The organism is Mucilaginibacter sp. L3T2-6, assembly GCF_030519355.1.
Lineage (GTDB): Bacteria > Bacteroidota > Bacteroidia > Sphingobacteriales > Sphingobacteriaceae > Mucilaginibacter.
Window position 1 is genome coordinate 1 of sequence record NZ_JAUMKC010000028.1, and the last position, 57,671, is coordinate 57,671.

General features: G+C 44.5%; 51 protein-coding genes, 2 tRNA genes and 1 riboswitch (1 of these 54 running past the window's edge). Of the genes, 21 read left to right on the plus strand and 32 right to left on the minus strand.

The window, feature by feature from the left end; genetic code table 11:
* The first annotated feature begins 126 nt into the window (after nucleotides 1-126).
* Nucleotides 127-1,041 (plus strand): PfkB family carbohydrate kinase, encoded by a 915-nt coding sequence (locus Q3W13_RS22770; protein ID WP_302867934.1) that lies wholly within the window; start codon nucleotides 127-129, stop codon nucleotides 1,039-1,041.
* Nucleotides 1,042-1,228: 187 nt separating this feature from the next.
* On the opposite strand, the gene Q3W13_RS22775 is transcribed toward Q3W13_RS22770, so the two are convergent.
* The 4 genes from Q3W13_RS22775 to Q3W13_RS22790 form a co-directional block, all read right to left on the minus strand.
* The gene (locus tag Q3W13_RS22775; RefSeq protein WP_302867935.1) at nucleotides 1,229-2,206 is read right to left on the minus strand and encodes a hypothetical protein; all 978 of its coding nucleotides are present in this window, start codon (nucleotides 2,204-2,206) and stop codon (nucleotides 1,229-1,231) included.
* Nucleotides 2,207-2,536: 330 nt separating this feature from the next.
* The gene (locus Q3W13_RS22780) at nucleotides 2,537-4,411 is read right to left on the minus strand and encodes a CocE/NonD family hydrolase (RefSeq protein ID WP_302867936.1); all 1,875 of its coding nucleotides are present in this window, start codon (nucleotides 4,409-4,411) and stop codon (nucleotides 2,537-2,539) included.
* Nucleotides 4,412-4,601: 190 nt separating this feature from the next.
* Entirely contained in the window at nucleotides 4,602-5,792 is a 1,191-nt protein-coding gene (pgk, locus tag Q3W13_RS22785; RefSeq protein ID WP_302867939.1) for a phosphoglycerate kinase, read from the minus strand.
* Between the two features lie 110 nt (nucleotides 5,793-5,902).
* Nucleotides 5,903-6,334, minus strand: a complete 432-nt coding sequence (locus Q3W13_RS22790) for a GNAT family N-acetyltransferase (protein WP_302867941.1) — start codon at nucleotides 6,332-6,334, stop codon at nucleotides 5,903-5,905.
* Nucleotides 6,335-6,534: 200 nt separating this feature from the next.
* Between Q3W13_RS22790 and Q3W13_RS22795 the strand changes: the two genes are divergently transcribed.
* Nucleotides 6,535-7,173 carry a hypothetical protein gene (locus Q3W13_RS22795; protein ID WP_302867942.1) on the plus strand — a complete coding sequence of 213 codons (639 nt, stop codon included), beginning with the start codon at nucleotides 6,535-6,537 and terminating at the stop codon, nucleotides 7,171-7,173.
* A gap of 89 nt (nucleotides 7,174-7,262) precedes the next feature.
* Here the strand turns inward: Q3W13_RS22795 and gap are convergent, their stop codons facing one another.
* Both gap and Q3W13_RS22805 read right to left on the minus strand, forming a co-directional pair.
* On the minus strand, nucleotides 7,263-8,258 hold the full coding sequence (gene gap / locus Q3W13_RS22800) for a type I glyceraldehyde-3-phosphate dehydrogenase (protein WP_302867943.1): 996 nt from the start codon (nucleotides 8,256-8,258) through the stop codon (nucleotides 7,263-7,265).
* Nucleotides 8,259-8,416: 158 nt separating this feature from the next.
* On the minus strand, nucleotides 8,417-9,520 hold the full coding sequence (locus Q3W13_RS22805; RefSeq protein WP_302867945.1) for an MraY family glycosyltransferase: 1,104 nt from the start codon (nucleotides 9,518-9,520) through the stop codon (nucleotides 8,417-8,419).
* 627 nt (nucleotides 9,521-10,147) lie between these two features.
* Here Q3W13_RS22805 and Q3W13_RS22810 point away from each other — a divergent pair.
* The 4 genes from Q3W13_RS22810 to Q3W13_RS22825 are packed head-to-tail and all read left to right on the plus strand — an operon-like array spanning nucleotide 10,148 to nucleotide 14,347.
* Nucleotides 10,148-10,765, plus strand: a complete 618-nt coding sequence (locus tag Q3W13_RS22810) for a bifunctional 2-polyprenyl-6-hydroxyphenol methylase/3-demethylubiquinol 3-O-methyltransferase UbiG (protein ID WP_302867947.1) — start codon at nucleotides 10,148-10,150, stop codon at nucleotides 10,763-10,765.
* Nucleotides 10,765-12,186: an exosortase Y gene (gene xrtY, locus Q3W13_RS22815; protein WP_302867949.1), complete on the plus strand. Its 1,422-nt coding sequence runs from the start codon at nucleotides 10,765-10,767 to the stop codon at nucleotides 12,184-12,186. The genes Q3W13_RS22810 and xrtY overlap by 1 nt, the downstream gene beginning before the upstream one ends.
* Nucleotides 12,173-12,724, plus strand: coding sequence for a WcaF family extracellular polysaccharide biosynthesis acetyltransferase (locus Q3W13_RS22820; RefSeq protein ID WP_302867950.1), 552 nt, complete (start codon nucleotides 12,173-12,175; stop codon nucleotides 12,722-12,724). The genes xrtY and Q3W13_RS22820 overlap by 14 nt, the downstream gene beginning before the upstream one ends.
* Before the next feature lie 48 nt (nucleotides 12,725-12,772).
* A complete protein-coding gene (locus Q3W13_RS22825) occupies nucleotides 12,773-14,347 on the plus strand; it encodes a hypothetical protein (protein WP_302867952.1) in 1,575 nt (524 codons plus the stop codon).
* Between the two features lie 90 nt (nucleotides 14,348-14,437).
* Here Q3W13_RS22825 and obgE read toward each other — a convergent pair whose 3' ends face one another.
* From obgE to Q3W13_RS22845, 4 genes are all read right to left on the minus strand, one after another.
* Nucleotides 14,438-15,436: a GTPase ObgE gene (gene obgE / locus Q3W13_RS22830; protein ID WP_302867954.1), complete on the minus strand. Its 999-nt coding sequence runs from the start codon at nucleotides 15,434-15,436 to the stop codon at nucleotides 14,438-14,440.
* A gap of 94 nt (nucleotides 15,437-15,530) precedes the next feature.
* Nucleotides 15,531-16,103, minus strand: coding sequence for an adenylate kinase (locus tag Q3W13_RS22835; RefSeq protein WP_302867956.1), 573 nt, complete (start codon nucleotides 16,101-16,103; stop codon nucleotides 15,531-15,533).
* A gap of 70 nt (nucleotides 16,104-16,173) precedes the next feature.
* Nucleotides 16,174-16,247: transfer RNA gene (locus Q3W13_RS22840), tRNA-Arg, on the minus strand.
* A gap of 60 nt (nucleotides 16,248-16,307) precedes the next feature.
* Nucleotides 16,308-16,769, minus strand: coding sequence for a redoxin domain-containing protein (locus Q3W13_RS22845; protein ID WP_302867958.1), 462 nt, complete (start codon nucleotides 16,767-16,769; stop codon nucleotides 16,308-16,310).
* A 379-nt stretch (nucleotides 16,770-17,148) separates the two neighbouring features.
* Here Q3W13_RS22845 and Q3W13_RS22850 point away from each other — a divergent pair, with 379 nt between their 5' ends.
* The 3 genes from Q3W13_RS22850 to atpC all read left to right on the plus strand — a co-directional run bounded on the left by Q3W13_RS22850 (nucleotide 17,149) and on the right by atpC (nucleotide 20,226).
* Nucleotides 17,149-18,132, plus strand: coding sequence for an NAD(P)H-quinone oxidoreductase (locus Q3W13_RS22850; protein WP_302867961.1), 984 nt, complete (start codon nucleotides 17,149-17,151; stop codon nucleotides 18,130-18,132).
* A 218-nt stretch (nucleotides 18,133-18,350) separates the two neighbouring features.
* Nucleotides 18,351-19,856: a F0F1 ATP synthase subunit beta gene (atpD, locus tag Q3W13_RS22855; RefSeq protein WP_302867962.1), complete on the plus strand. Its 1,506-nt coding sequence runs from the start codon at nucleotides 18,351-18,353 to the stop codon at nucleotides 19,854-19,856.
* A gap of 115 nt (nucleotides 19,857-19,971) precedes the next feature.
* Nucleotides 19,972-20,226, plus strand: a complete 255-nt coding sequence (atpC, locus tag Q3W13_RS22860; protein WP_252791094.1) for an ATP synthase F1 subunit epsilon — start codon at nucleotides 19,972-19,974, stop codon at nucleotides 20,224-20,226.
* Nucleotides 20,227-20,368: 142 nt separating this feature from the next.
* Here the strand turns inward: atpC and Q3W13_RS22865 are convergent, their stop codons facing one another.
* Entirely contained in the window at nucleotides 20,369-20,968 is a 600-nt protein-coding gene (locus Q3W13_RS22865) for a tRNA-(ms[2]io[6]A)-hydroxylase (RefSeq protein ID WP_302867965.1), read from the minus strand.
* 135 nt (nucleotides 20,969-21,103) lie between these two features.
* Between Q3W13_RS22865 and Q3W13_RS22870 the strand changes: the two genes are divergently transcribed.
* On the plus strand, nucleotides 21,104-21,448 hold the full coding sequence (locus Q3W13_RS22870) for a four-helix bundle copper-binding protein (protein WP_302867967.1): 345 nt from the start codon (nucleotides 21,104-21,106) through the stop codon (nucleotides 21,446-21,448).
* 29 nt (nucleotides 21,449-21,477) lie between these two features.
* Here Q3W13_RS22870 and nadD read toward each other — a convergent pair whose 3' ends face one another.
* The 3 genes from nadD to Q3W13_RS22885 all read right to left on the minus strand — a co-directional run bounded on the left by nadD (nucleotide 21,478) and on the right by Q3W13_RS22885 (nucleotide 23,651).
* Nucleotides 21,478-22,053 carry a nicotinate (nicotinamide) nucleotide adenylyltransferase gene (nadD, locus tag Q3W13_RS22875; protein ID WP_302867969.1) on the minus strand — a complete coding sequence of 192 codons (576 nt, stop codon included), beginning with the start codon at nucleotides 22,051-22,053 and terminating at the stop codon, nucleotides 21,478-21,480.
* Nucleotides 22,054-22,115: 62 nt separating this feature from the next.
* Nucleotides 22,116-22,691 carry a guanylate kinase gene (gmk, locus tag Q3W13_RS22880; protein WP_302867971.1) on the minus strand — a complete coding sequence of 192 codons (576 nt, stop codon included), beginning with the start codon at nucleotides 22,689-22,691 and terminating at the stop codon, nucleotides 22,116-22,118.
* Between the two features lie 84 nt (nucleotides 22,692-22,775).
* Complete coding sequence (locus Q3W13_RS22885) at nucleotides 22,776-23,651, minus strand: YicC/YloC family endoribonuclease (RefSeq protein ID WP_302867973.1); 876 nt, start codon at nucleotides 23,649-23,651, stop codon at nucleotides 22,776-22,778.
* 269 nt (nucleotides 23,652-23,920) lie between these two features.
* Between Q3W13_RS22885 and Q3W13_RS22890 the strand changes: the two genes are divergently transcribed.
* A complete protein-coding gene (locus tag Q3W13_RS22890; RefSeq protein WP_302867975.1) occupies nucleotides 23,921-24,631 on the plus strand; it encodes a hypothetical protein in 711 nt (236 codons plus the stop codon).
* A 72-nt stretch (nucleotides 24,632-24,703) separates the two neighbouring features.
* Here the strand turns inward: Q3W13_RS22890 and Q3W13_RS22895 are convergent, their stop codons facing one another.
* On the minus strand, nucleotides 24,704-27,481 hold the full coding sequence (locus Q3W13_RS22895) for a DNA gyrase/topoisomerase IV subunit A (RefSeq protein WP_302867978.1): 2,778 nt from the start codon (nucleotides 27,479-27,481) through the stop codon (nucleotides 24,704-24,706).
* Nucleotides 27,482-27,667: 186 nt separating this feature from the next.
* The gene (locus Q3W13_RS22900) at nucleotides 27,668-28,177 is read right to left on the minus strand and encodes a YdeI/OmpD-associated family protein (protein WP_302867980.1); all 510 of its coding nucleotides are present in this window, start codon (nucleotides 28,175-28,177) and stop codon (nucleotides 27,668-27,670) included.
* Nucleotides 28,178-28,368: 191 nt separating this feature from the next.
* On the opposite strand from Q3W13_RS22900, the gene Q3W13_RS22905 reads away from it, so the two are divergent.
* From Q3W13_RS22905 to Q3W13_RS22925, 5 genes are all read left to right on the plus strand, one after another.
* Nucleotides 28,369-28,791: a nuclear transport factor 2 family protein gene (locus Q3W13_RS22905; RefSeq protein ID WP_302867982.1), complete on the plus strand. Its 423-nt coding sequence runs from the start codon at nucleotides 28,369-28,371 to the stop codon at nucleotides 28,789-28,791.
* Nucleotides 28,792-29,072: 281 nt separating this feature from the next.
* Nucleotides 29,073-29,939: an aldose 1-epimerase family protein gene (locus Q3W13_RS22910; RefSeq protein ID WP_302867984.1), complete on the plus strand. Its 867-nt coding sequence runs from the start codon at nucleotides 29,073-29,075 to the stop codon at nucleotides 29,937-29,939.
* A gap of 138 nt (nucleotides 29,940-30,077) precedes the next feature.
* Complete coding sequence (locus tag Q3W13_RS22915) at nucleotides 30,078-31,808, plus strand: glycoside hydrolase family 2 protein (protein WP_302867987.1); 1,731 nt, start codon at nucleotides 30,078-30,080, stop codon at nucleotides 31,806-31,808.
* Nucleotides 31,809-32,078: 270 nt separating this feature from the next.
* On the plus strand, nucleotides 32,079-35,390 hold the full coding sequence (locus Q3W13_RS22920) for a GAF domain-containing protein (protein ID WP_302867988.1): 3,312 nt from the start codon (nucleotides 32,079-32,081) through the stop codon (nucleotides 35,388-35,390).
* Nucleotides 35,391-35,520: 130 nt separating this feature from the next.
* Nucleotides 35,521-36,165, plus strand: coding sequence for a response regulator transcription factor (locus Q3W13_RS22925; RefSeq protein WP_302867989.1), 645 nt, complete (start codon nucleotides 35,521-35,523; stop codon nucleotides 36,163-36,165).
* On the opposite strand, the gene Q3W13_RS22930 is transcribed toward Q3W13_RS22925, so the two are convergent.
* From Q3W13_RS22930 to Q3W13_RS22940, 3 genes are all read right to left on the minus strand, one after another.
* Complete coding sequence (locus Q3W13_RS22930) at nucleotides 36,131-36,493, minus strand: single-stranded DNA-binding protein (protein ID WP_302867991.1); 363 nt, start codon at nucleotides 36,491-36,493, stop codon at nucleotides 36,131-36,133. The two genes, Q3W13_RS22925 and Q3W13_RS22930, sit on opposite strands and share 35 nt — an antisense overlap.
* Nucleotides 36,487-36,885 (minus strand): two-component system response regulator, encoded by a 399-nt coding sequence (locus Q3W13_RS22935; protein WP_302867996.1) that lies wholly within the window; start codon nucleotides 36,883-36,885, stop codon nucleotides 36,487-36,489. The genes Q3W13_RS22930 and Q3W13_RS22935 overlap by 7 nt, the downstream gene beginning before the upstream one ends.
* Before the next feature lie 217 nt (nucleotides 36,886-37,102).
* On the minus strand, nucleotides 37,103-37,753 hold the full coding sequence (locus Q3W13_RS22940) for a response regulator transcription factor (protein ID WP_302867997.1): 651 nt from the start codon (nucleotides 37,751-37,753) through the stop codon (nucleotides 37,103-37,105).
* A gap of 545 nt (nucleotides 37,754-38,298) precedes the next feature.
* On the opposite strand from Q3W13_RS22940, the gene Q3W13_RS22945 reads away from it, so the two are divergent.
* From Q3W13_RS22945 to Q3W13_RS22955, 3 genes are all read left to right on the plus strand, one after another.
* Complete coding sequence (locus Q3W13_RS22945; protein ID WP_302867998.1) at nucleotides 38,299-38,538, plus strand: helix-turn-helix domain-containing protein; 240 nt, start codon at nucleotides 38,299-38,301, stop codon at nucleotides 38,536-38,538.
* 177 nt (nucleotides 38,539-38,715) lie between these two features.
* Entirely contained in the window at nucleotides 38,716-39,624 is a 909-nt protein-coding gene (locus Q3W13_RS22950; protein ID WP_302868000.1) for an NAD(P)/FAD-dependent oxidoreductase, read from the plus strand.
* Nucleotides 39,625-39,657: 33 nt separating this feature from the next.
* Entirely contained in the window at nucleotides 39,658-40,254 is a 597-nt protein-coding gene (locus Q3W13_RS22955; RefSeq protein ID WP_302868002.1) for a short chain dehydrogenase, read from the plus strand.
* Between the two features lie 12 nt (nucleotides 40,255-40,266).
* Here the strand turns inward: Q3W13_RS22955 and Q3W13_RS22960 are convergent, their stop codons facing one another.
* The 9 genes from Q3W13_RS22960 to Q3W13_RS23000 form a co-directional block, all read right to left on the minus strand.
* Nucleotides 40,267-41,130: a helix-turn-helix transcriptional regulator gene (locus Q3W13_RS22960; RefSeq protein WP_302868004.1), complete on the minus strand. Its 864-nt coding sequence runs from the start codon at nucleotides 41,128-41,130 to the stop codon at nucleotides 40,267-40,269.
* Between the two features lie 57 nt (nucleotides 41,131-41,187).
* Nucleotides 41,188-41,406 carry a hypothetical protein gene (locus Q3W13_RS22965; protein ID WP_302868006.1) on the minus strand — a complete coding sequence of 73 codons (219 nt, stop codon included), beginning with the start codon at nucleotides 41,404-41,406 and terminating at the stop codon, nucleotides 41,188-41,190.
* A gap of 227 nt (nucleotides 41,407-41,633) precedes the next feature.
* On the minus strand, nucleotides 41,634-42,227 hold the full coding sequence (locus tag Q3W13_RS22970) for a dihydrofolate reductase family protein (protein ID WP_302868007.1): 594 nt from the start codon (nucleotides 42,225-42,227) through the stop codon (nucleotides 41,634-41,636).
* Nucleotides 42,228-42,483: 256 nt separating this feature from the next.
* Entirely contained in the window at nucleotides 42,484-43,506 is a 1,023-nt protein-coding gene (locus tag Q3W13_RS22975; protein ID WP_302868009.1) for an LLM class flavin-dependent oxidoreductase, read from the minus strand.
* A 248-nt stretch (nucleotides 43,507-43,754) separates the two neighbouring features.
* Complete coding sequence (locus tag Q3W13_RS22980; RefSeq protein WP_302868010.1) at nucleotides 43,755-45,347, minus strand: PQQ-dependent sugar dehydrogenase; 1,593 nt, start codon at nucleotides 45,345-45,347, stop codon at nucleotides 43,755-43,757.
* Between the two features lie 16 nt (nucleotides 45,348-45,363).
* Nucleotides 45,364-46,359: a sugar phosphate isomerase/epimerase gene (locus Q3W13_RS22985; protein ID WP_302868012.1), complete on the minus strand. Its 996-nt coding sequence runs from the start codon at nucleotides 46,357-46,359 to the stop codon at nucleotides 45,364-45,366.
* Between the two features lie 477 nt (nucleotides 46,360-46,836).
* The gene (locus Q3W13_RS22990; protein WP_302868015.1) at nucleotides 46,837-47,724 is read right to left on the minus strand and encodes a serine protease; all 888 of its coding nucleotides are present in this window, start codon (nucleotides 47,722-47,724) and stop codon (nucleotides 46,837-46,839) included.
* Nucleotides 47,725-48,012: 288 nt separating this feature from the next.
* Nucleotides 48,013-48,100 (minus strand) — tRNA-Ser (locus tag Q3W13_RS22995).
* Between the two features lie 298 nt (nucleotides 48,101-48,398).
* The gene (locus Q3W13_RS23000) at nucleotides 48,399-48,719 is read right to left on the minus strand and encodes a hypothetical protein (RefSeq protein WP_302868017.1); all 321 of its coding nucleotides are present in this window, start codon (nucleotides 48,717-48,719) and stop codon (nucleotides 48,399-48,401) included.
* A 171-nt stretch (nucleotides 48,720-48,890) separates the two neighbouring features.
* A riboswitch (Fluoride riboswitch) is annotated at nucleotides 48,891-48,956 on the plus strand.
* A 412-nt stretch (nucleotides 48,957-49,368) separates the two neighbouring features.
* Between Q3W13_RS23000 and Q3W13_RS23005 the strand changes: the two genes are divergently transcribed.
* Entirely contained in the window at nucleotides 49,369-50,778 is a 1,410-nt protein-coding gene (locus Q3W13_RS23005) for a voltage-gated chloride channel family protein (protein ID WP_302868020.1), read from the plus strand.
* Between the two features lie 81 nt (nucleotides 50,779-50,859).
* Complete coding sequence (locus Q3W13_RS23010) at nucleotides 50,860-53,388, plus strand: PAS domain S-box protein (RefSeq protein ID WP_302868022.1); 2,529 nt, start codon at nucleotides 50,860-50,862, stop codon at nucleotides 53,386-53,388.
* 176 nt (nucleotides 53,389-53,564) lie between these two features.
* Here the strand turns inward: Q3W13_RS23010 and Q3W13_RS23015 are convergent, their stop codons facing one another.
* The 4 genes from Q3W13_RS23015 to Q3W13_RS23030 form a co-directional block, all read right to left on the minus strand.
* Nucleotides 53,565-55,604: a hypothetical protein gene (locus tag Q3W13_RS23015; protein ID WP_302868023.1), complete on the minus strand. Its 2,040-nt coding sequence runs from the start codon at nucleotides 55,602-55,604 to the stop codon at nucleotides 53,565-53,567.
* Nucleotides 55,605-55,691: 87 nt separating this feature from the next.
* Nucleotides 55,692-56,444, minus strand: coding sequence for a CPBP family intramembrane glutamic endopeptidase (locus Q3W13_RS23020; RefSeq protein WP_302868025.1), 753 nt, complete (start codon nucleotides 56,442-56,444; stop codon nucleotides 55,692-55,694).
* Nucleotides 56,445-56,481: 37 nt separating this feature from the next.
* Entirely contained in the window at nucleotides 56,482-57,378 is an 897-nt protein-coding gene (locus Q3W13_RS23025) for a LytTR family DNA-binding domain-containing protein (protein ID WP_302868027.1), read from the minus strand.
* Between the two features lie 176 nt (nucleotides 57,379-57,554).
* Nucleotides 57,555-57,671, minus strand: partial view of a hypothetical protein gene (locus Q3W13_RS23030; RefSeq protein ID WP_302868029.1) — the 3' portion only. It continues 96 nt past the right edge of the window; the window shows 117 of its 213 coding nt (coding positions 97-213); the start codon falls outside the window, past its right edge — the gene reads right to left on this strand; it ends in the stop codon at nucleotides 57,555-57,557.

A 57,671-nucleotide genomic window follows, 5' to 3' on the forward strand; every position in this document is an offset into this window, starting at 1 on the left:
CCGCCGTATACGGAACCGTACGTACGGTGGTGTGAGAGAGCGGTGAAACGAATAAAAGTTTCGCCCTCTACTCGATTTGCGGAATTTTTTTTATACTTAGGTCGCTCAAATTTTAAATAATACTACATGAGTTTACTGGTTATCGGGACGGTTGCATTTGATGCTATTGAAACGCCTTTTGGCAAAACAGATAAAATTGTTGGCGGCGCTGCCACATTTGCAAGCCTTGCCGCTTCGTATTTTTATGATAAAACCAGGATTGTTGCCGTGGTGGGCGACGATTTTCCGCAAACTTTTATTAACGAATTTTCTAAACATCGAATCGACACCGAAGGGCTGCAGGTAAAGGCCGGTGAAAAGTCGTTTTTTTGGAGCGGCAAATACCATAACGATATGAACAGCCGCGATACACTGGTAACGGAGCTGAATGTACTGGCTGATTTTGATCCTATCATTCCAGACAGCTACCAGGACTGCGAATATCTGATGTTGGGCAACCTCACTCCGCAGGTGCAGCAAACCGTTATCAAACGCCTTATCAAACGCCCCAGGCTGGTGGTTATGGACACCATGAACTTTTGGATGAATATCGCACTTGATGATTTGCTGGACACCATCAAAATGATCGATGTGCTCACTATCAACGACGAAGAGGCGCGTCAGCTTTCAGGCGAATATTCATTGGCTAAGGCAGCAAATAAAATCTTGTCTATGGGCCCTAAATACCTCATCATTAAAAAAGGAGAGCATGGCGCGCTGCTGTTTGGTGAAGGAAAAATGTTTGCCGCCCCTGCTCTGCCGCTGGAGGAAGTATTCGACCCAACCGGCGCGGGTGATACGTTTGCAGGCGGATTTATCGGATACATGGCAAAGGCTGGTGCTGTAAGCTTCGATAACATGAAAAATGCGCTCATTTTTGGCTCGGCACTGGCTTCTTTTTGTGTCGAGAAATTCGGCACTGAAAAACTGATCAACCTTACGCAGGAGGAAATCTCTGAGCGGGTTGCTCAATTTGTAAGTCTGACCAAGTTTGAGATTTAATAGAGGGAAGGGAACCGGAATATAACAATTTCAGATTGACGTAATATGCCAGGCGATTTTTCCGCTTAATTCATCACCAAGATCAATGCTGAAAGTTACATTGTGTTAAAGGCTGCAGAATTATCAGCAATTCCTTTAATTCTTTAACTGCGCCGGCCCAGGATGTTAGCTTCCGGGAATTATTTTTTCATTTGACAGTAAAACGGGTCGCCTCAAAAATAAACCAGGCATTCAGTATTAAATAACAGCCGAGTAAAATTTGTGAGCTGATAAAATCGAACCTTTTTGCCTGGATTGTTTTGTCCTGTTTTACCAATCTAAGTGACCAAGACGTGCAGGCTATAACCGTAAGAATAAAGATCAGGGTAATGCCATGCAGCATATCTACCAAAGTGAAGGTAGACGACTCGGGCAACGAGGAATCGACAATATATTTATTACCAATTACGGCAAATAAGGCGCCCACACTCAGACCGAAACGCGAATCAATGCTGTCGGCATGAATGTAAAAGCACATATAGGCGATCAGGAAGGCCACATACATACCAAGAAACATTTTCCAGAAAAGGCCCATCGCGTCCCTGTCAATCTGAACACGCACCCTGAAATTGCTGTATTCGGTATGCGGTTTGGGCTGGCTGTCGTCGCCAAAAGCCGTCTCGTATTTCTTAATTCCGGTAGTTATATCAAGCGAATCAATATTCCAGCCGCGCAACGTAAAGCGCGGGTCGAAATGCTTGCCAAGGGTATCTGCGGCAAATACAAGCGATTTTGAATCATATTGAGAGTTCTCTATTGAAAAACGAAGCTTCTGCTTGTCAAAAGGAAAATTATTCACCGCCCATGAATCCTTCATCACGCATTGAAGCTTCATCAACAGGTATATACGGTTATTTGACGAGTCGATGGTGGAGAAGGAGGTGGTAACCGATTTAGCCTGCGGCACTTCCAGGTTATGCACAAAATCGAAATCTTTCTTTTTGTATTTCAGCCAAAGCCAAAGGGTGATGTTGTATTCCTTGTCTTTAAAGTTGATGTCGTGGATGCTAGTGATGTAAATCCCGGTTTTAACCGTGTCGGGATGCTGCGCATTTACCGCAGAAAATTTAAGCAACAATACAATAAACGCTAAAAGGAATGTATGGCGGCCAACCAGCTTTTTCATAATTTCAAACGGAAACGCGGCAGTTAAGATAAAGTTTTAATTTGATTCGAAACGTTTGATTGACACAAAAATACAAGCTTATTCTTCACGCTCGTGTTCGGTTTTTCTGCACGGAACACCCCGAATATACATAAAGCATTGATTGTCAGCTGTTTTGTTTTTGTTATTTTTAAACGATTGATCATTAGCATGTTTGTATTATTCAATCCCGGGGGTTACGTCCAGTTTTTACATGCGAAATTCCACGAACACCATAATATTTGAATATTAACTGCTTTGACTTACAACCCATTCAAAATACTGACAATCAAAAGGGCATCTAATTGAGGCCTAATTAATCACCCTCACCTTTAAGAAGCTTGGATTAGCCTTTGAAGTATAAATCCTGTGCGTCGCTTTTTTAAATGCAGGCGTATCGCATTTCATTATATCAACAAAGGTTTGCGGGTTACGGTCAATCAACGGAAACCAGGTGCTTTGTACCTGCACCATTATCCGGTGGCCTTTTTTAAAGGTATGAAGCACGTCCTGCAATTCCCAATTTACCGGCGTTACTTTTCCGGGTGTAAATGGTTCTGGTTTATCAAAGGCATTACGGTATTTACCGCGTATAGGCTCGCTGCGCACCATTTGCTCGTAACCGGCCATCTTTACCTCCTTGCGGGTAAATTTATTGTTCGAAGCTGTATCAGGGTAAACGTCAAGTACTTTCACCACGAAATCAGCATCAGTGCCTGTAGTTGATACTTTTAGGTTTGCCCAAATGTTTCCCGCAATGGTCACATCGTCAGTCAAAATATCCGAAGTATAGCTTAGTACGTCTTTGCGGCCGGCCAAAAAGCGTTGGTCAGCGGTCATATAGTCCCGGTCCATGTCCATGCTTTTATGATCTAGAAATGGCACGGGGTTATCAGGATTTGATACATATTCATCATAGCTGTCCTTGCCGCCGGTTGGAGCAGTAAATGATAATTTTCCGCCGGGTAACAGGTACAATTGTTTTTCCAGCGCGTCTGCCGGAGGCCATGTTTTATATTCCTTCCATTTGTTTACGCCCGTTTCAAATGTATTAACAGGAGCAATATTCATGTCAGTACCTTTTAAATAATGGCTGAAGAACTTAAACTCTATATCATCGCGGTAGTGCGGACCAGTAGGGCCGCCGAAATCAACATCGCCCAGGTGGTCGCCGGCGCCGCCGGCCCAGCCGCCATGTACCCATGGCCCCATGGTAAAGTACACCGGTGTTTTCGGGTTTTTCTTAACCAGGGTTTTATAGGTATTAATAGCGCCATATAAGTCCTCGGCATCATACCAGCCGCCGGTTACCAAAACTGCGGTCTTAATGTCGTGCAGATGATATAAAACGTTGCGGTCTTTCCAGTGCTGATCATAATCCGGGTGATCCAGGATTTCGTTCCACAGCCGGATAGTATCCTTATAATATTTATCATTGGTGTTTTTCACCGGACCCATTTTCAGAAAAAAGTCATAACCGTCGTTAGTCCCGGGGTTAAAACGCCCGCCGCGGCGCTGAGTTGGTTTATCATCCTGCCTGTTGGTAAAGCCGGGATAAAAGCCAAAGTTAGCTACCAAAAAGAATGCGCCGTTATGCCAGCCGTCATCGCGCCATAAATCCGACATCGGCGCCTGTGGCGACGCGGCTACCAGCGCCGGATGGCGGCTTAATAAAGCAGCGGTGGTATAAAAGCCAGGATACGATATGCCCCATACACCTACTTTGCCATTATTATCAGGAATGTTCTTCAGCAGCCAGTCAATGGTATCATAGGTATCAGTACCTTCGTCAACGTCATTATTAGTTTTATGCACTTCCTTCTCCGGCATCATTTCTTCAAATATGCCTTCGCTCATAAAACGGCCGCGCACATCCTGGTAAACAAAAATAAAACCGTCATGCAAAAATGCAGGCGACGGCCCTAAACTGCCTTTATATTTATCTGCACCATAAGGACCTACGCTGTACGGGGTACGGTCCATCATAAATGGGTATTTTTTTGATTGATCTTTTGGCACATATACCGCAGTGAACAGCTTTTTGCCATCACGCATTGGTATTTTGTATTCATACTTGGTGTAGTTTTCTTTTACATAGGCGGCATTGGAGTTCTCGCCGCGGGGCTGCGCCGTTAAGGTAAAAGAGCAAAGCAGGAAGCAAAAAGCGTGCAGTATAATTTTCTTCATTTTAAGTCAGTTATAACAGCTAAAAGTACGTAATAAAATAAAAAAGACAACCGCCAGGGTTGTCTTCATAAAATCGTTGCTTATTTGATGTGCGGATAAGAAAACGTGCAGATTGATATAAATGCTTGGCTTACAAAACCTGTAATTTTCTACCTGCACATCGGCATATCAAAAAATCGCACATTACTGGTTATTCATTAATTGCCTTCACACCCGGTAATTCCTTACCTTCCATATATTCAAGCAAGGCGCCGCCGCCTGTTGAAACGTAGCTTACTTCGTCAGTCATACCGAATTTTGCCACAGCAGCCGCAGAGTCGCCCCCACCTATCAGTGAGAATGCTCCATTGTCAGTCGCCTTGGCTACGGCGTCTGCAATAGCTTTGGTGCCTACCATAAAGGTGTCCATTTCAAAAACACCCATTGGTCCGTTCCATAGTATGGTTTTTGATTCCTCGATAACCTTACTGAATAATTTAACCGTCTCGGGGCCGATATCCAGGCCTTCCCAGGCATCAGGGATCTCCCCGGTTTTAGCAACGTCCGTATTCGCGTCGTTGGCAAATTTATCGGCAATAACGTTATCTACCGGCAACAATAAATTTACACCTTTTTGTTTTGCCTTTTCAACAAGACTAAGGGCGAGGTCGAGTTTATCTGCCTCAACCAATGATTTACCTATAGCGCCGCCATCAGCTTTGGCAAAGGTATAAGCCATACCTCCGCCGATGATCAGGTTATCCACCTTATCCAGCAACCTTTCAATCAGCTCTATCTTGTCAGAAACTTTCGATCCCCCCATAATGGCAGTGAAAGGTTTTGCAGCGCCGTTTAATACTTTTTCCGCATTCTGCAGTTCTGCAGCCATCAGGTAACCGAAACATTTAGCGGTTGGGAAAAATTGTGCTATAACCGCTGTGGAAGCGTGCGCACGATGTGCTGTACCAAAGGCGTCATTCACATAAATATCGCCAAGCTTTGAAAGCTTTTCAGCAAAGTCTTTGTCGCCTTTTTCTTCCTCTTTATAAAAACGCAGGTTTTCAAGCAGTAATACTTCGCCTTTACCCAGCGCCTTTGCTTTTTCTGTAGCGGCTGCGCCGATACAGTCATCAGCAAACTGCACTTGCTGACCGAGTAAATCCGACAGGTGCGGTATCAAATGCTTCAAAGAATATTTCTCTTCCGGGCCGCCTTTTGGCCTGCCCAGGTGAGACATCAGGATCACTGCTCCTCCATCGTTCAATATTTTTTTAATAGTTGGCAGCGCGGCTGTCATCCTGTTATCGTCGGTAATATTATAGTTTTCATCAAGGGGAACATTAAAATCAACCCTGATGAGCGCTTTCTTTCCTGAAAAGCTGATTTGGTCTACTGTCTTCATAAGTTTTTATGCAAGTGGTTTATGCAAGCGATTTTCGAGCCGCCAAAATGAGCATTTAATTCTAAAATCGGAACGCCAAAGTTAAAAAGCTGTTTCAATTCACGAAAATATCATTGAATCTTAACATACATGACATAATGCGGACCTATGGCGGGCACCTCAAACTCGGGCGAAATTACTTCGAAACCCATATTCAGATAAAACTGAATGGCTTTTTTGCGGGCGTTACACCACAAGTAGCTGGCTTTCTGTCCGCGCAGGTAAACTATACCAAAGTTAAGCAATTGATTTCCGAGGCCTTTACCGCGATGTCGCTCAACCGTAGCCATCCCGCGCAGCTGGTATCCTGTGCCGGAATACTCGCGATAGTTTTGCGGATGAAAAGAGGCGACACAAGCCAGCTCTTCCCTAACGTAATATCCCAGGTGAAAAGCTCCGGGAAGATTGTCTGTCGGAAAAATACAGTCTTCGATGGGTGCGCCATCACGCAATACTTCGCTGCGAATGGCTAATAAATCGTTGGCGGCGATAAATTTAATCATGGCTTTTTAATGTGGAATACACTTCCCCAAAAAGGGAAGCTATTGCACAGTGTTTTTATTTTAAGGGCCCCGGGATTCGGTAAAAATGCAAAAGCAGCCTGCCTGTTTAGCTAATAGAGCTTTTCTTTCAGCCGGCCGGTAAAATTAGCATAACTATTGCATAATTAGTTTCGCAGGGCGTATTGACCAGATACTTTATTATGAAAACAATACTTCCTATTTTATTGATTTCGATTATGCTGTGGAGTTGCAGCAAAAAAGCTGATGTAAAACCTACATCAGCCGATACTACCAAAACAGGGAACGGTAATTTGTCAGCTACGCCCGGCTCCGCGTCAAAGCTAAGCCATGACGATTCCATCCACATGGCGGCGTTTATCATTTATCCGCAAAACGTTAAGACCTCCGTTAATGGCAAGGTATTGAAGCTTGTTTTTGATGAAAAGGTAAATATCTTCCTGATGGCTGATGCTTATAATCAGACTTATGCCGTACACCTGAAAGAAGACTTTAAAAAGTCGGTGCTTGCTGCCTTCGACTTTACTACGGAGGGCGAAAATGGACAAACCGCTTTTAATTATGTCGACGATAATTTAAATAACATAAGATTTAAAACCCTGAGCGATACCCTTATACAGGGCGTTAAGGTAAAAAAGATTGCTGTTCACCGCCAGCTTACGTTTTCGAGGACTTACGATTCACCTCAGCTAGCTGCCGATCAGCAAAATCTGATCCTGGCACGCTATGATGATTTTATCACATTTTCATCATACACCTATTACAACCAAAAGAATTATCCAACCACCAGTGCCAAAGCGTACATTAAGTATGGGAAGTAGCTGGTTAAGTAGTGCCGGACTGATATAAGATTGAAAAAGTTACAGACTTACAATGGCCTAAACCAACTCAAACTCCCAAGTCAATCTAATCAGCTTAACAGACTTATTGCCACCGCCAAATCAGCTAAACGGCTGGAGTAGCCCATTTCGTTATCGTACCAGCCTACTACCTTAACCAGGCCACCAACTATGGAGGTAAGCTGGGCATCGAATATGCAGCTATGCGGATTATCCAGTATATCTGTCGAAACAATCGGATCTTCGGTATATTCCAGCACATTTTTCATCGGGCCCTCCGCAGCCTGTTTAAATGCGTTATTTATAGCATCAACTGTAGGCTGTTTTTTAAGGCTGCAGGTAAAGTCGGTTAACGAGCCGTTTAAAACCGGTACTCTTATACCGGCTCCGCCAAGGCGGCCTTCTAAATGAGGGAATATAGTTGTAATTGCTTTTGCTGCGCCGGTAGTTGTAGGGATTATTGAACCGGATGCAGCTCGCGCCCTGCGTAAATCCTTATGCGGGGCGTCGTGCAGATTCTGGTCTCCGGTCATCGAATGCACCGTAGTGATATAGCCATCGATAATGCCCCAGTTGTCATCCAGAACTTTTACCATCGCAGCCACATTGTTGGTTGTGCAGGAAGCATTTGATAGCATCGGCGACCGCAGATCCACCTCGTCGTCGTTAACCCCAAGTACTATAGTGGGTATGCTTTTATCAGATACCGGCGCGGATATGATCACCTGGCTGGCGCCTGCCTGCAAGTGCTTTTCAGCGCCTTGTTTTGACGCAAATTTACCGGTCGACTCGATAACCAGGTCTATATTGAGTTCCTTCCATGGCAATGCCGACGGATTAGGTTGGGCCAATACCCTTATCGCCTTACCATTAATTATTAAGTGGCCCTCATCAAAGTCAACCTTTCCTTTAAAACCGCGGTGAACAGAATCGTATTTAAACAAATGTGCGAGGGTTTTAGTGTCAGTGAGGTCATTTATAGCAATAACATCGATATTGTCATTATTAATGATACTTCTTAAAAAAACGCGTCCTATACGCCCAAAGCCGTTAATTGCAATCCTCATTTTGGTCAGTATTTGGTTGGTTTTAAGCTGGCAATGCAAGATTTTTCAAAATGAACAGGGCTTAAAACAATGCAGCAAATTTAGGTAAAATAAAACTAGCCGAAATGCGTACCGGGAGCCGCCAGCTACACGTAAATGTAAAAATAGAAAAAGGGTTGTCAAACAAACAGGTTGCGAAGCGCCAGGCTTTCGCGTTGCTTTGAACGCAGGAAGAAAGTTATTAACCAGTTAAACACCAGCGACAGGCCTATTACCATTAGGATAAGTACGGTATTGCCGTATTCTTTTAATATCAGCACCATTAAAATAGTGGCCACATTTGCAGCTGTAAGGATAAGCGTTGTTTGCAGGTGGGTTAAACCGAGTTTAAGCATACGGTGATGAATATGGTTTCTATCTGCAGTAAAAGGAGATACGCCATTAGCAATGCGTATAACAAAAACCCTTATCGTATCGAAAATAGGTCCGATCAAAATAGCGACTGTTAGTGCAGGGGCTTCATATATGCCGGGTAATTTGTCGGGGGTAAGCATGTTCACCTGTATAAATTTCATGGCCATAACGGCTGATATCAGGCCGATTAACAACGAGCCGGTGTCGCCCATGAATATTTTTGCAGGACTCAGGTTGAATTTCAGGAAACCCAATACAGAGCCGGCCATGGCAACTGAAACCGCCGCCAGTTCATATTGCTTCAAATAAATAAAAAGTATGGCAAAAGCGCCATTTGCAATAATGCCGGTGGTGGCAGCAAGGCCGTCAATACCATCGATCAGATTAAATGCATTTACGATAAGCATGATAATCAAAACTGAAAGGATCACGCTTAAAAAATAAGGCAATTCATAAATTCCGAATACGCCGTACATCCCCGTCAGCCGGATATCGCCTGGTACTACCAATATAGCGCACACAACAAGCTGAATGATAAACTTGGTATTAGAGTTTACACCAGAGAGGTCATCTTTTATGCCCATTGCAAACAAAATAATGCAAGCGGTAAGCAGGTAGTTTATCGGCAGCGACTTATCCGTCATACAAAATAAAAGCGACGTGATAGTAAAACCAACAAATATGGCTACGCCGCCAAGCCGCGGAATGCCATGGTCATGTTCCTTCCTGAAATGGCCAAGGTCATCATATAAGTGGCGGAAACGGGCAACGTGTAAAATTGAAGGGATAGCGAATGATGTAATAATAAGGGAAACCGCAATGATAAAAATGTAGTATACAAAGGTGTAATTATGCAGAAACTCCATCATCTTAATCGCTGGGCTATTATACTATAGTCGAAATTAGTGCTGCAAATAAATAACAATTGACTTTTTTACTGCGGCGCTTATTACTAACATATTAACATTTTTTTTCGTTCTGATTAATATTATTGGGAAATATTAAATATAACCTGATCAATATGGGGCCTAAGGCCGGCATTATTTACCTATTTCTTAATAATAAAGAACAGAAGAATGACCATTTTACGAACCGGACAAAGATTTTGTTGCATTTTTAAAATACTATCTGAGTTATGTCTACTCCTTCAGGGAATTATTTAAGGAAAAATGAAATTGGTGGTTTTAGAGAGGGCAAATAAGTAAAATTCAATTTGGGCGAAGAAACAAATCGTGAAGAAAAAGCGATTCTGTAACGATTAATGCCGGCATAAAATTTCGGGTTGTTGGGCGTACTGAAGCCGGTGACTATATTTTATTATTTAGCCCAGTCAATATATGATATAATCATTAATGATATTTATTAATGATTATATCATAACCTGGTTTACCTGGCAAAAGTCAGGTAGTTTGAAACGAAGGTGTTGATAGTTTGAAAAACAAACATATCCCGATAACGATGGATATTTAATAAATTTGAAACTGACGCAGTTACAAATGCAAGATTATCAAGACTACGGATTCCATAACGCCGCCCCCACACATAACCTTAGTTATCAACTTAAAGATCTTGTCAAACTGATTGATAAAGACCGGAATAAATATATCCTTGATTTGGGTTGCGGCAATGGCTACCTGGTAAACTACCTGCTTGGGCAAGGATATAACGCCTATGGTACAGATGCGTCTGAAAAGGGTATTGCCATAGCGAAGAAATCCAATCCGGCCCGTTTTTTTGTTCAGGATTTATCATCGGATGCATTGCCCTTACCACTGCAGGAAATTCCATTTGATACCATAATCTCTACTGAAGTTATTGAACATCTGTATAATCCTCAGGCTTTTATAATATTTTGCAAAAAACAATTAAAGCCAGGCGGCGAGTTGATTATCACCACTCCATACCATGGTTACTTAAAAAACCTTGTATTGAGTATTTTTAACAGGTGGGACAAACATATGGACCCGTTATGGCTGGGCGGCCACATCAAATTATGGTCGAGAAAGACGCTAACGAAAGCTTTGACCGGCGAAGGGTTTACTATTACCAGCTTTACCGGTTGCGGCCGCATCCCTTATTTTTGGATGTCGATGATTATTAAGGCCAGGCTATAATGAACACGCAATTCTCATTTATTATACTTACCTATAACGAAGAAATTCATCTTCCCAGGCTGCTGACATCGATCCGGGGCCTGGATGCGGCCGTGTTTGTTTTAGATTCGGGAAGCACGGATGAGACCGTGCCAATAGCAAAAAAGTTTGGAGCCACTGTATTACAGCATTCTTTTGAGAATCATCCTAAGCAGTGGGATTATGCCCTGAGAAATTTCGCTGTGCAAACGCCCTGGGTAATTTGTCTCGACGCGGATCATGTTGTTACTCCTGAGCTTAGCCGGCACTTGCAGGCTTTCAGAGATAAGGACTATTTGGGCACGGATGGCATCTATTTTAACCGTAAAAATTTTTTTAAGGGCAGGTTGATAAAGCACGGCGGTTATTCGCCGTTTTATCTTCTCAAAATGGTGCGGTTTGGCAAAGGGTATTCAGATTTGAACGAGAACATGGACCACCGGCTCATCGTCCCCGGGAAAACCATCACCTGGAAGGACGGCTATATACTTGAGGAAAATCTGAAAGAAAATAATATCAGCTTCTGGATAGCCAAACACAACCGGTACAGCGATTTGGTAGCCCGTGAAGAGGTAGAGCGGATGATGGAACTGCGCGCCCAAACTATAAAACCTGATTTCTGGGGTTCGCATGATGAGCGCACGGCCTGGCTTAAATCATTATGGTGGAAATTACCGAGGTATATGCGGCCTATGCTTTATTTTATATACCGCATGGTTTTTCAGCTCGGTATCCTCGATGGCCGCACCGGCATAATATTTCATTTTTTGCAGGCCTTCTGGTTCCGCCTGGTGGTGGATATAAAGATTGATGAAATTTTAGCACAGAAAGCGACCAGCAGCACAGCAAAAAAAAACCAGCTTTCGCCGATCAAGTTCGTTTTTAGGTTTGGGGCGCTTTTCATCTTATTTTACTGTTTCAATATATTTTTTCTTGGCGTAACCTCTCCTGGTAACCATTATAGCCCATTCCTGGCCGAACATTTAAACTATATTGCCGGATTAAGGTGGCTATTGCTTAAATGCAGCGCCGGAGTTTTAAGCTTAACAGGCTTCACAGCCATTACCAGCAATTACCAATTGCTGGTACCAGGCCATCCGGCAATAACCCTCGCCTATGATTGCCTGGGCCTGGGAGTCATGAGCTTCTTTACAGCTTTTGTATTGGCATACCCGGTTAAATTCAAATTAAAGATTTGGTTTCTTATCAGCGGAATATTTGGCATCCAGGCTTTAAATATTATACGTTTTGTGCTGCTCGCTCTTTTCTGGAATAGCAAAAAAGGCCACCTGCTCGACCATCATACCATTTTTAATATCATTATTTATATAATTATAGCCCTTACGCTTTACTTTTGGGTAAAACGTAACGACAAGCTGATAACCAACAATGCCAAAAACTGACCTTTCATTGTATAACAATGCGCCATTCCATCCGGGGGGGAGCACGCTGAAAAGGCTATTATGGTTTTATGTAAATGCCATGTTTCTAAAAAGCAGTCTAACGCCCTCGAGCGCGTTCAGGATATTTTGGCTGCGGTTATTCGGAGCCAAAATTGGCAGGGGCGTTATTATTAAACCTGGCGTAAATGTTAAGTATCCCTGGCATCTGTCTGTCGGAAATTATACCTGGATTGGCGAAAATGCCTGGATAGATTGTCTCGTGCCGGTAAAACTCGGCAATAACGTATGCATATCACAAGGCGCGGTGTTGCTTACCGGCAGCCACGACTATAAAAAGGAGACATTTGATTTGATAACCGATGGTTTTGTGCTGGAGGACGGTGTCTGGATTGGTGCGTGCGCCGTTGTAAACCTTGGTGTAAAAGCCGCATCGCATGCAATGCTTACCAGTGGCTCAGTAGCCACAAAAAACCTGGAGGCTTATTCGGTTTACCAGGGAAATCCGGCTGTTAAAGTACGCGACAGGATTATTGCCTGATGAACTTGCTGCTGACAAAACTTTTCCGAATTAACCACATATATACTAATGAACCAATCTGGAAGTAAACCCTACCGCTTAATTTTAATCATTATTGCCCTTTTGGTGCTGGCCATGGGAATTGTCCTGTTTGTTATCCCGCCTGCTCTTTTTCCTGATCCGGCAAACGGATTCAATGTATTGCGGTGTATGAGTCAAGGCGGTAGCTTTAACGTTTTAACTGCACCAGACCAAAGCGATATATCGCAAACTTATGATGAGTTTATTACGTGGTGGTCGCCGGGGCAATATTTGGTGCCTTATTTTTTTAAGCTGATAAGCAGTGTTAATTTAGGGCAGGCAACTGCTCTAACGGTTGCACTGGCACAGTTGGCAGGTTTGGCCGGTTTTTATCAGTTCTTTAGAAAAATCGGTTTCACGTCCATGGTGTCTGCTTTAAGCCTGGTTTTTATAGTTTGTCAGCTGGCTTTTTTTGTCCCCTATGTGTTCTACAATGGTGGAGAAGTATTATTATTTGCTTTCGAAGGCTGGTTTCTTTATGGCTGTGTAGTACTGCAAAAAACTGACTGGAAACTATTGTTATTTGTGCTCTTATCCGGCTGGATCGGCTTCTTCTGCAAATCTTCATTCCTTTGGATTTATGCCGCAGGGCTTTTCTGTTTATGGGTCCGGCTGTCATCAGCCGGTATCTCCCGATGGATAGAAAAAGGAATATGGATTGGCGTACCGGCTGTTTTATCTGTTGCGGGGATTTATTTTTTGTTTCTTTCAAAAGGCCAAAGCCCGGCTAGTGTTTCTAAAGGGCTTAAGCTTACAGCAGAGACCTTTAGCTTTCCGCTTTCCACGCCCTTATTGTCCGGTTTCTCGCTGGATGACCTCTTTCATGGACTGATATATAATTTCAGCAAACCCATGATAAGCCAGCCATGGGCAACCATAATTTTAATCGCCCTGGCTATCTTAAGCTTGGTGTTGATTTTTGCCTTATTGCGAAAGGCGCCCAACCAAAACTACAGGCTATTTTTAAAAGCCTTTTACTTTGGAGCGCTGTTGTTTTTTGGTATTGCTTATCTCCGTCAGTTAAATATCTCGTATGAAGCCAGGCATTTCCGCATTATCGGAATATTGATAGTGCCGGGGATGATATACGTATTAAGTAATCAAAAAATGAGCTATCGTGTGGCGTTTGCGGCTATAACAATCGCGATTGCAGTTTACAGCTTTAGTTACTTGCTCAAGGGTTACTATATAAACAAGAGCCTGGCCGCTAAAGGCGTATCCGGATTAGCGCAGATTAATATCGACCAGCAATCACTCAATAAAATCATCGGGCTTGATAATGAAAATCGCAACGCTACATTTGTTTTTATTGCTAATGATATTGGGCTTGAGATTATCCACAACCGGGTCATCAACCTGCCGCCCGTTCCGGATGATTATAAAATAGATACCGACGATTACAAATACGATGGATTTGCCGGACCGCTGTTTATAGTATTACCCGAAAGTTATAACGGGCCAAAAGAAAAGCTGGTTATGAAATCTTTCCCAGGGTATACAGGCTTTAATCTTTCGATGCTAAGCAACAACTATGTGCTTTATGAGGCGAGGATGAAGCGTTAGTTATTTGGTTGTAAATGTTTTAGTAGTAATTGTAAAATCGCTTAAATAACAACAACCGTTACAAAGATCACACCTGCTTCAGCTATTCGATCAACCGTTAATCTCTTTCCATAGCAAATCCTTCAGCTGTTCAATATTTTTTTGAGCGACGGATGATATGAACACAGCAGGGATGCCTGCGGGCAATTCATTTTTCATTTCGGCTGTCAACTCATCGTCCAGCAGGTCGGACTTGGTGATGGCGAGCACGCGGGGCTTATCGAGCATTTCGGGGTTATATTGCTCCAATTCATTTAGTAGAATCTGGTACTCCTGTTTAATGGTACGGTTAGTATCAGCCGGAACCATGAATAGCAGAACAGAGTTGCGTTCTATGTGCCTTAGAAAGCGGAAACCAAGCCCTTTGCCCTGCGATGCGCCTTCAATAATACCTGGTATATCCGCCATTACAAACGATTTGCCGCCACGATAGGCTACAATCCCCAGATTGGGCACAATGGTAGTAAATGCATAATCCGCAATTTCCGGCTTGGCGGCAGATACTACAGATAAAAGAGTTGATTTACCCGCATTAGGGAAACCCACCAGGCCAACATCAGCCAATACCTTTAGCTCCAGTACATTCCAGTCTTCCCGCCCAGGCTCGCCCGGCTGGGCAAAACGGGGGGTTTGTAATGTAGGTGTTTTAAAGTGCCAGTTGCCCAGCCCGCCGCGACCGCCGTCGGTCAATATTTTTGTTTCACCGTCCTGGGTTATCTCAAATAAAGTTTCCCCGGTCTCCGCATTTTTGGCGATAGTACCCAGCGGTACTTCCAGTATCTCATCCCTTCCGGTTTTGCCCGTTTTTAACGAGCTTCCTCCCGGTTCACCGTCGCCGGCGATAACATGCTTGCGGAATTTCAGGTGAAGAAGCGTCCAAAGCTGCGCGTTGCCTTTGACAATGACATGCCCGCCACGACCACCATCACCACCATCCGGACCACCTTTAGCGGTAAATTTGTCGCGGTGCAAATGTGCAGAACCTGCCCCTCCGTGCCCGGAGCGGCAGCATATCTTTACATAATCTACAAAATTTGAACCTTGGGACATGGGGATTCGGATTTAGTCTGTGTTTTAAATAGCAACGGATTCAATAACAACCCGAATTAGTAATTGTTATTAAATCCGTTAACAATAGCGCGACTTAGTACGTGCTTATAACATCGCCTATGGCATTAAATATTTCATCGATCGAGCCGATGCCATTGATGCTTTTAAATTTATTTTGTGCTTTATAAAAACCGGCAACGGGGGCTGTTTTGTCGTTATATTCTTTAATTCGCTTGCGGATAACTTCCGGGTTAGCGTCATCCGGGCGACCGGATTCTTTGCCTCTTTCCAGCAAACGGCGCTCTAATTCGTCGTCGTCTACTTCAAGGGCTATCATGCCTGATATTGGTGCATTTTTGCTAGCCAGCAGGCTATCTAACGCTTCCGCTTGAGCAACTGTGCGTGGAAAGCCATCGAAAATAAAACCTTTAGCATCCCGATTGGCATCGAGTTTATGACTGATCATGCCTATAACAACGGCATCGGGCACCAATATACCTTCGTCCATCAGCTTTTTGGCTTCCAGCCCGAGGTCGGTTCCCTGTGCAATTTCGCTGCGCAAAAGGTCGCCGGTTGAGAGGTGTATTAAACCATATTTTTCTATAAGTTTTTGTGATTGGGTACCTTTCCCAGCTCCGGGAGGACCGAACAATACCAGATTCAGCATGTTTTTATCAAATTAAAAGCCTTTCGGTACCATAGTATACAGAAAGGCTTTATTTAGTAGTCTTAAAAAGTGCACTTGTAGGGATTCGAACCCCAAACCTTCTCATCCGTAGTGAGATGCTCTATCCAGTTGAGCTACAAGTGCTTTTTTAAACGGACTGCAAAGATAGAAAAAAAACTGTCTGTTTAAATATTTTTTAAAAAATTACTTTACCGCTTCAGCAATTGCTGCAAAATCAGGCAGGTCGCCGGCTGATTCCAGTACTTCGGCGTAAACAATATTTTGCTGCTCATCAATAACAAAGGCTGCCCGTTTTGAAACACCTTTCATGCCGAAAGCAAAGTCGGTATATAAAGCACCGTATGCCGACGAAACCTCTTTATTAAAGTCTGACAGCAGGTCGAACTGGTAGTTATTCTCTTCCTTAAATTTTGCCAGGGTGAAAAGCGAATCAACTGAAATACCCAGAACAACCGCATTTAAGCCAGCGTAATAACCGAAGTTATCGCGCATAGTACACAGTTGCGTAGTGCAGACGCTGGTGAATGCAAGCGGGAAAAAATGAAGCACTATTTTTCTGCCTTTGTAGTCGGCTAATGAAATTTCCTTTTTTTCTGTTGAGAACAACGTAAACTGCGGGGCGGGTGAACCGGGTTGTAATGCCATGGATAGTTTTTTATACAAAGAAAGGATAATAATAGAATTATTCAGATTGAGAAAAGAAATATTTGAAAAACTAAAATATTAGTTTTAAATTAGCTTTCTCATTCAGAGAAATGTTTGAAAAACATATTGGACCGCTATCCGCGGCGTTTGTGTATTTGTATTTACGGGCCTTTGCTCACTATTGTTTGCTGCAATAACGGTGAGCTATCAAAGTATAAAAGCGGCGCTGGTTAATCCGGCTGATAATTTGCGGGGAGAGTAAGCCCCGTATAGAAACTAAACCTAAACTACAGAACCGTAAGGGGCGAATGAAAATTCGCCCTTTTGCGTTAATGGTTTTGGGAAACATTCTCTGTTTCATTAGAGTTATATTTATCCCATGAAAGCAGTAGTGATAACCCATCCCGGGGGTCCGGAAGTTTTGCATATAGAAGAAAGACCGATTCCGGCATATGGCCCGGATGAAGTATTAATAAAAGTCCATGCTTCTGGCATTAACCGGCCGGATGTTTTTCAGCGCAAAGGCAACTATCCGCCGCCTGCGGGTGTACCGGCCGATATTCCGGGATTGGAGGTTGCCGGAATTGTTGCCGAAATCGGCGCAGCTGTAACCCGCTTGAAAGTCGGCGATAAAATTTGCGCCCTGGTATCGGGCGGTGGCTATGCTGAATATTGTAATGTTCCTGAGGGCCAATGCCTGCCGGTTCCCGGTAATTTGAATTTTACTGAAGCCGCTTCCCTGCCCGAAACTTTTTTTACAGTTTGGAGCAATGTATTCGACAGAGGGCAATTAAAAGGCGATGAAACATTATTAGTACATGGCGGCTCAAGCGGAATTGGTGTTGCGGCCATACAAATGGGAAATACCCTCGGTCATAAAGTTTTCGTTACCGCCGGCAGTGATGATAAATGCAGGTTTTGCGAAGATTTAGGCGCAGCAAAAGCCATCAATTATAAAACAGAGAATTTTGCTGATGCAATAAAAGAGCTTACAGGCGGGAGAGGTGTAGATGTTATTTTGGATATGATAGGCGGCGATTATACACCCGGCAACCTGCAGTCTCTTGCCGAAGACGGCAGGCTGGTACTTATTAATACCATGAGTGGTAAAGACGTCCAGGTTGATCTATCAATAGTTATGCGCAGACGCTTAACCATTACCGGTTCCACCCTACGCGCAAGAGATACATCATTCAAATCTGCCATCGCCCAAAATCTTGAAAAAAATATCTGGCCGCTGGTTGAGTCAGGAAAAATAAAGCCGGTTATTTATGAAATCTTTCCTGCCGAAAAAGCGGCGAAAGCGCATAAGCTTATGGAAAGCAGCGAGCATACAGGAAAGATAATTCTCAGTTGGAAATAAGTACCTGCAGGCAATTGCGGTTGACAGGTTGCAGCCCTAAAAATCAATTGATTACCGCAGTAAACTAATGCGAACCGCAAACCGTAAACTGCCGGCTAAAAAAATCCTGTGTTCTATTTTAATATTTGTTTATAAATCATAACTTTGCGCTCCGAAACGAGCCGTATTTTTTGAGGCGTATTGTTTCGTAATAAATACTTTAAATTACCAGGTAATATATGCCAAACATTGGAAAAATATCACGGATCATCGGTCCGGTAGTTGACGTAAGCTTCGCTGACGACGCTCATCTTCCTAAAATTTATGACGCGTTAGAGATTACTAAAGAAAATGGTCAGAAAGTTGTATTAGAAGTACAGCAGCACTTAGGTGAAGACCGTGTTCGCGCCATCGCGATGGACTCGACCGACGGATTGCTTCGCGGCATGAAGGTTTTAGATACCGAATCGGCTATAAAAATGCCGGTTGGCGAAGCCATCAAAGGCCGTGTATTTAACGTGGTTGGCAGCGCTATCGACGGTATTGCCCAACTGGATAACAGCAATGGCCGCCCTATCCACGCTGCTCCTCCAAAATTTGAGGACCTTTCTACTGAAACAGAAGTACTATTTACAGGTATCAAGGTAATCGACTTGCTTGAGCCTTATGCAAAGGGTGGTAAGATCGGGTTGTTCGGTGGCGCCGGTGTAGGTAAAACCGTATTGATCCAGGAATTGATCAATAACATTGCAAAAGCGTACTCTGGTTTATCAGTATTCGCCGGTGTAGGCGAGCGTACCCGTGAAGGAAACGATTTACTTCGCGAGATGCTTGAATCAGGCATCATTAAATACGGCGATGCGTTTATGCACTCGATGGAAGAAGGCGGCTGGGATTTGAGCAAAGTGGATAACGAAGCGCTTAAAGATTCGAAAGCTACTTTCGTATTTGGCCAGATGAACGAGCCTCCTGGTGCACGCGCACGTGTGGCACTTTCAGGTTTAACTATTGCTGAATATTTCCGCGATGGTGACGCAGAAGGAAAGGGCCGTGATATATTATTCTTTATCGATAACATCTTCCGCTTTACACAGGCAGGCTCCGAAGTATCGGCGCTGCTTGGCCGTATGCCTTCAGCGGTAGGTTATCAGCCAACACTCGCAACTGAGATGGGTGGCATGCAGGAGCGTATTACTTCTACTAAACGCGGTTCAATCACTTCAGTTCAGGCTGTGTACGTACCTGCTGACGACTTGACCGACCCTGCACCTGCTACTACTTTCGCCCACTTGGACGCCACTACCGTACTTTCACGTAAAATTGCCGAGCTTGGTATTTATCCTGCGGTGGATCCACTGGATTCAACCTCACGTATTCTCAGCCCTGCTATTTTAGGTGACGAACACTATAACACAGCACAACGCGTAAAAGAAACTCTGCAGCGCTACAAAGAGCTTCAGGATATTATCGCCATCCTCGGTATGGACGAGTTGAGCGAGGAGGATAAACTGGTTGTATCGCGCGCACGCCGTGTACAGCGTTTCCTTTCTCAGCCTTTCCATGTGGCCGAGCAGTTTACCGGCTTAAAAGGTGTGTTGGTTGACATCAAGGATACCATCAAAGGCTTTAACATGATCATGGATGGTGAAGTGGATGAATATCCTGAAGCTGCATTCAACCTTGTAGGCAGCATCGAAGAAGCTATTGAAAAAGGAAAGAAATTATTAGCAGAAGCGAACAATTAATGTACGGATGCGGGGATGTGCGGATGTGCTAATAAGGCTTCATCTGCACATCTTTTAAAGCTCTTTCATTAATAATCCGCACATTTGCATATCCGCACATTCGCACATCAATAAAATGACACTAGAAATCCTTACTCCCGATAAAACAGTTTACGAAGGCGAAGCTACTTCGGTGACCCTTCCCGGTACATTGGGATTTTTTGAGATATTGAATCACCACGCGCCTATCATCTCTACTTTGGAAGATGGTAAGGTAACTATCCGTGGCGGCAGCGCAGGCAAAGAAGAAACATTGTTTATTAAAGGCGGCGTTGTGGAAGCATCAAATAATAAGGTTGTTATCCTCGCCGAAGGTATTCAGCAGAAGTAACTCTCTTTCCCCCGATTTAAGAAAAATAGTCCCTGGTCAGTTTGACCGGGGATTTTTTTGTTTTCTGATCCGGGATTTTCAACTTTCTTTAGCTTTTCAAGGCGTCCCGTGGTGCCCGGCCGTTTTCAGAATTCAGGCATGGCTATCCGTGAATGGTCTCAGACTTTCCATAGTTTTTCACGACCTCCGCCTCGTATTCGAGGTATTGTTTCCAGCGTTTGTCTACATCTACGCCGCTGGCATATTTTTTTGCGAGGCGTATAAACGTTGCGTAATGTGTTGCTTCACTAATCATCAATTCATGATAAAACGCCGACAACTGCTCATCATTGATGTTTTCTGACAATACTTTAAAGCGTTCGCAGCTCCGGGCCTCTATCATTGCTGAAAACAGTAACCGGTCCACCAGTTGTTCAGACCGGCTGCCTCCGGCGACGATAAACTTCCGCAGCTCGTTTACATAGTCATCTTTGCGCTCGCGGCCGAGCACAAACCCTCTTTCAAGAATGATGTCATGCACGCGCTTAAAATGATCCATTTCCTCTTGCACCAACGCGGCCATTTCCTGCACCAGGTCAGATAAATTAGGATTTTGTACGATGAGCGTAATTGCATTACTGGCGGCCTTTTGTTCGCAAAAAGCATGATCAGTCAGAAGCTCTTCGATGTTACTTTCGACGACATTCTTAACCCAAAGCGGATCGGTAGGTAATTGCAATTTAAGTATGGTTTTCTCGCTCACGGTACAAAGATAATTTTATTGAGGCTAACGGCGAAAGCAAATAGAATTAAGCAGTACCTGAAAATCAATTTGAATATTACAAAAACAATCCTCTTTTTAATTTTATTTATTAATTATTAACCAAAAAGAAAAATAATGGAGAATCACGATCATACTGCGCTAATTAAGCTTTTGCTTGATTGTGCCCTTGCCTGCGAGAACTGTGCCGCCGAATGCCTGAGAGAAAACGATGTTGCGCCGATGGTAAGGTGTATAAGCATCGACAGGGATTGCTCAGATATATGTACGCAAGCCGCCAGGCTATTGCAGCGCAAATCAGAAATAGCGCATCAATACTTATTATTATGTGAAGAGATGTGCCAAATGTGCGCGGATGAGTGCGCCATGCATGAACATGATCATTGCCGGCAATGCGCAGCGGTTTGCCGCAAATGCGCAGCCGCATGCCATGCACATCATCAGCCAATAACGCAGGATTAATGCCAGGGGCAACAGAGTTACGCTTCCTTCTACTTTCCGTACAAATTTTTTGCCTCGATGAAGTTAAGTACGGAATCCGGCACGAAGTATTGAACGTTCTTTTTCTCGGCAAGCGACTTACGGATAAACGTTGCCGATAATTCCATCAACGGCGTCATGGTTATAGTAACAGATGGATGGGTGGCAAGATCAGTATTTTCATAACCAGGACGCGGGTAAACGAATATCTGGTAATCACGAAGGATGAGTTTATAATTCTTCCATTTGGGCAGCGATACCAGGTTATCTGAACCCATGATCAGTGCAAAATCGTGCTGTGGGTATTTTTCTTTCAGATAAGTAAGCGTATCGATCGTATAGGATGGTTGGGGCAATTTTAGCTCTACGTCACTAACCTGGATATTGTTAGAATTATCAGTAGCCAGTTTGCACATTTCCAGCCTGTCGTAGGTATTAGCCAGATCGCCGTACTTTTTTAAGGGATTTTGAGGAGACACAACCAGCCAGACTTTGTCGAGGGCTGTGTAATTAGCCATATAGTTAGCTATAATCAGGTGTCCAACGTGAACAGGGTTAAACGACCCAAATAGTAATCCTATTTTCATGTTTGTTCATGGTTAATTGAGTTAAAAATTAGGATGGTTGTCCCTGTACCATCAACTATGAACTATTTCTGCGACAGAAAATGCTTTACCAACTCCTCAGCTTCTGCACATGCCGTTTGAAGGTCGTGATTTTTCAGGATAATATCAAATTGCGGGGCATAATTCAGCTCTTTTTCTGCCTTGACAAAGCGCTCTGCTAACTTTTCCTCGCTGTCTGTACCGCGACCCGCCAGGCGTTCTTTAAGGACCTCTAATGACGGTGGCTGTACGAATATAGCCAATGCCTGCCCATCGTATTTACGTTTGAGGTGAAGGCCTCCTTCTACATCTATATCGAATATCACCGATTTACCCTGCTGCCATATACGCTCAATTTCCTCACGCAGGGTACCATAAAATGTGCCGCTGTACACTTCCTCAAATTCAACAAAATGTTTTTTTGCAATACGGTGCAAAAATTCTTCCTTGCTGATGAAATAATAATCCTTGCCGTGTACTTCATCGCCCCGGGGGGCGCGGGTAGTCGCAGAGATGGAAAACTCAAGCCCGGGCACTTTTTTAAGCAGGTGATGAACTATTGTAGTTTTACCCGCCCCGGACGGCGCTGAAAATATAATGAGTTTACCTTCCTTGGTCATTAGTGTTGTAAGGGTTTCAGTAGTTGCAAAAGTTGTATTGGTTAAGATGTTCAACTACTACAACATCTGCAACCACTTTAACTACTACAATACGTTTAGTAGCTGTTCTTTAATTTTTTCCAGTTCTTCCTTCATGCCAACCACCAGTTTTTGCATGTTGGCATCGTTGGCTTTTGAGCCGAGCGTGTTCACTTCGCGGCCGATCTCCTGTGAAATAAAGCTGAGCTTCTTACCATTTGCATCGTCGTTTTTCAAGGTCTCCAGGAAATATTCGCAATGGGTTTTAAGCCTGATCTTTTCTTCTGTAACATCAAGCTTGTCGATGTAATAGATCAGTTCCTGCTCAAAACGGTTTTGATCAATGTTCTCCCGGCCTACTGCTTCGCTCAAAAACTGGTTCAGGCGTTCCTTTATTACGGGTACCCGTTTTGGTTCTTCAATTTCGACCAATTCCAGGTTTTTCATAATGACGCTGATACGGTATTTCAGATCATTTTCCAAAACATTGCCTTCGTCGCTCCTGAATTGCTGAAATTCAGCCAATGCCTGCTGATAGGTTTTCTCGGCAACTTTCCACTCTTCTTCTGATGCTGTTTCCTCTTCGTATTTTACCACTTCCGGTAAGGTTAAAGCCAGTTGCAGCAAGTTACCTCCCGGTTCGTTTAAGTCAACGCTCACGGCTTTTAACTGCTCATAATAATGTTTCAGCAATTCTTTATCAATGCCGGCTGCATTTACCGTGGTATTTGCTTTTTCTACAGTTATCGAAAGGTTCACCTTGCCGCGCTCAATTTGCTTGCTGCAATCATTACGCAGCTGAAACTCTTTTTCGGCGAAGGTTTTGGGCAGACGTAACGACAGTTCCAGAAATTTACTGTTAAGAGATTTTATTTCGACTGTATATTTTGCTCCATCAGAGTCGATGCTGGCAATTCCATAGCCCGTCATGGATTTTATCATGCGCAAAGATAGAGTTTTTAGTCGGAAAAGTCAGAAAAGTCCGGAAGCCTTGAAGACGCTGCAATTGAGCATTCTGCGCCGAGCCACAACTAAAAATGATAGCTTATCAACTCTTATCCCCGTAAATTCCTCTTTCGAACTTTTCTGACTGCCAAACTTCCAGACGCCATCTTTAACACTTTTTTACATTTACTGTGGGATGTAATTTTTAACTTTGTTGTTACATGCGCTTTAGGTTTTTTTTAATTAGTGTGTTTTGCATGGGCTTTATGTTCATGGCAAGAGCGCAGGAAACATTTGTTGTGAAGGGAGTTATCTCGCGTAACATCAGTGTTGAGCGGCTTGCCCAGGTGCTGATTACCAATTTGCGCACTAAAGAAATCATGATGAGCGACGATCTGGGCTGGTTTTCTATCAAGGCCGCTATTGGCGATACGCTTCTTTTTAATAAACTTAAATATACCGACCAGAAAGTAGTCATTACGGCTAAGGGCGATATACCTGTTTACATGCAGCCTGAGATTCAGCTCGACCAGGTGACGATCCAGGGGCAGACCAAAAAGCAGGAATTGAAAGATGTTATGGCTGATTACCGCAAACAAGGCATCTACTATAATGGTAAACCACCGATAACTTCTTTCTTAACCTCGCCACTCACCGGTTTATACGAGCTTTTCGGCAAAGGGCCGGGACAGGCACGACGTTTTGCCGCCTTTTCAAAAGGCGAGCTGGAATTTGCCGAAATACGCAGAAGATATAATCTGCCCATGGTAATGCGTGTAACAGGGGCCGACAGTGCCAAAGCAAAAGGCTTTATGGAATATTACACACCATCTTTTGAAGACCTTAAAGAATGGAACGATTATGAGCTTATCAGGCAAGTCAGGAAATCGTTTGAATATTATGATAAATCGCCTGACAAAATTAAGCTGCAGGAGCTGAACCACCCCTCTTTAAAACCTAAAGACCAACCGGAATAAGTTAGCCTGGGAGATCTTGAGATATTGCTTTTAGTCAACTGCCGCAGGTTTCGTTCCTGCGGCAGCTTTTTTTTAAAACAATCCAAGCTGCCCTTTATCATCTATCTCGATATCATCCGGATTGGTTATCTCAAAGTCTATTTTTTTGAATTGTGATTGCTCCGGTTGTGAAGAAGATTCCGCTGGTTTTTCTTTCGCTGGTCCCGCTGATTCCGGAGTAGATTTTACGGGCTCATCTGCCGCGCCTGCGGCGTTGGTTTCGTCTTCTTGAACGTCTGCATTATCGTTTCCGTCGTGCGTGTCGGCTTCGCCCGCTACATCCGGTTCATGTGCTATCTCTTCTTCCGCTGCAACCAACTCCACCGATTTTACCGGGTGCTGTGATAAACGGTTGCCCATCGCCTTCATGCCCTTAATGTCTATAAGTGTCGTTAGGTCCACTTCAAGCGTTTCAGGGGTTTGATCTTTGCCTTTCAGCTGAACCAGCTGCACAACAGGCTGCTTACCACCGGTTATCAATACCAGTTTCGAGCCGCTTTCTTCGCTAATGATGCTTACCTGCTTGCCTATTACTACGTTCTCGAACATAAAGCGTTTTACCAGGTAGTTTTTCGATTTGCCGTCAATATGGATGACTGTATAAACCTTCTCATGGTTATATTTTTCAATTACAATCATTTTATCATCAAAGTGATTGTTCAAATCGAAGCTGGTGAGTTCGTAAGTACCGTTGCTCATCACGGTGAGTATTTTATCGTCTCCGTCAAACTCGCCAAGATATTTGCCCCGACCGTCGGCATTCAGGCGTTTCAGAATATCGTCATACCATATTTTTCTGCCGGCCAATGTGGACACACCCTTACTTTTCAGTATTATTTTCTTAACCGGGTACTTGGTAATAATATTACCCATTGAGCCGCGGCCTTTAATTGCCAGTTGGGCAAAGTCTTCATCAAACTGCAGCTTTTTCAGCTTGCTGTGTGGTTTCAGCTGCACATTCACAATCTCAGCCTCGCCGTTAGGGTTAGCACTAAAGTAAAGCACTTTGGTGCCCTTTGTGCCCTTGGTCAAATCGTATTCTTTATCCCGGGTAACGCCTACCACCGAAAAACGTTTTATATAGCTGATACCACTCTGCCCGTCCTTATAAATCATATTATATACGGTGCGCTCATCGTTCTTTTTAAATACCGCCACGTGAATAATCTCCTTACCCACAAACACCTTATCCTGTACCTTCGTAACCAGGCAGCGGCCATCCTCGCGAAATACAATTATCTCGTCAATATCCGAGCAATCGGTAACAAATTCATCTTTCTTTAAACCTGTACCGATGAAGCCATCCTCACGGTTTACATACAGTTTTGCATTTGCCAGCGCCACCTGCGCAGCTTCAACCCTGTCGAATGTGCGTAGCTCAGTCTTACGTTCCCGCCCCGTGCCATATTTATCCTTCAGCTTTTGGAACCAGGCAATTGCAAAATCTGTAAGGTGCTTAAGGTGATGTTTTACTTCTTTTATTTCAGCTTCCAGGCCCTTTATTTGTTCATCAGTTTTCTTTACATCGAAACGGGTGATGCTGCTCATCGGCTTATCGATAAGTCTTTTATAGTCTTCAGCAACTATTGGTCTGTAAAACTGCGGGAAAAAAGGTTCGAACAAGCGGTTCAGCACTTCAACCACAGTTTCAAAATTACTTGATCCTTCGTAGTCGGCGTGCTTATACATACCTTCCTGGATGAATATCTTAAGCAGCGAGCTGAAAAATATTTTTTCCATCAACTCCTTCAGCTTTATCTCCAGTTCCATCTTTAGCAGCCTTTTGGTGTTATGTGTGCTTTCGGTAAGCATATCGTTAACACTCATAAAGCGCGGTTTATCATCCTGTATCACACAGGTGTTGGGTGATATGGAAACCTCGCAATCGGTAAAGGCATATAGTGCGTCGATGGTCACATCGGGCGAGATGCCCGGCGCCAGGTGAACAACGATCTCCACATCTTTCGATGTATTGTCTTCAATCTTCTTGATCTTGATCTTGCCCTTTTCGTTGGCCGCAACAATGCTCTCCATCAATCCACCGGTGGTAGTACTGAAGGGAATTTCTGTAATAGCCAGTGTTTTTTTATCCCGCTCCACAATCTTTGCACGTATGCGCACTTTTCCTCCCCGCTGCCCTTCGTTGTAAACCGAAGTGTCGGCCATACCACCGGTCGGGAAGTCGGGCATCAGGTTAGGGCGGTTGCCTCTTAAAACTTCCATCGAGGCATCAAGCAGCTCAATAAAATTATGCGGTAATATTTTGGTGGCAAGGCCTACAGCAATACCATCAGCGCCTTGTGCAAGCAGTAACGGAAACTTAACCGGCAGGGTAATTGGTTCACGGTTACGGCCGTCATAGCTGGCCTGCCAGTCAGTCGTGTCGGGATTAAAAACAACATCGAGCGCAAACTTGGAGAGACGGGCTTCGATGTAACGAGGGGCTGCAGCCGAGTCGCCCGTTACCGGGTCGCCCCAGTTTCCCTGGCAATCGATGAGCAGGTTTTTCTGGCCCAGCTGCACCATGGCATCCCCAATGGAAGCATCACCATGCGGGTGATATTTCATGGTATTGCCAATAACGTTAGCGGCTTTGTTGAAACGCCCGTCATCCATCTCCTTCAGCGAGTGTAATATACGGCGTTGAACTGGCTTTAAGCCATCGTTTATATGCGGCACGGCGCGATCCAGGATCACATAAGATGCATAATCCAGGAACCAGTTCTCGTACAAACCGTCGAGTGAGGTAATGTTATGTAGTTTTTCTTCGTTATTCGCAGGTATCTCTTCCGGGTTCAATTCGTCACTCATTATTAGCTAGAAAAAATATGGATTGGTAAAGATAGGTTTTAATGTGCGGATGTGCAGATTCCGGATATGCGGATTTTTAAACACATCCGGTGTTTTTAACAAAGGCCTCTGATGGTGAACGGGTTGAGAAACATCAACGTTCCTGCATCCGCGCATCAAGAATCCATACATTCGCACACCGCCACATTACCCTTCCTTCTTTAGCTCCCTCATCATCTGGTTATAGCTCCATTTGCGCAGCATGGCATTAATAGTATTCACAATGCGTTTGGCGCGGGTTTCTTCAGTTTTGGCATCGTTGATCCATTTAATAAAATAGTTGCGGTGAGAGCCGGGCATAGCGTTAAAAGTGTCCATAGCGCCTTCTTCAAATTCAAGGCATTCCTTCAAGTCTTCGGGCATCTCTATTTTAAAATCAGTGTCCTCTTCAATGGTTACTTTCAGCATAGCGCCTTTGTTCTTGCGGAGGGCTTTTCTCAGTGCGGCCTTCAGTACCAAAATAAAGTCTCCGCCGCCCATAGGCAGTAGTGCGATACCTGCCACCGGCACTGCGTCGAGCATACCTCTTACGCGGAATGATTTTTTGTTGCCGGGCTTTAATTCCTGCGCAATATCAGCCGGAACGTTTACATACTGCCAGCCGGTTTTCTCGCCCATCTCACCGAATTGTAAAATAATTGCATCAAAAGTTACCATGGTTGTAATGATTTGGGAGTGACAAGCGTCTTACCACAAGGCATATAAAATAACGCATATTTTGCCGCTTAACCCGCCAAAATGTGCGAAAATGTTAAATGTTTGTTAAAAGCGGAAATTGTTGTAACTATTGAAATCCCGGCTGTGTCTTATCAGTAAATACAATTAATCACAACTTAAATTTAAACATTATGAAAGCTTTAAAATCAATTATGCTGGGGTTGGCCTTACTGGTTGTTTGTGGCATTGCAAAAGCTAATACCATAGATGAAAAAGTTACACCGAATTATGCCATTAATACCTTTGTCGACGCTATGACGCGCGGCAGGGTGGCCGGCCTGGATGGCGTGCTGGATAATTCGGCAGAGTTTAATATGATGCGCGGTAAACAGATGCTGAGCTTCAGCAAAAAAGAAATGCTGGAGTTTTTTAAAAGCAATAAAAACATAGAGCAGGCATGCACCACCAGCACATCCATTGTTGAAAGTAACAACAAGGTTGCCATTGTAAAGGTGTCAATGAAATACGATGACTTTGTACGCGATAATTATGTAACCATTGCCAATAACGGCAGCAGCTGGAAAATCACCAACGTGTACAGCGTTTTTAAATAAGTACGTTTTAGTTTAGTTAAATAGTTTGTTAGTTTAAAAAGGCCTCGTGGTTGGGGCCTTTTTTATTTGACACCGTTTAATTGTTGCTTTTATAACGACGAGTTTAACCATCGACGACATATTGAACTCTTTCCGGCTTCTGAATAAGCAGGCGGCTAATTTTCTATCCTCAAAAGGAATACATACCAAGCCCAGGGTAACGCCCTGCAACCCGGCGAATGAGTCTGTTTATTCCAAAACAAATTCCTAATTTAGACAGTTGTAATACCTACTCATCTATCATGGCCACATTAGAAAACGACTTCTTAAAAGCGGAAATCAGCACCAAAGGCGCGCAGCTTACGTCCATTATCAATAAAGCAACACAAACTGAGCACTTATGGCAGGCCGACCCGCAGATTTGGGCTTATCATGCACCAAACCTGTTCCCGATTGTGGGACAACTTATCAATAATGAGCTGCTGGCTGATGGGCACGCCTATCCGATGAGCAGGCACGGTTTTGCGCGCACTTCAGAGTTTTTTTTGCTTGAGAACGATGATCAGCATGCGGTTTATTCGCTTCCAAATTGCGAAAATACACTTAAAGTTTACCCTTATAAATTCGATTTTCAGATATTGTACACCCTGATCGATAATGCACTACGGATCACATATAAGCTTATTAATCACGATAATAAAACTATTTATTTTTCGGTTGGGGCGCACCCTGCTTTCAACGTTCCTTTTAATGCCGGCGAAAGCTATGAAGATTACTATATAGAATTTGAAAACGATGAAATGCTGGAGACGCATTTGTTGAATGCTGATGGCTTTTTCAGCGGCGAAACTCATCCTATATCAACCCCCAATAAAAGACTATACCTCACACGAGAGTTGTTTAATCACGATGCGCTGGTATTTAAGGATCTTAAATCCCGCGAGGTTGCCATAAAAAGCGACAAGCATGACCAATCTATTTCGGTGGAGTTCCCGCATTTTAATTACCTCGGCATCTGGGCCAAAGGCGGCGCTGATTTTGTTTGTATCGAGCCCTGGTTAGGTTGCGCTGATACCGCCGGCCGCCATGTTGATATCAGCCAGAAAGAAGCCATTCAGCAACTGAAAGCCGGACATGTTTTCGAGGCGGCTTTTTTCATAAGCGTGTAATTATACGCTTTTAAAACAAACAGGATTTATTTTATAAATTCGGCGTTCACACCATCCACTATGAACAAACACCGAATCTGTTTAATCATATTTTTTCTAACCATACATTGTTCCCTGGCATTAGCCCAGACCCCCTCTTTGCCAACACAGTGGACTAAGCAGGCAAAAGAGGTCACGGTCCCCTTTCCGGAATATCCAAGGCCGCAGCTGGAACGCAGCGACTGGCTTTGCTTAAATGGCAAATGGGATTATATGGGAGGAAAAGATATTGCTGATGCTTTTAATCCGCAAGTACCGGTATCCTTTAATAACAAAGCCGAACAAATATTAGTACCCTATTGCCCCGAGTCGTTGCTGTCTGGTATCCAGCGTAAGCAGGAAATCAACATGTGGTACCGCCGCAGCTTTGAAATTCCTTCGGGATGGAAAAACAAGCAGGTCATCATTCATTTTGATGCCGTGGCTTACCATACCACGTTGTTTATAAACGGGCATAATGCAGGCACGCATGCCGGCAGCTACGATGCTTTTAACTTTGACATCACACCATACCTGACTACCGGAAAAAATACTGTAGTAGTAGCAGTACAGGATTTAAACGATGGCCGCGTACCATCAGGTAAAAATGGTCCGCGCGGTGATTATACCTTCTGTTCCGGCATTTGGCGGACCGTATGGCTGGAACCGGTAAATAAAACGCACGTCGAAGACATACGGCTGCTGCCCGAGCTCGCCAACAGCCGCTTAAAAGTTATAGTGAACAGCACAGGTGAGGGAAAAGTAACCGCCATTGCGCTCGATAGCGGCAATGAGGTCTCGCAGGCCGAAGGGGCGGGCGGCGCAAGCTTTTATCTGCCTATAAAATCTCCGAAGCTTTGGTCGCCCGAGGATCCTTTTTTGTATGATCTGACCATCAGCCTGAAAGACGCAAAGGGTAATATTGTTGATAAGATAAAAAGCTATTTCGGCATGCGCGATATTAAGCTGGGCAAGGTAAACGGCGTTACCCGGCCGCTGGTAAATGGCAAATTCATCATGCAGCTGGGGTTGCTCGATCAGGGTTACTGGCCCGATGGCATATTGACAGCACCAACGGAAGAGGCTTTAAAATACGACATTCAGTTCACTAAAAATGCCGGATTCAACCTCATACGCAAACATATGAAAACCGAACCCCAGCGGTTTTATTACTGGGCGGATAAGCTGGGCCTGTTTGTATGGCAGGATATGCCGGCCATCTGGTATCAAAATGAGGATACAGCCAAAACACGCACCGAATACCGCAAGGAACTGAAAGCGCTAATCGACGAACATTATAACTCGCCGTCCATTATTACCTGGGTGCCTTTTAACGAGAACTGGGGCGCTTTTGATGTGAAGGAGATCACCGCCTGGGTTAAACAATACGACCCGTCGAGATTGGTTAACGGCAATTCCGGGTTCAATAATAATCCATCCTACCAAAAAGCTTATGGTGACCCCGGCAATGGGGATTATGTGGACACTCATATTTATGTTGGCCCATACGGAGCATCAGTACCGGATGAACACCGTGCGGCCTCATTGGGCGAATTTGGTGGCGTGGGTTTATTTGTGCGGGGACACATGTGGCCTGTAGCAAACAATGCTTACGACTATGAACCAACCAGAGCACGGCTGACAGACCGTTATGTATTTTTACTGGACCAGGTAGAACAATTAATGAAATATAAAGGACTCAGTGTTGCCATCTATACGCAAACTACCGACGTAGAACATGAGGTTAACGGCATGCTGACCTACGACCGGGCGGTTGAAAAAATGGAAATTGACAGGGTAAAGGCAGTGAATGAGGCGGTGATCAAAGAAAGCTATAAGCTGGCGCCCTGACGTAAATTTTGGGATCTGTTCTGAAATGCTTTTTTAATTTGAAAATGGTACAACCTTCGGCATTGTAGAAAAGTTGCTGAATCAGCAGGACAGGAATTCTCGCCCTGATTCGGTAAACCGCGGATCGTTTTAGTATTTACCGGCAATTAATCAGGTGTATCTTGCGGACAAACCTGTATTATTCCCTAATCTGTTGAAAACGCTAATTTTGCGTTTGTTACGGTTGTTATAAGTTACCGCGGCCAGCAGCATTAAACATCCCTGTAAATAATGAAAAAAAGTAACACTACTGCAGAAAACGGTAGGGGCGACGATGTACAGTATGCGCCTCGTGACCCACGGGAGAGGGCAAAAATTTATCCCTACAGCCCCGACGAGCGGTACCGCACACTTTTCGACACCATTGATGAAGGGCTGGCAATTGTTGAGTTGGAGCGCGATGCTGATGGCATGATCACCGGCCTGATCTATCGCGAAACCAATAGTTTATTTGAGCGGCAGACAGGACAGACTGAACTGATGGGTAAAAGGGCGAGCGAACTCCTGCCTAACCTGGAAAAGCTGTTGATGAATAGTGTACAGGCTGTGGCCGATACCGGTGCTCCATTCCGTACAGAAGATTATTTTGCCGTGCTTGACCGTTGGTTCGATGTACGCCTGTCCCGCGTCGGTGGGCAGGGAAGTCCGTTCGTGGCCGCCGTTCTTAAGGATATCACCGGCCGCAAACGGCATGAACAGCACCAGGCGCTCGTATCCCGCATTTCAAAAGAACTCGGCGCACTGACAGATAGCGCTAAAACAATGGAGTATCTGGGCGAAGAGCTGGGTAATTACTTTGGAGTAAAGTGGTGTATGTTTAGCGAGCGTAATGATGATAACGAAACGTACTCAGTGTATGGCTGGCATGCTGCCGAGGTAGTTTCGTTAAATGACACACATAGTTTGCATGATTACCTGCGTGCCGAACAGGCCGCACGCGACAATGCCGGCGAATTGACAATTGTTGCCGATACGCAAACCGATGTGCGTACGGATGCGGGGTTTTATACCCGGCTGGGCATATCATCTTTTATCATCGTGCCCCTATCGCGGGACGGACAATGGAATTTTCAGCTTTCTGTTATAGACAATAAAATAAGGGAATGGCGCGAAGACGAAGTCTTACTGTTAAAGGATATTGCTGATAGGATATGGGTAAGACTGGAAAAAGCCAGGGCCGAAGAGTTGCTGCACGACCGTGAAATTTGGCTGCGGGGCCAGCAAAAGGCCTTCAGGTCTGCAACGAGCGGGGCATCGTTGGCGGCATCGCTTGAACCGCTTATTGATGCGGTTAATGCACAGACAAACGGTGACGCCAGGGCCGCTATTTACCGGGTATCTGAAAAAAGCGGGGGACTTTACCTGGTGTCGGGTATGTCGGCAGCTTATGCACAGGCTGTTAATGGTTTTAAGTCGGGACCGGAATGGCTGGCTATGCATAATGATAGACCAATAATTACCGCCGATGTAAATAACGATCCGGTATGGGGGCCGTTTCGGAAACTGGCGCGCAAACATAATTACCGGGCTTGCTGGTTGTTCCCGGTTAGTGCAGGTGGCAGGCCGGTGTCAGGCATATTGGCGATCTATTTTGAGATGCCCCGGAAACCGAGCGCCAGAGAGATGGAGATGGCCGGTATACTGGCGCACGCAGCGGCAATTATCATTTCGCGCGACCATGAATTGACGGAACGTGCAGAAGCGGAAGAAGCCCTTAAGGAAAGTGAAGAGCGGTTAAAAACCGTCCTCGACGGGGTAGGCGAACCTTTTTATGTTTTGGATAAAGACTGGTGTTTCCTTTTCGCTAGCCGGTCCGCTTTAAACATCTGGGGTAAAAAGAAGGAAGAGATACTTGGGCATTCTTTCATGAGCTGTTTTCCAGAGGCGGCAGGAACCGTGCCATATAAAGCTCATCAGCGGGTAATGATGACCGGCGTAGCCGAAAGACTGGAAATAGTTTCGCCGGTGCTTAATCGATGGCTGGAAGTGGATATAGCGCCCACGCCCCGAGGCGGCTTATCCGTTGCTTTCCGCGACATTGAAGGCCGTAAACAGGCTGAGCTGACACTGCGCCAAAGTGAAGACAGGTACCGAAACAAACTGGAACGTGAGGTTACTGAACGGACAACAGAACTGGAGAGAAGCGGGGAATTGCTGCAGGCTACCCTGGATAGTAACCTGGAAATGATACAGGTTTTTAAAGCCGTCAGGGATGAAAGCGGGAAAATAACGGACTTTCTATGGATATTAAACAACCATGCTTCTGAGCAGGCTTACGGCGATGTGATTGGAAAGAGTTTAGTTAAAAACAATCCGGGCGTGATAAAAGCCGGAATATTTGACAAGTTTGTTGAAGTAACGGAAACCGGTGTGCCGCAACAATATGAGCGACATTATGTGAATGAGCAATTTTCAGGCTGGTTCCATCAATCAGTAGTAAGACTCGGCGATGGTGTGGCTACAAATACCGTTAACCTTACTGAACGCAAATTAGCAGAATTGCAGCTTAAGGATAGCCGCGATCAGCTGCAATCTATACTGGATACTACCCTGGTTCAAATGTCGATACTGGAAGCTGTACGCGACAAAAAGGGTAGGATCGCCGACCTTAGAATAAAAGTGGCGAATAAAGAGATGGAGAAGGTAACTGGCCGGGCGGATTTAGCGGGTAAATTTTACCTGAAAGAATACCCCGGTATCAAGCAGGCGGGATTATTCGATCTGATAGTTAAGGCCATTGAGACAGGTGAACCGCAGCGGTTGGAATATTTCTACCCGTATGATGGTTTCAATAAATGGTTTTCAGGCATGTTTGTTAAGCTGAATGATGGCGTAGTTTCAACAACCATGGACATCAGCGACCGCAAGCTGGCCGAAGAAAAGCTGCGCAAAATGGAAGCCGGGCAGGAACGTGAAATATTCAGGGCGTCGTTGAGTAGCCTGGAGGAGGAGAGAAGGCGCATTTCTGAAAGCCTGCACAACGGATTGGGGCAACTGCTTTATGGCATCAAGATCAATCTGAATCATTTAACTGGTGAGCAGGCCGCCGTAGACCCGGAGACTTTCAGCGCAAACAAGAAGTACACCGATGAGTTGCTCACGAAGGCAATCCGCGAAAGCCGGCGTATATCGCACGAGCTGATGCCTGCAATGCTGGAAGATTTCGGCCTTGAAGCGGCCATCGAAGACATTTGCAGACAATTCTCAGACGGGGTAAGGTTTAGCTGCAATTGTAAGGGATTAAATAAACGCCTCGATAAAGATATGGAACTCGCCATTTACCGGATGGCGCAGGAACTGATGACCAATATAATGAAACATGCCAGAGCTACTGTAGCAAGTACGGAAGTGGTAAAAGAAGACAGCAGGGTGTTGTTAACTGTAAAAGATAATGGTATTGGTTATAAAGCCCCGGATAAAAGCAACGCAGGTATCGGCCTGGCATCTATCCGCAGCAAAGTCCGGCTGCTGAATGGTCATGTTACTATTGAATCCTCCCCCCGGAACGGAACTGCTGTCATAGTGGAAATTCCTTTGAAATAAGTTAATTATAGGACATAATATATTTTATATGTGTTAAATACTCATTAATAAATGGGTATTTGCCGTATTGGTTTTACTTATTTATTCATGAAATTTTACAGGCTGGTATACATAAGTTCACCGCCTCTTCATGATTAAAATTATACTCGCTGATAACCATAGTATTGTCAGGAACGGTATCAGGCATTTACTGGAAAAGGAAAACGATATACAGATAGCAGGAGAGGCTTTGGACGGCGGGGAAGCACTGGCCATGGCGAAATTCCTGCAGCCCGATATTATATTAGCCGATATGAATATGCCCGTAATAAACGGGATTGTTTTAGCCGAAACGCTGGTAATTGAGAAGAACCCCGCAAAGGTTATACTGCTGACTACGCACGATAACCAGGCATTTATGATCAGCGCTTTCCGCGCTGGCGTAGCTGCTTATTTGTTTAAGAATATAGGCGCAGCAGAACTGCTTTTTGCTGTCAGACAAGTATATTCGGGACGCCGATACCTTTCCACAGACCTTGCCTTGCGACTGCTCGATCGTTTTTTGACCCTGCCCGCCGGGTTAGGAAATGTAAACGGTCCGGTTGAGTTGTCGGACCGTGAGCTGGACATACTTAAACTGATAGCGGAGGGTTATACCAATCAGGGAATTGCAGAGAAACTATATACCAGCAAACGAACAGTTGAAGGGCACCGGCAGGCCATGATTGAGCGTACCGGCGTTAGCAATACAGCAGCGCTTATCAGGTATGCAATGCAGCATGGCTTGCTGAAGTAACTTGTGCCGGCACAGGTTTAGCACTGTCGGCCAGGATAGTGGTAACATAACGTTTAACTGACTGCTCATCAACATACGAGCGTGTTTCTATCCGGCCTTGTATGTGAACTACACTGCCTTTGCAGAGTTTTGCCGGATCTGTCGCCTGTTCAGCAATGCGCACCTGGTGAAGTTCGTAATGATCTTCCATAACACCGTTACGCTTTATCTTTTCGGTAGTTGTAACCGGAAAATACAACACCCTTTCTCCGTTTCTTATATGGCAGCGCGGTTCTTTGCTTATAAAACCTACCAGGAACACCCGGTTTATGCTTGAATTATTTAACATAGCTCCGTTTGGTTAGTGTTTTGAGTAAGCGCTTGTATTGAATTCACAATATGGTCCAAATCGAATGGTTTTGGAATAAATACATTACAGCCGTAATTGCCCAGCGATTGCAGAACGCGGGGATAAGCTGATATCATCAGCACGGGCAATTTGGCAGTTGGCGTATTTATTTTGATCTGCTGGCAAAATTCTCCGCCATTAATGCCATTAAGTATATAGTCCATTATAACAATATCCGATCGGTATTTTTGCAGCTCGGGCAGAATATCCTCCACCAGGCATAAGCTGTTAACTTCGTAACCCTCGTAGGTTAGGGCCTCGTTTAATACATCTAGTATGTTGTTATCATTGTCGATGACAAACACCCTGACATTCTTCGTTTGTGGCACCATGGGGTTTTAATTTTGGTGATGATTATTACGAAGTTAGAAGAATGGGTTTTTATTAATAAGGTGTTAATACGGTAAAATTGGTTCGGTAAATACTCTATTTTAATTTTGAGTTAATTAGAGAGGGGAACAAGTCGTAGAATTTAACGTTTGATAAATGGTTTTTGAAAGGCCCGTCACAAAATCGCTATTCTGATTGCGGCGGGCCGTGGATAAAAAATCAATTGATTAAACCATGCTGAATGGCATAACGGATGAGTGATGCAGTGTTTTTAGTATTGGTTTTTTCGATAAGCGCCTGGCGGTAATTCTCAACCGTGCGCTTGCTGGTGAACAGGCGGTCGGCAATTTCCTGGTTAGTCAGGCCTTCGGCCACAAGCATTAAAATTTCTATCTCCCGGGTTGAATACTCTATGCCGGTTTCCATTTCATGTCTACTGCGGTCAGGTTGCTCTATTAGCCGGTCAAGAAGCCGGAGAGACAGCTCGGAGCAGATATACCGGCTATCTGTGTGAATGTGCCTTATCGCGAAGATAAGCTCATCCGCACTTATGTTTTTCAGCAGGTAGCCGCTTACACCGGCTTCAAAAGCCTGCACCACGTATCGTTCGTGATCAAGCATGCTTAACACAACAATTTTTAACGGCAAACTTCTGGATGTTACCTTTTGAGCCATTTCGATACCGTTCATCACCGGCATATTGATATCGGCAAGAATGATATCGGCTGTTAGTCCCCCGTCAAGGAGGTCAAGCAGCTCCTGGCCGTTTAGTGCCTCGCCTACTACTTTAAAATCTTTTTCCTTTTCCAGCAGGTTGCGGATGCCGTCGCGCACTATATTATGGTCCTCCGCTAATATGATATTGATCATGCCCTCTCCTTTTTTAACAAACGCTAAAATAGGTGAAATAGGTTTCTAAACAGGGTATTAAAATTGAGGAAACCGTAGCTGTGGTTAATACCTGAACCGGTTTGAACTCGCTAAATCGGCCATATAACACAATTGCGTGCGTTTTAAGGCAAAATGATGAAAACAGCGCAGAAAAAACCACAGGGAAAAATAAGTATTTAGCGCAGTGAAAAAGAGTATTAACCCATCAAACTGTACACTATAGCTAGCGTTATTTTTACATGTAAAGTAATGCGCCCTGAGTTCTGCTTTGCCTATCCTTAATTTATGACCGAAGAGTGGAATCGTGCGAGCCCGCTAAACACATTTAACAATAAAATGAACTAAACCTTACAGAATCGGTATGGCAAGCAAGAAAAAAGTAAAAGAAAGCTCCCTGCATCTGTGGATGACGATAAAAACAATGCCGGGAACGGAAACATTCAACAGCCCACTCTTACAGAAGTGAAGACAGCCTTAATGAACGATTTGAAATATCGTGTAAACAGAAACCGACTTAAAATAGTATGAATATCCCGGAAATATTGCACCATATCAGGGTCAAACGCGAAATGTTAAAATATTCGCAGGAATACCTTGCTGCGCGGATGGACATATCGCAGCGAACCTACAGCAAAATTGAAAACAATGAAACTGAGCTGACCATTGGCAGGCTGATTGAAATATGCGATATATTGGATATTAATATCTGCGTATTGCTCACGATAGCAGAACGCGATCCGCGCCCGAAAGCTTGTTGCGAGTGATTAATGAGAAAGTATTTGATACCTAAAGCCTTTTCGCCCCATACCAATTAATTTTATCAGATTAGATAACTTAGCCCTGATCTGCGCCGAACATTAAAACTTGTCCTATATAAACCCCCATTCGTCCTATCGGCGGGCTTTTATGCTATGTACCTTTGTTTAGTAAAAACAGATCGTATGAAAACCCAGCAAAAATTTGATGTTATTATCGTTGGCGGCAGCTACTCCGGCCTTGCCGCCGGCATGGCTTTGGGCAGGGCATTGCGCCGGGTGCTTATTATTGACAGTGGAAAGCCTTGCAATGCACAAACCCCGCACTCGCATAATTTTCTTACGCAGGATGGCCAACCCCCCGCCGCAATTGCTGCTCTGGGCAAAAGTCAGGTTAAAAAATATGGCACCGTTTCTTTTTTGGACGGAATGGCGCTAAAGGCTAATGCCACAGATGGTGGCTTTGAAGTGAAGATAGCTACAGGCGAAACATTCAGGTCAAAGAAGTTGATTTTTGCCACCGGTATCCGCGATATGCTGCCGAAAATTGACGGTCTGGCCGAATGCTGGGGAATTTCGGTATTGCACTGCCCTTTCTGCCATGGCTACGAGGTCAGGGATAAAAAGACAGGTATTATTGGCAACGGGAACCATGGGTTTGAACTGGCTGGCCTGATATCTAACTGGACTAAAGACCTTTCCATTTTTACAAACGGCCCGGTTGAGTTTACAGGGCAACAAATTGCTCAGCTGGCAGCGCGCCATATTGACATTATAGAAATACCCATAGCTAAGCTGGAACACACCGGCGGCAATATCAGCAGCATACTTTTGGAAGATAGAACCAGGCTGCCATTAACCGCTGCCTATATCCACAGCCCCTTCAGGCAGGCTTGCCCTATTCCCGAGCTTTTAGGCTGTGCCCTTACAGAGGATGGTTACATCCAGGCAGACGCGGCGCAGCTTACAAGTGTTCCCGGGGCTTTTGCCTGCGGCGATAGCGCAAGCCGGGTGCGCACCGTTGCCAATGCGGTTGCTGCCGGCACTACCGCCGGCATAATGGCAACCCGGCAACTGATAGCCGAAGAGTTTTAACGCCCGTAAAATCTTTATTAATTTTTATAAAAAATGAAAATCATCATTGTAGGCGCCACTGGCGCCATGGGACAGTATTTGTCCGCCGCATTAGAACAAGAGCACCAGGTAATACGCGTTGCAAGCAAAGGCGGCGATATACAGGCGGATATTACCTCCGCCATATCCATCGAAAATATGTTCAAAAACGTTGGGCCATTTGATGCACTGATATCCACAGCCGGTCCAACTTATGTTGGCCCATGGGCAAAAATGACTGGTACGGAGTTCCGTAAAGGCCTGGAAGGTAAATTGATGGGACAGATAAACTTAGTACTTATCGGTCAGCATTATATCAATCCTAAAGGTTCCTTTACATTAATCACCGGGGCGTTAACTGAAGAGCCTCAGAAAAATTTCGCCAATGCTTCGGCTGCCAATGGCGCCGTGGAGAGTTTTGTGCGTGCAGCAGCTATTGAGCTGGAAAACGGCATACGCATCAATGCGGTAAGCCCGACCGTGATAGAAGCTTCGCCTCAGTATTTTCCATTTTTCCCCGGCGAGATACCCACTACCATGCGCGAACTGGAATTTGCGTTTCGCAAAAGCGTTTTCGGCGCTCAAACCGGCAAGGTAATCAGAACCTATTAACACTATAAATATTTACCCGGAGCGATGCCTGAACGCTTCGGGCGAATACTGTGTATGCTTTTTAAAAAACCGGATAAAATAGGATACGTCTTCGTAACCTAACTGTTCAGCAATATCTTTAACCTGGTTTGATGTGGCCAGAAGATAACGTTTGGCTTCAAGAATAACCTGTTCGTTTATCAGTTCAGAGGCGGTTTTGCCGATCGATGACTTAGTAATCTCGTTCAACTGGTAGGCAGAGAGATGCATGAACTCAAGGTAATCGGCAACCTGCTTATGAGTGGTTATATATTTTTGCAGTAATTCCAGAAATTCTTCAAAACGTTCCTGTTCATAAGTACGAGCGGCAGTTATCGCAAGAGCGGGACTGTTGCTCTGGCGTATATATTCAATGCAAAAAATATCCAGGTTCGCCCGGATTATCTCATTGTAACCCAATTCACGTGCTGTATATTCGTTAAAAATATACGTTAAAGCGTTATAAATCTTACCGAACCGGCTGGATTCCAACAAACAATAATTTTTATAACTGGCCTTCCTCAAATACTGGCCTGATGATTTTTGATCCGGCGGATAATATTCATGGTCAAATTCAACCAGGTAACCTGTCGAGCCGGTTTTCAACTCCAGTTGATGGACCTGGCCCGGACGCAAAAAAAATACGGTGTTGTCCGATACCTCGTAAGCAGTAAAGTCGATTTCGTGGCGGCCATGCCCTTGTTGTATGGCCAGGATAAAGAAAAAGCTATGCCGGTGCAGATTATGTAATAAGTCGGTTTGGCCCATGATATCCTCCACGCGGCGAATTTTAAACCGCCCGCCGGTTGGCTGCACCTGCGGGGGTAAAATCAATTGCCGAACCGGGATATTTTTCATGAGGAGCAAAGTTTACATTTGCCTGGTTTGTTCCACATAAAGATACCGGAATTTTTGTTATTGCTTCTTCGGTGCAAGTAATTTGATCGCGGATTCGAGGAGCGGAAGCCCCGCGAGGATCATCCAGGGAACCAGTATGACGGTTAGTACCAGGTTACGTGCAGGCAAAGGTAAATCTGTTAACTGCGGGCCTATTAAAAATGATAGTAAGGTGATGGACGGGTATATAACCAGCCATATCTTAAACATAGCCATAACTTTTGCTTTCGTTTTCATTGTTTGCATATTGATGTTTCAATATGATACAAAGCTCCGCGTAAAGCGGAGATGGCAATAGGACGGACAGGAAGTTTTGCAGGATATATCGAAAACGCGGAAATGGGACTACAACCCGCGAAGCATGGAAAACGAAGGCCTGACGAATACTAACCCAAAACAGCCCGTTCGGGTGAAATGCTTTTCCCCCAAACGGTGCTGTAATGAATGTAACTATCCGGGCCGGATTATGCGCCCATGTTACCGGTTTCTACCTGACCGGCCCGGGCGTAATTCGCGAATATAACGCCGTTTGGTGTAATATGGCTTTCGGTTAGTTTAAAGGCTGCGGGGATGGTTCCATCGCTGTAAATCGATTTTCCTTTACCTAAAAGCACAGGATAGGTTTTGAGCCAAAGCTCATCCACTAAATCATGCTTCAGCAACAACTGAACCAATTCGCCGCTACCCCATACTTTAATATCGCCGCCGTCTGAGTTCCTGAGCTTTTTGATATCCTCTACGCCTGTAAGAAATACTGAATTTTGCCAGTCCGACTCTTTCATAGTGTTTGACAAAACGTATTTGGTTACCTGGTTTATACCAGGCCAATAGTCGGCATGCTGTGGCCAGTAGCCGGCAAATATTTCAAACGTTTTTCTGCCCAGGAGGATATCTGTGGGTTCCATTTGTTTCAACATCAGTGAATTAGTCGACTCATTAGCATAGGGGGCCGACCAGCCGCCATACTGAAAGCCGCCGGCTGTATCTTCCTCCGGACCGCCCGGCGCCTGCATCACCCCGTCTAACGAGATGAATGTTAGTACAATTATTTTTCTCATGACTGATTGAAATTTGTTTTTTAGTGATTTTGTTACAGTACAAATTTCAGCGCTTTGCCAACAATTCCTACGGTGGGGACAGGACAAATAAGGGGGGAAGTTATGACAACAGGAGGGTCGGTCGTTAATGAAATAAGATATCCAAACTACTCAATAGCAAATCTGCAGAACACCTGGTAAGTAAGATTATATTAAAGAAAAAAGGGAATAAACCATTTAAATTATTCCCCTTGATCAGTAAATGGACCTTAATTATCTAACGCCACCCCAGCCCCGGCGCCACATGTTCTAAAATGGAAGACAGTACATGTACATTGTAATCAACACCGAGCGTATTGGGTATAGTTAAAAGTAATGTATCCGCTTCCTGTATCGCTTCGTCGTTAGCCAGTTCTTTAATCAATTGGTCCGGCTCTGCGGCGTAGCTTCTTCCAAATATGGCGCGTTTATCACTTTCAATATAACCAAAACTATCAGACGCTTTACCTTGCTGTCCGAAATAAAACTTGTCCTGGTCGTTTACCAAAGCAAAGATCGACCGGCTTACCGAGACCCTTGGCTCACGGGTATGGCCTGCCTTTTTCCAGGCTTCTTTATACAACCTTATTTGTTCTGCCTGCTGTATATGAAATGGCTTCCCGTTTTCATCAAATTTCAGGGTTGAGCTTTGCAGGTGCATGCCGTTTTCAGCAGCCCAAACAGCTGTTGCATTCGAGGCTGCTCCCCACCAGATACGTTCGCGCAGTCCTTCAGCATGCGGTTCTAAACGCAATAGCCCCGGCGGATTAGGGAACATAGGATAGGGGTTAGGCTGTGCAAAGCCTATACCGTCTAACCTTTCTAAAAACTGCAGCGCTTTACGTCGTCCCATTTCCGCGTCTGTCTCTCCTTCGCCGGGCTCATAGCCGAAATAGCGCCAGCCATCTATCACTTGTTCCGGTGAACCCCTGCTGATTCCTAACTGTAATCGCCCGCCCGAGATCAGGTCGGCCGCGCCGGCATTCTCTATCATATATAAAGGGTTTTCGTAACGCATGTCAATTACACCCGTGCCTATCTCGATTTTATTGGTTTTAGCGCCTATGGCTGCTAGCAAAGGGAATGGCGAAGCCAATTGAGCGGCAAAATGGTGCACCCGGAAATATGCGCCGTCTATGCCGATTTCTTCGGCTGCAACGGCCAGGTCAATGGACTGAAGCAGCGTGTCGGTGGCGGTACGGGTTTTATATGCCGGATGATTTGACCAATGCCCGAAAGATAAAAAGCCTATTTTCTTCATAAGTTTTTTAAGGCCTGAAATAGCCCATGTAAAGATAACAATCATCCCCGCAGGAATGTTGACTGGGCACGCTGAGGCCGAGGATATGTCTTTAAAACGACAAAACGGATTGATCCGGAAATGTTTTCAGGATCAGGGAGCTATAAGCTACCCTTTTGTGGATAGCTTTATTTGCTGGTGGAGAGCAAGGAAGCAACGGTAAATGCGTTGCGGGCTCTAAGTTGATAATACTCAATAGTTGTTATTCGTTATTTGGAGGCTCTGTTCCTGGCAATTTCGTAGGCGTGCACAGCACCTGCATGATTTGAAAAATTTGATCGTATATAAGTTAAAACAGATGCCATGTCATTATCGCTCATAAATTTAAACGAGGGCATCTCCTGGTTATAAGTTTGCCCATTAACTGATAATGGCCCCGTCATTCCGTTTAAAACTAATTTGATGAGTTTGCTTTTATTGCCGGATACTATAGTTGACGCTGCCAGCGGCGGAAATGTTTTTTGCAATCCGGCTCCGTTTGGTTTATGGCATGCTGCGCAGTAATTTGTATATAATGCTGCACCTTTTGGCATCGCCACATTTGCGGTTAATAGCTTAGGGCTAGTGCTTTTGCTAAGGTTTAGCTGTGTTTTATTAAGGGTTGCTTTTTTGTAAACCTTAATGAGCTTATCATCGCCGGGTTTTGGGAAACCAGGTGCGGGGTTCCAGTCGCGGTTACTGGTTGATAAGTATACATCTCCATTAGGCGCGACACAAACATCGCGAATACGGCCGAATTGGTGATCGAAAAATATTTTATCAGAAACTATACTTGTGCCACTGGGGTTTAATTTAAGAATATGTAAACTATTGCCTTTTAATGTTCCCATTATAATAGAATTCTTCCATTCTGGAATGGCGTTTGAGTTATAATATTCAATGCCTGATGGAGCTATGGTTGGCGTCCACGCTATTAATGGTTCTGTGATATTATTTACGCTGCAAAAAGCTTTTTCTTTAGGCAAATTACAAAAGCCCTCCACATTGGGCCAGCCATAGTTACGTCCTTTTACAATAATATTGATTTCATCATCGCTGGCATCCCCATTTTCTGAACTATATAATATGCCGTTGGGTGCAAATGCAAGTCCCTCGGCATTGCGGTGTCCCATCGTCCACACCGGGCTTCCTTTAAATGGATTGTCGCCGGGTATGCTGCCATCAAGGTTTAACCGCAATATTTTGCCATTTAAATGACCCGGCATCTGGGCAAAGCCCGGGTGGCCTGAATCACCTGTGGTTAAAAATATTTTCATGTCCGGCGAAATGATTACCCTGCAACCGTTATGATAGGTATTGCCCGGGATGTCGCTGATGATAGTCTTTGGATTAATCAGTGAATCGTTTTTGTAAGTATACCGAACCAGTTTTGATAAAATAGATGAATCTCGAAGTGTGGTATCAGTTAGCGCTGCCGGCTTTAAGTAAGTATAGTCAAGATATACATACGGATAATTTTTAAAGTTGGGGTGTATAGCAAAGCCCAGCAGCCCATATGACTTCTTTTTATAAACATCCGGGATATGGAGTAATATTTTGCTTTGCCCGGTTTCCGGGTTTACTTTACTTACAATGCCTCTCTGCTGAGTCATCCATATCCAATTGTCGGGCCCCCAAATTATTTCCCACGGAACATCCAGGTTTGCAGCTATGGTTTTCGCTGCCAGCACAGTAGAATCTAATTTAACGATAGTGGTATCTTGCGTATTGGATTTAAAAGCGTGTCGCCAAAAAGATGCAGGCCGCATGCTGCTTAACAACGCAAACACTATTATAGCAGTAAATAATATTTTTGTTTTCATTTATGGCTTGATCATATTAAAATAATTCAAACTCTTTAAGCCAATCCTTTAAAGTAATCAGATCGGTTTTAATAGCTTTTATTACTTCGTTTTGCGGAAGTGTAAGCTTTGCAGCGCCATTTTCTGCGCCGCCAAGGGCATATTCGATATGCAATGAAAGGGGTAATCGCATGTCGTATTTTTTAATTAATGCAAAATATCTTTTGAAATCAACCATACCCGTGCCCAACGGTACATTCTCCGCCATCCATTTTCCGTTCGTCTTTTTCCAGATAAAATCCTTGAAAGTAAGAGACCCTATATGGTTTTTTAGTAAGTTAAAATTAACAGGCCATGCCTCGGCCCCGTCAACGGTAGCATGTCTTATATCAAATTGGCAACCAATATATCTGGAGTCCAGATCTTTTATCGCTAACCAAAGATCCCAAATAGATGCGCCGAAAAAGCTGGTGTGATTTTCATAATCTCCATGTATGTCATAGTCTTTGTTTTTTACGGCCAGGTCATCAAAGCTTCTCTTAAAGTGTTCTATATTACTTAAAGTATCTAACCGGCTATCATAAGTATACCAACCCATGCGGTAATTTTTAATCCCCAATTGTGTGGCTGTTTTTAAAATACTATCGGTGTGTTTGTAGCCGCTTTGAATATCTGTTGTAATCATGTTTACTTTCAACCCCGCTTTTCCTATCTCAGATACCGCAGCGGGCAGATCTGTTGTAACACGTTCCGGCAAAACATGCCCGCCCGCCCTTACCGTAAGGTCTATTCCATCAAATCCCAGCTCGGCAGCTAAATGACCCATGTCATGATAATTAAGCCACTGCATGTGTTTTGAAAAAATATTTACGGTTATTTTTTTATCAGCAGGCTCGGCATTATAAGCAGCTGCCAGGCTTGTGCTATCCGTTCCGGAAATTTTTCCAAACAAAGCATCAAACCCAAAAGGCAGTGCGAGCATTGTAAACGCCGAATTTTTGATAAAGGATTTGCGTGACAGTTTATTTTTCATAACAAAAGGTACACCAAAAGTAGTGCGTCAGGTTACAGATAGTTAATGCTTTTTTAACAAAAAGTAAGGCAAAAAACATCAATCTTGCAATACATATACTTAAAAGTAGCATTACACCATCAATAGCATGATCAATTAATTAAGCAAGGCTCGGGAAGTGAATATGCATCACTAAAGCTTACTCAGTTGTTCCACTCTAAATAAAGCAATGTTGGTTTAAGAAAGAAATTGAGCGCCAAGAACCTGGTTTAAAGTTGTATCCGAAACCGGATCGCAACTTTATATGCATGCAAGTGAGCCCACATGATTAAAAGAAACCCTTACAAAAGACTAGACGGTTTTGTAAGGGTTTGATATAAATTTGCGGAGAGGGAGGGATTCGATTTTGAAAGATTTTGGTTAGAAATCAGCTTCATTTCATACTTAAATCCCCCCGTTTACCAAAGTATTTTGGCAGACTTTCGGCAGAGTTTGAAATCATCTACGAGGTTGTTGTTTGGAAATTATATTAGTTAGAATGGGCTTGAATGCCAACAGTTCAGAAGCTTTAATTACTATTGCCACATTTATCGGTATGTTAGTTGTTGTTGATATATGTTGATTGTTGTTTAGGTTAACTTCACCCAATACAGGTGCATTTATTGACTGAACGTTTATTCCAATTAGTTTCAGTCGACTACCTACCACTAATCCGCCCTGCCTTGTTCCATAAGAGCCTTGGTTATAAAGAACAACGGGGGAACCGCTCGAGCCGGGAAATATTGGTATGTCTAACAAAAAATGCGGTTGCCCTGAATAATTAAGGTAAATGGGTGTCGCAGTTAACCCCTTCCTAACAACTGGCAAGTTGTTGACGCTATCCCAAAATCCTACAGGATATCCTATCATTAAAGCTTCTTCTATTGCAGTGTATCCATCCAATTCCGCCTGTGTGGGTAAGTCGGTTTCATTGAAAACTACTCTAAAGGGATCTTTGCCAGTTTTTACAATGTCACTTATGATGGGATTCAGCGCCATTATAGCTAAATCCTCTGTAGGGTGTTTTACCCATCTTTGTGAGAAGTTAGTTACCGTTTGAGTTATTATGTGACCATAGTTGGGGCGTCTATTTAGGTCTTCCGTAAATCTTAAAACTCCACTTATGGAGCCTTTAATTACGTGGTAATTGGTGACGATGCAAGGTATCGTATCTTTACCTATAGCGAATTGAAAGAAAAAGCCAGAGCCAGTTGACGTGAATGGTATCCTTTGGCCGTTAATTACTGTGTCTCCATGGCACTCTATCCTTATCGTTGAATTGACGAGGAGTTCCGATAGAGAGAGATTTTGAGAATTTGCTTTGTTGCCAATGGCAGCAAATGCCAAGCACATTGATTATTAAGAATAATTTTCTGATTGTGAAAGGTTTCATATTATCTATTTGTTCAGAAATACCTAATATTTAAGATGTTCCCAATATTACTGCATGGCTTTTTTTGTGACCAGGGATTTTCCCCAATAAGTAAAAATAAATTTGGTTTTACCATGTTTAATTCTAGAGTAGTAAGGATGCCATTTTTCATGTTTTAAAGGTATAAGTTTGGCAGAGTTGTGGCAATGAAAAAGCCTGATAGTTCGCTAAATAGCTAATTATCAGGCTTTATAAATTATCAGCGGAGAGGGAGGGATTCGAACCCTCGATACCCTTTAGGAGTATACACACTTTCCAGGCGTGCTCTTTCGACCACTCAGACACCTCTCCTGGTTGGTTGTAGCAGTTATGAATTGTTGTAAAAATTGAGGTAGTTAAACCTTTATTCAAATTACCTGCTAAAGCCGGAGCGCAAATGTAAAATAAATTTGCTTTACCGGCTAACAAAATATACCACCAAACATTTACCCTCTACAACCTCTACAACCTCTACAACCTCTACAACCTCTACAACCTCTGCAACCTCTGCAACCACAAAAAACGCCCGCAGTAAATACTACGGACGCTTCATGAAAACTTAACCTATACAAAAACTATAATCACTATTCTTAAAAGTCTGGCCGGCGAATTATCTTACCCTGTAATTGTGTTTATGGCGGTAAATAGCGCGGCTGGTACGGTTTTCTTCACGGCGCAGGTGGCGGCGTTCAGAACTGGTTACGCGGCCATCGGCGCGGGCCATACGGCGGTCGCGGGCAATATTGCGCTCGCGGCTGCGAAGGTGACGGGCCTCATTCCGGGTAAGCTCATGGCTGCGCACGCCCTGGTTAATCCGTCGTTCCTGCATGCGGTGCCTATGGTTAATTACAGGGGTGCGGGTTTGCGCTTCGGCCATGGAAGTGATGACAATCATGGCCACCAGTAAACCTCCGAATATCTTGATTTTCATATTTTTCTGTTTTGCGTTTGTTATAATAATAGAGTGCATTTATGACGAAAGGTTTAATGTAACCTGTTTTATCGGGTGATCGCGGCATCAGCCTGCCAGCTTTGAGGTAATTATGATGGTTGATATGTTAGCAATTAATTTACATTTCATTATATAAATCATTATGTTTGTATAATCAACGGAAATGGTGTCTTCCGTTTAAAATAACCGCCACGTGCTGATGACGCCTGCAAAATAACCGGACATTCCCATGCTGGGCTTTGTCGTTAATACTGTTTGCAGGTGAAAAAAGTAACCCTTCGTTGTCATATCTCCCAAAAATTGTTCGCCGGTATAAACCGGTATTTGCTGCAATCAGGTATAGGCAGGCCTGTACTTCACACGCTGTTAACGCCGGGTAGTATAATTGAGTGCTTTAGCTTATCTTTCCCAGCCAATTATAGCACCTTACGAAGTTTTTTCACTGAGAGTCCGCGCCCAAGTCGCCCCCGTCCCGGATACAGCCGTTTGTATGGAGCGATGCAGAGAGGAGCATACTTGAACTTTCCGGAAGACGAATTTTAAACATACAGAGATTGCCAGTAAATTTATTGGCAAAAGTTATCAGATCCACCCGAAGGACTAATACCAACGTACTAAACAAACAAATATGACCGGTAACCCGAAAAATAATGACGCGATTAGCCTAAAAGAACACTATGCCATACTTAGGTACCTTTTTAAATGGACGATACTGGTTATTCCCATTGCGCTTGCCATCGGCAGTGTAATCGCCTTCTTCCTTTGGTTGTTATCTGCCGCTATTCATTTCCGGTTTACGCACTCATGGCTGTTGTTCCTGCTCCCGATCGCAGGATTGCTGATTCACTTTATTTACCAATCTGTCGGCAAGTCCTCAGAGAAAGGCAATAACCTCATTATGGAGCAGATACACCAGGAAGGGGGAGGCGTGCCTAAGCGTATGGCGCCGGTAATATTGCTTACAACGGTGGTTACCCATTTATTCGGCGGCTCTGCCGGGCGTGAAGGCACCGCTGTGCAAATTGGCGGCAGCATTGCCTCTATGTTTGGCGGCTGGTTTAAATTAAAGGGGCCGGATATGCGGATGATCCTGACCGCGGGGGTAGCTGCTGGATTTGGCGCCGTGTTCGGCACGCCGCTAACAGGGGCTATATTTGCTATGGAGGTGCTCACCATCGGTAAAATTCAGTATGATGCATTGTTGCCGGCGCTGATCGCAGCCATCATCGGCGATATGGCTGTTGCTGCCTGGCACGTTTCGCATGTACAGTACCATATCGATGCTTTGCCGGCTTACACACCGCTAATGCTTTCCAACCTTTTTCATTTCGACCTGCTGTTGCTGTTGAAGGTTATTGTGGCATCCGCAGCTTTTGGCCTTGCAAGCTACTTGTTTGCCAATTTGGTGACAGAGATAAAAACAATTTGCCTTAAGATATTTAAATATAAATGGATGATCCCTGTATTTGGCGGTTTGCTGATTATAGGCCTATATTTTTTAAACGGCAAACCGGACTATTTGAGCTTAGGTGTGGATGCAGAACATCCCGGTGCAGTTACCATTCCATCGGCTTTTAGCCCCGGTGGCGCGGATACCTGGAGCTGGTTATGGAAAACCATCTATACAACGGTAACATTAGGTACCGGCTTTAAGGGTGGCGAAGTAACACCCTTGTTTTATATAGGCGCCACGCTGGGTAATACGCTTTCCGGAGTATTGAATGCACCTGTAAGCTTGTTTGCAGCGCTTGGTTTTATCGCAGTTTTTGCCGGGGCCACCAACACGCCGCTGGCTTGTACGTTTATGGGTATCGAGCTGTTTGGCGGCGAACATGCGCTGCTTTTTGCTGTAGCTTGTTTTACTGCATATCTTTTTAGCGGCCATTCAGGAATTTACAGCGCACAACGCATTGCCGTACCGAAAGTATTTGATGAATATTTTGCTGATGAAACGTCGCTGTCTGAAGCAATGAAGCGACGTGGATATGTACACCAGAAGCTGAGGAAATACCGGTTATCACTTAAAAAGAACAAATAAGCCCCGGTAGATTGGCAACGAAATAGTTAGTATGGATATACCGGGAACGGTGAATAAATCCTAAATTAGCATTTACCAATTATGAATAACCGCAGCAAGAGTTCAAATACCGGCGTTAATACAGGCAGTAAAAATGTGGGCGGCAATGTTGAGGCTGCTGCAAATGGATTTGACAGTTGCCCGCTGCCAATAATAGGCATCGATACGGGCGGTGCAATCACTTATGTAAATGATCTGGCTGTTTCCGCCCTGGGCCTGGACCGGGAATCTGCAGCCGGTCTTCTTTTCATCGGCCTTTTTGAGGAGGAAACGCCGCACAAACCAAGTACAGCGTGTATACTGGGTGGACAGCCAGTGAAAGACAAGGAATTTACGATAAATGTTCATGGCGAACGGCGATGGGTATTAGTCAGCACATCTATTTTACGGGAAAAGGAAGGCGATATTAAAACCTATGTGTTTATACAGGATATCACCAGGTTAAAAAAACGTGACAATCTTTTTTTATACCTTAACCAGGCCGCTTCCGCTCTTGCGAGGGCGCGCGATACTCCGACTGCTCTGCGGCAAATTGCGCGGCTTATTGTTCCGTCCTTCGCAGACTGGTTCACGATAGATTTAATAGCCGGCGATGAATTGGAGCTTATTCTGTTAAAGCACGACGACCCTGAAAAAATAGAATGGGCGTATCAGTACCGGAAGAATTACCCCCCTGATCTGAATGGTAATTCCGGTCAGGCTATAGTTTTAAAAACAGGTCAGCCTGCTTTTATACCTTTTGTAACTGAGCAAATGATTGACCCTATCATCACCGATCCTGTTCAGCGGGATGAGGTAAGGAAGATTGGTTTGCATTCAGTAATTATGGCGCCAATGTGGGGGGATGAAAAAATCACAGGGATTGTAAATTTCATTTCATCGCAGCCCGGCCGGCACTTTGACGAGGAAGACCTGCACTTTGCGCTGAATTTTGCAAATCTTATCGGTTTAGCGCTTCAGAATACCAGGCTTAACGAAGAAGCATCCCGGGAGATTGTACGGCGAAAAGACGGAGAACAACGATTTAAATTTTTACTGGACGCCATACCTCACAAAATGTGGACGTCGGGCCCCGATGGGCGTGCAACTTATTATAATAAGCAGTGGCACGACTATACAGGCGTGCAAGGGTTTGAAAACCTCAGGGACAAAATATGGAGCTTGATTCACCCGGATGATTTGGCTGAGGCGGAAAGAAGATGGCCGGAAGCAGTTGAGACCAGGGCGGATATGGAGTTAGAGCATCGTCTTCAGCGGTTTGACGGGAGTTACCGCTGGCACCTCAGCCGTTTTAGCGCGCAAAAAAATGAATTGGGCGAGGTAACACTTTGGGTAGGCACCAGCACCGATATACATGATCAAAAAAGCTACGAGATAGAGCTGGCAACAGCTAATGAAGAAATTGTGGCTACAAACGAGGAATTATTTGCGGCCAACGAGGAATTAGAGTCTGCCAACGAAGAGCAAATGGCAACCAATGAAGAATTGATGCATGCCCAGGAACGCCTGCACGGCGCTTTACACGCTTTGGAAGCCGGCAAACGTCGCTTTCAGAATTTTTTAGATTCCATTCCGCAAATTGCATGGTCCAGTTCGGCGGCAGGCGAGGTAGAGTATTATAACCAGCGCTGGTATGATTATACCGGACTTACTTTTGAACAGACGAAGAGTTGGGGCTGGAAGCAGGTAATTCACCCTGACGACCTGGGCCACAACCTCGATCGCCTCTCTGAAATTATACAAAGCCGCCAGCCCGGCGAATTCGAAATCAGGGAAAAAGGAATTGATGGAGTGTACCGCTGGCACCTGGTGCGCATGTCGCCGCTTTTTAACCAGGCAGGTGAGCTTGAAGAATGGGTTGGTACTGCTACCGATATTGATGCGCTAAAAAAACTTCAGCAACAAAAGGATGATTTTATCAGTATTGCCAGTCACGAACTTAAAACGCCGCTTACCGCCTTAAAAACCTCTGTTCAGCTGCTGCACCGGATGAAGAATAATATTTCTGCTGAAAAATTTCCGGGGCTTATTGACCAGGCAAACCGCAGCGTGCACAAAATGACGACACTGATTGATGAACTGCTCAATGTTAACCGGGTAAGTGAACCCCAGCTTACCCTGCAGAAACAATGGTTTGTTCTTTCGGAGCTGGTAAACGCATGCAGTAACCCAGTAGCGCTTACAGGGTTACATGACATTGTTATTATGGGCGATAAAACACTACAGGTTTATGCTGACGATTCAGCAATAGACCGCGTGATCGTCAACCTTATTAACAACGCAGTTAAATATGCCCCTGAATCGAGAGAAATCGTTATCACAATAGCATCTGCCGGCACTGCTGCGAAATTATCTGTAACAGACCGCGGGCCCGGTATCCCCCAGGAACAGCTTCCGCTGATATTTAACCGTTATTACCAGGCGGGGAAACAACATTACAGGAACCCCGGTTTGGGCCTCGGTTTATACATCTGTTCAGAAATTATAAAGCGGCATGGAGGTGAAATTGGTGTTGAAAGCGAGCTGGCTAAAGGCAGCACCTTTTGGTTTACTTTACCGCTTCCACAGTAACCAAAATCAACATTATCCCAGAGAACCTGCCAAATTGCCACCGGCAAGTTAAAGCTAAATACAGATCGCCGGACAGCCGCGTAATGATGCTTGATATGCATGTTCATTAAAGAACCGCTATGCTTGTTCTTTCCCGGAATTTAATCTTTAAAATATCCGCGTCAAGAATTGAAAAGCTAAACCCTAATATTGATCGTATCACCATTTTTTATAATGTACTGCCGGACTTTGCCATTTTGAGTGACAATTATTTTAATATGCCCTTCGTCCTTTTTTTCGACTTTCAAATCAAACACAGCACCGAATGCATGAATATTATTTAAGCTCATCTTGTTCCAGTCAGCGGGTAACCGGGGGCTGCAGTCAAAACCGTTCAGGGCTGTTGGCCGTATCCCAAACATACCCTCGATAAAGATCCGGCAGTACAAACCGCTTTCGGCAGAAAGATGACGCTGGTTGCCTTCGGGGTAGGCTTCTACCGGGTAGGGTACGTGCTCGCCCAAAAGCCGGCGTTGCGAGTAATAATGCAAAAAGGGCATTACGCGCGCGGTTTCCCCTGCCTGCAATACACCACGCAGCGCATACAGGGTGGAGCGGTCCCAAAAAGTAGTTTGCCCTGCCTCCGTGGCCAGCCCATCCTTTGTCCAGAGTGCAGGTGAAAATAGTGCATCGATTGTTCCCTTTGCACGTGTATAAATACCCATGGTGAGGGGGATGCAAATCCATGAACGGAGGACATTGTTGGTTTCATAGTAGCGGTAGGTTGGATAGCCCTGCACCGTGGCTCCGAAGTATTTTTCAATATTGGCTTTAAGCGCTGCCGCGGCTTTAGCATAACCGTCAGTTTCACTTTTGGCTATATGAAGCTGTGCACCAAGTTTGGCCGCCGAAACGAGAGCATCATAGTATAACCCATTTGTAGAGAGATTTGCTTTGCCCGATGGAAAACGGCCTTCCAGTTCATCGGCATCCGAGGTAACCACACCCTCGTTGTTTATGTGACGGCGGCTATATTCAAGGCACCATTTGATGAGTGGCCACAGCATCCTCGCCGTATCTGCATTGCCATAAGTGAGCGCAAAACGCGACGCTCCATAGGCAATCATGGCCTGGTCGCCACGGTCTCCGGCGCCCTGCCATACGGCGTCGCCTTCTGCAACTATTGAGCTGGGAATAGGCCGGTAGTCCGGGTTCATATGCCTGGCAAATAGTTTATAGCAATTGATGGCAGACGCATTAGCAATTCTATCGCCCGTATAAGCAAAAAAGGGACTCACGTATTCGGCCTGGTCATTCGCCCAGATCGCCGCGTAATACTCAAGCCCGCCCGGACTGTGCAGGTAGCCAATTTTAGTTTTAAAAATACTTTCAGTAGCCCGCAGTTTGGCAAAGGCAAATTCGGTATTCAGCACACTGTCGGGCGTAATCAGCTGCAGGGGTTGGGATATTTCGTTTACCCGGTTTTGCCGTGCTTCCTGTTCCGCCATTAAATTCACGGTGAATGGCTTTTCAGGCTGATCTGTTATCCGGTAGGCGATCCCTAATACTAATGTTTCTCCGCTTTTAACGGCGTGGCTGCCACTGTTAATGGTTTCAACGATGACTGTATGAGGGCTGACTTTACTCCTCGTTGGGTCTGTTGTTTCCCTGCGCTCCATCCGGTTCATTTCAATTGTAGCCGTTGTGTTGCCTCGATTGGTGATCCTGATCATTTCAAGCGCCATTGGCTGAACTGCCGACGGGAACAGGCTGCGTTCGATCTTCAGTGGTGCCGCACCGCCGGTTATGCCTTCAATTTTCATGATCCCATGCTGATAAATGTCTGTTACTTTTATCGCCGGCAGGTTCATCTTGCGGCCATTTACAAACATTTCCGGGAGCTCATCATCACTGAATGTGAAAGATACATGGCTTCTTGTCTCGTCAGGCAGCATCCGGAAAGTGGGGAATACCAGGGTTCTGATCACTTGGGATGCCTTGTTGGTATCGACAGTGTACTTTACCCAGAGCGATACTTTCTCGCCCGCCATCTCGATATGGTCGCTATGCGGCAGCCTGCCGGTTGGTTGCCAGTGAATGGCTCCATCAGGCATTATTTGCCAGCGGTCATTTTGCCTGGGAAGCGTTAATTGCTGGGCCAGGGATAAAAAAGGAACGAGGGTTAAAGAAATTAATAAAAAGGGCAGGGACTTAATTTTTGAATGGATTTTTAACATTATTGGTAAAATAGTTGGTTGGTAAGGACCAGGCGGGGCCAAGATCCGTCCTGATAAAAGTAGATAAATTTTGGCAGGCAGCTACCATCAATCTTTAACTTCCGATGGAAAAAGGCGGAGCAACCAGGCGCTTAAACCGATGAAAAGTATGATGACCAGGCAAAAAACGTAATTGGCAGGAATACCGCCGGGGGCGCTAACCGTTTTAACCATCCCGTGCGAAATGTAGAAGAAAGCATTTCCGGCCCAGTGCATAGCCGTAGTAAACCACAATTGTTTGGTTGTTAGTAATGGAATTACCAGGGCTATTCCCAATAGGAATAGGTAAAGCCAGGCTTCAAGTCCCTTGTCTAGTTTGTAAATATGGTTTAACAGAAAGATTGTTGCGGATAGAAGTATGAAAAGAGGGCGGGACAACTTTTGCTTCAGGTGAAAATAAAGATAGCCGCGGGTAAGTATGTCTTCTGACAAAGAAGAAAATATCACACCAAAAACAAAAGGCGATGCGGCAATTAGAACTGTTTTAAAAGATGGGATACTCACAATTTCCTCCGACCCGATAGTCAGATTGATCAGCCACGTAACGGCATACAACGCAATCCCTGTAAGTATGCCTTTTAAAATTGGTTTTAAAGGAAATGGGCGTAAGTTCAGTCCCCAACTGTTAAGCCCTTTTCCGCCTTGTTTACGGGCGATTATATGTGCTGCAATGAAAAATAATAATTGGAAACCAAAAAAACCACCTATGCTGTTTTGGAATACAATCATATACTCTGCTGCATGATACAATGCAAATAAAATGACGAAGCCTGCGAAAATGCCCGGATAATGATTTTTCATGCCGCAAAATTATTATCAGATATAATTATATCCGGATTTAAGGGGCGAATTGCAGGTTTTTGGGATAAACGGACAGCCTTTTTTTAAGTTCGCCGGCGCGTGTTCTTGCCACGGGTATTTTTTCTGCTGCGCCATCAAGCACCAGCAAGTAGCCCTGGGCATTGCCTTTTATTTCAACAACCTTAGAAAGGTTAACAAGATATGACCGGTGGGCACGGAAAAAGACCGGATAATCCTTCAGCATTTGCTCCGTGCGCGAAAGAGAAGACCGTAAAAGTTCTCGTTTAAGTACTTTCTCTTTAATGTAAGTTATTTCCGCGTAATTATCCTGAGAAGTTATATAAATTATGGTCTGCTGGGATAATTGCAGTACTTCGTTTTTATTTTCGCCGGTTAGTCTGATGACATCCGGGGGCAAATCTGCAGTTTGAGCAGGATATTCTTCAGATAGTGCTTTATCAAGAACCTTCGCCTCTTTGAGATTTCTAAGCAACAGGTAGTTTTGCTTTATAAGCGTGTATGCACCTACCGGCAATATGGCGCAAAGCAATACATACAGCTGCACTTTTAAAAAGCCGTTTAACGACCAGGGGAAGGCATCGATCGCTGCGGCGTAGAAGAAGCTGCCTGCACCTACCAGGATAAGATAACATATCCCCATAACTATATTCTTGCCCGTTGTCCATCTGGTGTCATCCTGTGCGAAAGGTAAAAAATGATAGACAAGCGTGTCTGCCACAGCGGTAGTGAGTAAAGCGATCAGTCCATACCCCGCTATAATATAGCTCCTCGAGTATGCATAAACATCCAAGCCGAAAGGACGAAAAACAAGGATGAAAATCGTCAGAAACACGGAGAAGAACAGGTCGCGGTAAAGCGCATCCTTAAAAGGAGGTAAAGGATATGGTTGCTTAAATAGTTCCTGCAGGCTCACTATATTACAAAGTTAAGCAGTTCGCCCCAAATCATTGTCGTTTGTCCCTCTGATTTTTATTTATGTTGATGAGTGATAAGTTTTGCGTAAACACCTTAGCGCCAAGGAGTGGGGGATGTCGGTATGGATGCATAGGGACCATCGTCTCCGGCAATTTGCGGTTTGAGTTGGCAGGTTTATGTCAGTTCCCTGCAACTAAAGCCTGCGGAAAGGAATAACTGCTCTACTGAACCGGGGCTTAGCCCGGCAGCTTCAATACGCAATACTTTGTCGCAATCATCCAGGTCAAAATT

Coding starts and splice junctions, on each gene's coding strand:
- Q3W13_RS23005 (WP_302868020.1), top strand. CDS start 49,369: ATGACCGGTAACCCGAAAAATAATGACGCGATTAGCCTAAAAGAACAC.
- Q3W13_RS22885 (WP_302867973.1), bottom strand. CDS start 23,651: ATGATAAAATCCATGACGGGCTATGGAATTGCCAGCATCGACTCTGAT.
- Q3W13_RS22905 (WP_302867982.1), top strand. CDS start 28,369: ATGAAAGCTTTAAAATCAATTATGCTGGGGTTGGCCTTACTGGTTGTT.
- Q3W13_RS22825 (WP_302867952.1), top strand. CDS start 12,773: ATGAACCAATCTGGAAGTAAACCCTACCGCTTAATTTTAATCATTATT.
- Q3W13_RS22845 (WP_302867958.1), bottom strand. CDS start 16,769: ATGGCATTACAACCCGGTTCACCCGCCCCGCAGTTTACGTTGTTCTCA.
- Q3W13_RS22820 (WP_302867950.1), top strand. CDS start 12,173: ATGCCAAAAACTGACCTTTCATTGTATAACAATGCGCCATTCCATCCG.
- Q3W13_RS22925 (WP_302867989.1), top strand. CDS start 35,521: ATGATTAAAATTATACTCGCTGATAACCATAGTATTGTCAGGAACGGT.
- atpD (WP_302867962.1), top strand. CDS start 18,351: ATGCCAAACATTGGAAAAATATCACGGATCATCGGTCCGGTAGTTGAC.
- Q3W13_RS22790 (WP_302867941.1), bottom strand. CDS start 6,334: ATGATTAAATTTATCGCCGCCAACGATTTATTAGCCATTCGCAGCGAA.
- Q3W13_RS22975 (WP_302868009.1), bottom strand. CDS start 43,506: ATGAAGAAAATAGGCTTTTTATCTTTCGGGCATTGGTCAAATCATCCG.
- gap (WP_302867943.1), bottom strand. CDS start 8,258: ATGAGGATTGCAATTAACGGCTTTGGGCGTATAGGACGCGTTTTTTTA.
- Q3W13_RS22980 (WP_302868010.1), bottom strand. CDS start 45,347: ATGAAAACAAAAATATTATTTACTGCTATAATAGTGTTTGCGTTGTTA.
- Q3W13_RS23015 (WP_302868023.1), bottom strand. CDS start 55,604: ATGTTAAAAATCCATTCAAAAATTAAGTCCCTGCCCTTTTTATTAATT.
- Q3W13_RS22770 (WP_302867934.1), top strand. CDS start 127: ATGAGTTTACTGGTTATCGGGACGGTTGCATTTGATGCTATTGAAACG.
- atpC (WP_252791094.1), top strand. CDS start 19,972: ATGACACTAGAAATCCTTACTCCCGATAAAACAGTTTACGAAGGCGAA.
- Q3W13_RS22835 (WP_302867956.1), bottom strand. CDS start 16,103: ATGCTGAATCTGGTATTGTTCGGTCCTCCCGGAGCTGGGAAAGGTACC.
- Q3W13_RS22910 (WP_302867984.1), top strand. CDS start 29,073: ATGGCCACATTAGAAAACGACTTCTTAAAAGCGGAAATCAGCACCAAA.
- Q3W13_RS22810 (WP_302867947.1), top strand. CDS start 10,148: ATGCAAGATTATCAAGACTACGGATTCCATAACGCCGCCCCCACACAT.
- Q3W13_RS22805 (WP_302867945.1), bottom strand. CDS start 9,520: ATGATGGAGTTTCTGCATAATTACACCTTTGTATACTACATTTTTATC.
- Q3W13_RS22945 (WP_302867998.1), top strand. CDS start 38,299: ATGAATATCCCGGAAATATTGCACCATATCAGGGTCAAACGCGAAATG.
- Q3W13_RS22970 (WP_302868007.1), bottom strand. CDS start 42,227: ATGAGAAAAATAATTGTACTAACATTCATCTCGTTAGACGGGGTGATG.
- Q3W13_RS22890 (WP_302867975.1), top strand. CDS start 23,921: ATGTTCATGGCAAGAGCGCAGGAAACATTTGTTGTGAAGGGAGTTATC.
- Q3W13_RS23000 (WP_302868017.1), bottom strand. CDS start 48,719: ATGAAAATCAAGATATTCGGAGGTTTACTGGTGGCCATGATTGTCATC.
- Q3W13_RS23020 (WP_302868025.1), bottom strand. CDS start 56,444: ATGAAAAATCATTATCCGGGCATTTTCGCAGGCTTCGTCATTTTATTT.
- Q3W13_RS22920 (WP_302867988.1), top strand. CDS start 32,079: ATGAAAAAAAGTAACACTACTGCAGAAAACGGTAGGGGCGACGATGTA.
- Q3W13_RS22850 (WP_302867961.1), top strand. CDS start 17,149: ATGAAAGCAGTAGTGATAACCCATCCCGGGGGTCCGGAAGTTTTGCAT.
- Q3W13_RS22775 (WP_302867935.1), bottom strand. CDS start 2,206: ATGAAAAAGCTGGTTGGCCGCCATACATTCCTTTTAGCGTTTATTGTA.
- Q3W13_RS22940 (WP_302867997.1), bottom strand. CDS start 37,753: ATGATCAATATCATATTAGCGGAGGACCATAATATAGTGCGCGACGGC.
- Q3W13_RS22870 (WP_302867967.1), top strand. CDS start 21,104: ATGGAGAATCACGATCATACTGCGCTAATTAAGCTTTTGCTTGATTGT.
- Q3W13_RS22935 (WP_302867996.1), bottom strand. CDS start 36,885: ATGGTGCCACAAACGAAGAATGTCAGGGTGTTTGTCATCGACAATGAT.
- Q3W13_RS23010 (WP_302868022.1), top strand. CDS start 50,860: ATGAATAACCGCAGCAAGAGTTCAAATACCGGCGTTAATACAGGCAGT.
- Q3W13_RS22895 (WP_302867978.1), bottom strand. CDS start 27,481: ATGAGTGACGAATTGAACCCGGAAGAGATACCTGCGAATAACGAAGAA.
- Q3W13_RS22930 (WP_302867991.1), bottom strand. CDS start 36,493: ATGTTAAATAATTCAAGCATAAACCGGGTGTTCCTGGTAGGTTTTATA.
- obgE (WP_302867954.1), bottom strand. CDS start 15,436: ATGTCCCAAGGTTCAAATTTTGTAGATTATGTAAAGATATGCTGCCGC.
- gmk (WP_302867971.1), bottom strand. CDS start 22,691: ATGACCAAGGAAGGTAAACTCATTATATTTTCAGCGCCGTCCGGGGCG.
- Q3W13_RS22985 (WP_302868012.1), bottom strand. CDS start 46,359: ATGAAAAATAAACTGTCACGCAAATCCTTTATCAAAAATTCGGCGTTT.
- Q3W13_RS22900 (WP_302867980.1), bottom strand. CDS start 28,177: ATGGTAACTTTTGATGCAATTATTTTACAATTCGGTGAGATGGGCGAG.
- Q3W13_RS22960 (WP_302868004.1), bottom strand. CDS start 41,130: ATGAAAAATATCCCGGTTCGGCAATTGATTTTACCCCCGCAGGTGCAG.
- nadD (WP_302867969.1), bottom strand. CDS start 22,053: ATGAAAATAGGATTACTATTTGGGTCGTTTAACCCTGTTCACGTTGGA.
- Q3W13_RS22950 (WP_302868000.1), top strand. CDS start 38,716: ATGAAAACCCAGCAAAAATTTGATGTTATTATCGTTGGCGGCAGCTAC.
- xrtY (WP_302867949.1), top strand. CDS start 10,765: ATGAACACGCAATTCTCATTTATTATACTTACCTATAACGAAGAAATT.
- Q3W13_RS22780 (WP_302867936.1), bottom strand. CDS start 4,411: ATGAAGAAAATTATACTGCACGCTTTTTGCTTCCTGCTTTGCTCTTTT.
- pgk (WP_302867939.1), bottom strand. CDS start 5,792: ATGAAGACAGTAGACCAAATCAGCTTTTCAGGAAAGAAAGCGCTCATC.
- Q3W13_RS22965 (WP_302868006.1), bottom strand. CDS start 41,406: ATGAAAACGAAAGCAAAAGTTATGGCTATGTTTAAGATATGGCTGGTT.
- Q3W13_RS22955 (WP_302868002.1), top strand. CDS start 39,658: ATGAAAATCATCATTGTAGGCGCCACTGGCGCCATGGGACAGTATTTG.
- Q3W13_RS22795 (WP_302867942.1), top strand. CDS start 6,535: ATGAAAACAATACTTCCTATTTTATTGATTTCGATTATGCTGTGGAGT.